The 57,671-nt window shown below is 64.2% G+C and carries 48 protein-coding genes, 1 pseudogene and 1 riboswitch (1 of these 50 cut by a window edge); of the genes and pseudogenes, 27 read left to right on the forward strand and 22 right to left on the reverse strand.

Annotated elements, in window-relative coordinates; genetic code table 11:
- Positions 1-24: 24 nt before the first annotated feature.
- The 5 genes from nrdF to J2Y63_RS13710 all read right to left on the reverse strand — a co-directional run bounded on the left by nrdF (position 25) and on the right by J2Y63_RS13710 (position 5,621).
- Positions 25-1,014 (reverse strand): class 1b ribonucleoside-diphosphate reductase subunit beta, encoded by a 990-nt coding sequence (nrdF, locus tag J2Y63_RS13690; protein WP_435266510.1) that lies wholly within the window; start codon positions 1,012-1,014, stop codon positions 25-27.
- Positions 1,015-1,028: 14 nt separating this feature from the next.
- A complete protein-coding gene (gene nrdE, locus J2Y63_RS13695) occupies positions 1,029-3,176 on the reverse strand; it encodes a class 1b ribonucleoside-diphosphate reductase subunit alpha (protein WP_435266511.1) in 2,148 nt (715 codons plus the stop codon).
- On the reverse strand, positions 3,173-3,568 hold the full coding sequence (gene nrdI, locus J2Y63_RS13700) for a class Ib ribonucleoside-diphosphate reductase assembly flavoprotein NrdI (protein ID WP_435266512.1): 396 nt from the start codon (positions 3,566-3,568) through the stop codon (positions 3,173-3,175). Before nrdI ends, nrdE begins: the two co-directional genes overlap by 4 nt.
- A gap of 10 nt (positions 3,569-3,578) precedes the next feature.
- Positions 3,579-3,800 (reverse strand): glutaredoxin-like protein NrdH, encoded by a 222-nt coding sequence (gene nrdH / locus J2Y63_RS13705; RefSeq protein WP_435266513.1) that lies wholly within the window; start codon positions 3,798-3,800, stop codon positions 3,579-3,581.
- 264 nt (positions 3,801-4,064) lie between these two features.
- Positions 4,065-4,281: riboswitch (cobalamin riboswitch) on the reverse strand.
- A 98-nt stretch (positions 4,282-4,379) separates the two neighbouring features.
- A complete protein-coding gene (locus J2Y63_RS13710) occupies positions 4,380-5,621 on the reverse strand; it encodes an aromatic ring-hydroxylating oxygenase subunit alpha (protein WP_435266514.1) in 1,242 nt (413 codons plus the stop codon).
- Between the two features lie 247 nt (positions 5,622-5,868).
- Between J2Y63_RS13710 and J2Y63_RS13715 the strand changes: the two genes are divergently transcribed.
- Positions 5,869-6,342, forward strand: a complete 474-nt coding sequence (locus tag J2Y63_RS13715) for a hypothetical protein (RefSeq protein WP_435266515.1) — start codon at positions 5,869-5,871, stop codon at positions 6,340-6,342.
- Positions 6,343-6,390: 48 nt separating this feature from the next.
- On the opposite strand, the gene putA is transcribed toward J2Y63_RS13715, so the two are convergent.
- Positions 6,391-10,077, reverse strand: coding sequence for a trifunctional transcriptional regulator/proline dehydrogenase/L-glutamate gamma-semialdehyde dehydrogenase (gene putA, locus J2Y63_RS13720; protein ID WP_435266516.1), 3,687 nt, complete (start codon positions 10,075-10,077; stop codon positions 6,391-6,393).
- 178 nt (positions 10,078-10,255) lie between these two features.
- Here putA and J2Y63_RS13725 point away from each other — a divergent pair, with 178 nt between their 5' ends.
- Positions 10,256-10,729 carry an Lrp/AsnC family transcriptional regulator gene (locus tag J2Y63_RS13725; protein WP_256119636.1) on the forward strand — a complete coding sequence of 158 codons (474 nt, stop codon included), beginning with the start codon at positions 10,256-10,258 and terminating at the stop codon, positions 10,727-10,729.
- Positions 10,730-10,735: 6 nt separating this feature from the next.
- Here J2Y63_RS13725 and J2Y63_RS13730 read toward each other — a convergent pair whose 3' ends face one another.
- A complete protein-coding gene (locus J2Y63_RS13730; protein WP_435266517.1) occupies positions 10,736-11,170 on the reverse strand; it encodes a PACE efflux transporter in 435 nt (144 codons plus the stop codon).
- Positions 11,171-11,263: 93 nt separating this feature from the next.
- Between J2Y63_RS13730 and J2Y63_RS13735 the strand changes: the two genes are divergently transcribed.
- Positions 11,264-12,157, forward strand: a complete 894-nt coding sequence (locus J2Y63_RS13735) for a LysR family transcriptional regulator (protein ID WP_435266518.1) — start codon at positions 11,264-11,266, stop codon at positions 12,155-12,157.
- A 25-nt stretch (positions 12,158-12,182) separates the two neighbouring features.
- Here J2Y63_RS13735 and J2Y63_RS13740 read toward each other — a convergent pair whose 3' ends face one another.
- The 3 genes from J2Y63_RS13740 to J2Y63_RS13750 all read right to left on the reverse strand — a co-directional run bounded on the left by J2Y63_RS13740 (position 12,183) and on the right by J2Y63_RS13750 (position 15,679).
- Positions 12,183-12,581, reverse strand: a complete 399-nt coding sequence (locus J2Y63_RS13740; protein WP_435266519.1) for a VOC family protein — start codon at positions 12,579-12,581, stop codon at positions 12,183-12,185.
- 213 nt (positions 12,582-12,794) lie between these two features.
- The gene (locus tag J2Y63_RS13745) at positions 12,795-14,552 is read right to left on the reverse strand and encodes an ABC transporter ATP-binding protein (RefSeq protein ID WP_435266520.1); all 1,758 of its coding nucleotides are present in this window, start codon (positions 14,550-14,552) and stop codon (positions 12,795-12,797) included.
- 149 nt (positions 14,553-14,701) lie between these two features.
- Positions 14,702-15,679, reverse strand: coding sequence for an oxidoreductase (locus J2Y63_RS13750; RefSeq protein WP_435266521.1), 978 nt, complete (start codon positions 15,677-15,679; stop codon positions 14,702-14,704).
- Between the two features lie 92 nt (positions 15,680-15,771).
- Here J2Y63_RS13750 and J2Y63_RS13755 point away from each other — a divergent pair, with 92 nt between their 5' ends.
- Positions 15,772-16,695, forward strand: coding sequence for an AraC family transcriptional regulator (locus tag J2Y63_RS13755; protein ID WP_435266522.1), 924 nt, complete (start codon positions 15,772-15,774; stop codon positions 16,693-16,695).
- A 10-nt stretch (positions 16,696-16,705) separates the two neighbouring features.
- Here the strand turns inward: J2Y63_RS13755 and J2Y63_RS13760 are convergent, their stop codons facing one another.
- Positions 16,706-17,602 carry a fructose bisphosphate aldolase gene (locus J2Y63_RS13760; RefSeq protein ID WP_435266523.1) on the reverse strand — a complete coding sequence of 299 codons (897 nt, stop codon included), beginning with the start codon at positions 17,600-17,602 and terminating at the stop codon, positions 16,706-16,708.
- 133 nt (positions 17,603-17,735) lie between these two features.
- On the reverse strand, positions 17,736-21,383 hold the full coding sequence (locus J2Y63_RS13765; protein WP_435266524.1) for a caspase family protein: 3,648 nt from the start codon (positions 21,381-21,383) through the stop codon (positions 17,736-17,738).
- Between the two features lie 312 nt (positions 21,384-21,695).
- Between J2Y63_RS13765 and aspT the strand changes: the two genes are divergently transcribed.
- Together aspT and J2Y63_RS13775 are read left to right on the forward strand one after the other, a co-directional pair.
- Entirely contained in the window at positions 21,696-23,381 is a 1,686-nt protein-coding gene (gene aspT, locus J2Y63_RS13770; protein ID WP_435266525.1) for an aspartate-alanine antiporter, read from the forward strand.
- A gap of 90 nt (positions 23,382-23,471) precedes the next feature.
- Positions 23,472-25,067: a bifunctional aspartate transaminase/aspartate 4-decarboxylase gene (locus tag J2Y63_RS13775; protein ID WP_435266526.1), complete on the forward strand. Its 1,596-nt coding sequence runs from the start codon at positions 23,472-23,474 to the stop codon at positions 25,065-25,067.
- Between the two features lie 57 nt (positions 25,068-25,124).
- Here the strand turns inward: J2Y63_RS13775 and J2Y63_RS13780 are convergent, their stop codons facing one another.
- Positions 25,125-25,955: an alpha/beta hydrolase gene (locus J2Y63_RS13780; protein ID WP_435266527.1), complete on the reverse strand. Its 831-nt coding sequence runs from the start codon at positions 25,953-25,955 to the stop codon at positions 25,125-25,127.
- 306 nt (positions 25,956-26,261) lie between these two features.
- Here J2Y63_RS13780 and J2Y63_RS13785 point away from each other — a divergent pair, with 306 nt between their 5' ends.
- The 7 genes from J2Y63_RS13785 (at position 26,262) to J2Y63_RS13815 (ending at position 33,314) form a co-directional block, all read left to right on the forward strand.
- Positions 26,262-27,881 carry a benzoate-CoA ligase family protein gene (locus J2Y63_RS13785; protein ID WP_435266528.1) on the forward strand — a complete coding sequence of 540 codons (1,620 nt, stop codon included), beginning with the start codon at positions 26,262-26,264 and terminating at the stop codon, positions 27,879-27,881.
- Position 27,882: 1 nt separating this feature from the next.
- The gene (kynA, locus tag J2Y63_RS13790; protein WP_435266529.1) at positions 27,883-28,719 is read left to right on the forward strand and encodes a tryptophan 2,3-dioxygenase; all 837 of its coding nucleotides are present in this window, start codon (positions 27,883-27,885) and stop codon (positions 28,717-28,719) included.
- Between the two features lie 40 nt (positions 28,720-28,759).
- A complete protein-coding gene (locus J2Y63_RS13795) occupies positions 28,760-29,896 on the forward strand; it encodes an ABC transporter substrate-binding protein (RefSeq protein ID WP_435266530.1) in 1,137 nt (378 codons plus the stop codon).
- Positions 29,897-29,989: 93 nt separating this feature from the next.
- Positions 29,990-30,910, forward strand: coding sequence for a branched-chain amino acid ABC transporter permease (locus tag J2Y63_RS13800; protein ID WP_319320150.1), 921 nt, complete (start codon positions 29,990-29,992; stop codon positions 30,908-30,910).
- A 7-nt stretch (positions 30,911-30,917) separates the two neighbouring features.
- Entirely contained in the window at positions 30,918-31,889 is a 972-nt protein-coding gene (locus tag J2Y63_RS13805; RefSeq protein WP_435266531.1) for a branched-chain amino acid ABC transporter permease, read from the forward strand.
- Complete coding sequence (locus J2Y63_RS13810) at positions 31,882-32,631, forward strand: ABC transporter ATP-binding protein (RefSeq protein WP_435266532.1); 750 nt, start codon at positions 31,882-31,884, stop codon at positions 32,629-32,631. The genes J2Y63_RS13805 and J2Y63_RS13810 overlap by 8 nt, the downstream gene beginning before the upstream one ends.
- The gene (locus J2Y63_RS13815) at positions 32,628-33,314 is read left to right on the forward strand and encodes an ABC transporter ATP-binding protein (protein ID WP_435266533.1); all 687 of its coding nucleotides are present in this window, start codon (positions 32,628-32,630) and stop codon (positions 33,312-33,314) included. The genes J2Y63_RS13810 and J2Y63_RS13815 overlap by 4 nt, the downstream gene beginning before the upstream one ends.
- Positions 33,315-33,317: 3 nt before the next feature.
- Here the strand turns inward: J2Y63_RS13815 and J2Y63_RS13820 are convergent, their stop codons facing one another.
- The 5 genes from J2Y63_RS13820 to J2Y63_RS13840 form a co-directional block, all read right to left on the reverse strand.
- Positions 33,318-34,286 carry a pyridoxal-phosphate dependent enzyme gene (locus J2Y63_RS13820; protein ID WP_435266534.1) on the reverse strand — a complete coding sequence of 323 codons (969 nt, stop codon included), beginning with the start codon at positions 34,284-34,286 and terminating at the stop codon, positions 33,318-33,320.
- A gap of 15 nt (positions 34,287-34,301) precedes the next feature.
- Complete coding sequence (gene kynU / locus J2Y63_RS13825; RefSeq protein WP_435266535.1) at positions 34,302-35,549, reverse strand: kynureninase; 1,248 nt, start codon at positions 35,547-35,549, stop codon at positions 34,302-34,304.
- A gap of 15 nt (positions 35,550-35,564) precedes the next feature.
- A complete protein-coding gene (locus J2Y63_RS13830; RefSeq protein ID WP_256119615.1) occupies positions 35,565-36,488 on the reverse strand; it encodes an ABC transporter permease in 924 nt (307 codons plus the stop codon).
- Positions 36,489-36,493: 5 nt separating this feature from the next.
- Positions 36,494-37,273, reverse strand: coding sequence for an ABC transporter ATP-binding protein (locus tag J2Y63_RS13835; RefSeq protein WP_435266536.1), 780 nt, complete (start codon positions 37,271-37,273; stop codon positions 36,494-36,496).
- A gap of 67 nt (positions 37,274-37,340) precedes the next feature.
- Positions 37,341-38,327 (reverse strand): ABC transporter substrate-binding protein, encoded by a 987-nt coding sequence (locus tag J2Y63_RS13840; protein WP_435266537.1) that lies wholly within the window; start codon positions 38,325-38,327, stop codon positions 37,341-37,343.
- 160 nt (positions 38,328-38,487) lie between these two features.
- Between J2Y63_RS13840 and J2Y63_RS13845 the strand changes: the two genes are divergently transcribed.
- The 8 genes from J2Y63_RS13845 (at position 38,488) to J2Y63_RS13880 (ending at position 47,615) form a co-directional block, all read left to right on the forward strand.
- Positions 38,488-39,252: a GntR family transcriptional regulator gene (locus J2Y63_RS13845; protein ID WP_435266538.1), complete on the forward strand. Its 765-nt coding sequence runs from the start codon at positions 38,488-38,490 to the stop codon at positions 39,250-39,252.
- Positions 39,253-39,319: 67 nt separating this feature from the next.
- A complete protein-coding gene (locus J2Y63_RS13850; protein ID WP_256119611.1) occupies positions 39,320-39,844 on the forward strand; it encodes a MarR family winged helix-turn-helix transcriptional regulator in 525 nt (174 codons plus the stop codon).
- A 155-nt stretch (positions 39,845-39,999) separates the two neighbouring features.
- Positions 40,000-42,321, forward strand: a complete 2,322-nt coding sequence (locus tag J2Y63_RS13855; RefSeq protein ID WP_435266539.1) for a bifunctional salicylyl-CoA 5-hydroxylase/oxidoreductase — start codon at positions 40,000-40,002, stop codon at positions 42,319-42,321.
- Complete coding sequence (locus J2Y63_RS13860) at positions 42,318-43,088, forward strand: SDR family NAD(P)-dependent oxidoreductase (protein ID WP_435266540.1); 771 nt, start codon at positions 42,318-42,320, stop codon at positions 43,086-43,088. Before J2Y63_RS13855 ends, J2Y63_RS13860 begins: the two co-directional genes overlap by 4 nt.
- A gap of 11 nt (positions 43,089-43,099) precedes the next feature.
- The gene (locus J2Y63_RS13865) at positions 43,100-43,942 is read left to right on the forward strand and encodes an enoyl-CoA hydratase family protein (RefSeq protein ID WP_435266541.1); all 843 of its coding nucleotides are present in this window, start codon (positions 43,100-43,102) and stop codon (positions 43,940-43,942) included.
- 2 nt (positions 43,943-43,944) lie between these two features.
- Positions 43,945-45,132 (forward strand): acyl-CoA dehydrogenase family protein, encoded by a 1,188-nt coding sequence (locus tag J2Y63_RS13870; RefSeq protein WP_435266542.1) that lies wholly within the window; start codon positions 43,945-43,947, stop codon positions 45,130-45,132.
- A gap of 123 nt (positions 45,133-45,255) precedes the next feature.
- Positions 45,256-45,651: a RidA family protein gene (locus J2Y63_RS13875; protein WP_435266543.1), complete on the forward strand. Its 396-nt coding sequence runs from the start codon at positions 45,256-45,258 to the stop codon at positions 45,649-45,651.
- Positions 45,652-45,662: 11 nt separating this feature from the next.
- The gene (locus tag J2Y63_RS13880; RefSeq protein WP_435266544.1) at positions 45,663-47,615 is read left to right on the forward strand and encodes a 3-hydroxyacyl-CoA dehydrogenase NAD-binding domain-containing protein; all 1,953 of its coding nucleotides are present in this window, start codon (positions 45,663-45,665) and stop codon (positions 47,613-47,615) included.
- 31 nt (positions 47,616-47,646) lie between these two features.
- On the opposite strand, the gene J2Y63_RS13885 is transcribed toward J2Y63_RS13880, so the two are convergent.
- Entirely contained in the window at positions 47,647-48,087 is a 441-nt protein-coding gene (locus J2Y63_RS13885) for a GlcG/HbpS family heme-binding protein (RefSeq protein ID WP_435266545.1), read from the reverse strand.
- A gap of 21 nt (positions 48,088-48,108) precedes the next feature.
- A pseudogene (locus tag J2Y63_RS13890) lies at positions 48,109-48,853 on the reverse strand (ROK family protein).
- 223 nt (positions 48,854-49,076) lie between these two features.
- Here J2Y63_RS13890 and J2Y63_RS13895 point away from each other — a divergent pair.
- The 5 genes from J2Y63_RS13895 (at position 49,077) to J2Y63_RS13915 (ending at position 55,656) form a co-directional block, all read left to right on the forward strand.
- Positions 49,077-49,358, forward strand: coding sequence for a hypothetical protein (locus tag J2Y63_RS13895; RefSeq protein ID WP_435266546.1), 282 nt, complete (start codon positions 49,077-49,079; stop codon positions 49,356-49,358).
- Between the two features lie 99 nt (positions 49,359-49,457).
- Positions 49,458-50,918, forward strand: a complete 1,461-nt coding sequence (locus J2Y63_RS13900) for an MFS transporter (protein ID WP_435266547.1) — start codon at positions 49,458-49,460, stop codon at positions 50,916-50,918.
- A 180-nt stretch (positions 50,919-51,098) separates the two neighbouring features.
- Positions 51,099-53,285, forward strand: a complete 2,187-nt coding sequence (locus tag J2Y63_RS13905; RefSeq protein ID WP_435266548.1) for a caspase family protein — start codon at positions 51,099-51,101, stop codon at positions 53,283-53,285.
- A 90-nt stretch (positions 53,286-53,375) separates the two neighbouring features.
- Positions 53,376-54,434, forward strand: a complete 1,059-nt coding sequence (locus J2Y63_RS13910; protein ID WP_435266549.1) for an alpha/beta fold hydrolase — start codon at positions 53,376-53,378, stop codon at positions 54,432-54,434.
- A gap of 172 nt (positions 54,435-54,606) precedes the next feature.
- A complete protein-coding gene (locus tag J2Y63_RS13915; RefSeq protein ID WP_435266550.1) occupies positions 54,607-55,656 on the forward strand; it encodes a methyltransferase domain-containing protein in 1,050 nt (349 codons plus the stop codon).
- 89 nt (positions 55,657-55,745) lie between these two features.
- Here the strand turns inward: J2Y63_RS13915 and J2Y63_RS13920 are convergent, their stop codons facing one another.
- Complete coding sequence (locus tag J2Y63_RS13920; RefSeq protein ID WP_435266551.1) at positions 55,746-56,339, reverse strand: general stress protein; 594 nt, start codon at positions 56,337-56,339, stop codon at positions 55,746-55,748.
- A 22-nt stretch (positions 56,340-56,361) separates the two neighbouring features.
- A complete protein-coding gene (locus tag J2Y63_RS13925) occupies positions 56,362-56,679 on the reverse strand; it encodes a PepSY domain-containing protein (protein WP_256119598.1) in 318 nt (105 codons plus the stop codon).
- A gap of 264 nt (positions 56,680-56,943) precedes the next feature.
- On the opposite strand from J2Y63_RS13925, the gene J2Y63_RS13930 reads away from it, so the two are divergent.
- Positions 56,944-57,671, forward strand: the 5' portion of a protein-coding gene (locus tag J2Y63_RS13930; RefSeq protein ID WP_435266552.1) for a hypothetical protein. It continues 172 nt past the right edge of the window; the window shows 728 of its 900 coding nt (coding positions 1-728); the start codon lies at positions 56,944-56,946; its stop codon lies off the right edge, out of view.

The following is a 57,671-nucleotide window of genomic DNA, read 5'->3' on the forward strand; positions in this document are numbered from 1 at the left end:
GTTCAACCCCGCGGCGTTGATCGTTCAAAAATCCCAGTCCGCGTCCTCGGTCGCGACAGCCTTGCCGATGACATAGGACGAACCGGAGCCGGAGAAGAAGTCGTGGTTCTCGTCGGCATTCGGCGAGAGCGCGGAGAGGATCGCCGGGTTGACCTTGCAGGCCTCCGGCGGGAACAGCGCCTCGTAACCGAGGTTCATCAGCGCCTTGTTGGCGTTGTAGTGCAGGAATTTCTTGACGTCCTCGGTCAGGCCGACGCCGTCATAGAGCGCCTCGGTATATTTCGCCTCGTTGTCGTAGAGTTCGAGCAGCAAATCGAAGGCGAAGTCCTTGATCTCCTGCCGGCGCTCCCCCGAAAGACGCTCCAGCGCCCGCTGGAACTTGTAGCCGATATAGTAGCCGTGCACGGCCTCGTCGCGGATGATGAGGCGGATCATGTCGGCGGTGTTGGTGAGCTTTGCGCGGCTCGACCAGTACATCGGCAGATAGAAGCCGGAATAGAACAAAAAACTTTCGAGGAAGACGCTGGCGACCTTCTTCTTCAGCGGATCGACGGAGGCGTATTGCTCCATGATCAGCGCGGATTTCCGCTGCAGAAACTCGTTTTCCTCCGACCAGCGATAGGCGTCGTCAACATCCGGCGTCGAGCAGAGCGTGGAGAAGATCGAGGAATAGGAGCGCGCATGCACCGCCTCCATGAAGGCGACGTTGGAGAGCACGGCCTCCTCATGCGGCGTGGCGGCGTCTTCCATCAGCCGCACGGAGCCGACACCGTTCTGGATCGTGTCGAGCAACGTCAGGCCGGTGAAGACGCGGATGATGAGTTGCTGTTCTTCCGGCCGCAGAGTCGCCCAGGAGGGGATGTCGTTGGAGAGCGGCACCTTTTCCGGCAGCCAGAAGTTTCCGGTGAGCCGGTTCCAGACTTCGAGGTCCTTGTCGTCCTCGATACGGTTCCAGTTGATGGCGCGCACGGCGGCGGCTGCCTTCGGGGCCTTGGTCTTCACTTGGATGTTCATGGTCTTCCCCGATGTCACAGCGCGCAGGAAACGCAGCCCTGCACTTCCGTGCCGGACAGCGCCATCTGGCGAAGGCGGATGTAGTAGATGGTCTTGATGCCCTTCTTCCAGGCGTAGATCTGCGCGCGGTTGATGTCGCGGGTCGTCGCCGTGTCGCGGAAGAACAGCGTCAGCGACAGGCCCTGGTCGACATGCTGGGTGGCCGCCGCATAGGTATCGATGATCTTCTCCGGACCGATCTCGTAGGCGTCCTGATAGTAGTCGAGATTGTCGTTCGTCATGAAGGCGGCCGGGTAATAGACGCGGCCGATCTTGCCTTCCTTGCGGATCTCGATCTTCGAGACGATCGGGTGGATCGAGGAGGTCGAGTGGTTGATATAGGAGATCGAGCCCGTCGGCGGCACGGCCTGGAGGTTCTGGTTGTAGAGCCCGCCGTCCATGACGGCCTTCTTCAGTTCCAGCCAGTCTTCCTGCGTCGGGATATGGATGCCGGCCTCTTCGAAAATGCCCCTCACCTTCTCCGTCGCCGGCAGCCATTCGGCCTCGGTGTATTTGTCGAAATAGTCGCCGGAGGCATATTTCGAGTTCTCGAAACCCTTGAAGCTGAGGCCCTTTTCGACCGCCAGCCGGTTGGAGGCGCGCACGGCGTGGTACGTCACGGTGTAGAAATAGATATTGGTGAAGTCGATGCCTTCTTCCGAGCCATAAAAAATGCGCTCGCGGGCGAGATAGCCGTGCAGGTTCATCTGGCCGAGGCCGATGGCGTGGCTGTCGTCATTGCCCTTCTCGACGGAGGGTACGGAGGAGATGTGGCTCATCTCGGAGACCGCCGTCAGCGCGCGGATCGAGGTCTCGATCGTCTGGCCGAAGTCGGGTGAGTCCATCGCGGCCGCGATGTTGAGCGAGCCGAGATTGCAGGAAATATCCTTGCCCATTTTCGAATAGGACAGGTCGTCGTTGAACTCACTCGCCTCGCTGACCTGCAGGATTTCCGAGCAGAGATTGCTCATGGAGATGCGGCCGGCGATCGGGTTCGCGCGGTTCACCGTGTCCTCGAACATGATGTAGGGATAGCCGCTCTCGAACTGGATTTCGGCGATGACCTGAAAGAAGTCGCGCGCCTTGATCTTCTTCTTCTTGATGCGGGCGTCCTCGACCATCTCGCGGTACTTCTCCGTCACCGAGATTTCGCTGAAGGCGACGCCGTAGACGTGCTCCACGTCATGCGGCGAGAACAGGTACATGTCCTCGTTGTTCTTCGCGAGTTCGAAGGTGATGTCCGGAATGACGACGCCGAGCGACAGCGTCTTGATGCGGATCTTCTCGTCGGCATTTTCGCGCTTGGTGTCGAGGAAGCGCATGATGTCCGGGTGGTGGGCGTTGAGATAGACCGCACCTGCCCCCTGCCGCGCGCCGAGCTGGTTGGCATAGGAGAAGGAATCTTCCAAGAGCTTCATCACCGGGATGACGCCGGAGGACTGGTTCTCGATCTGCTTGATCGGCGCGCCCATCTCGCGAAGGTTGGTCAGCGACAAAGCCACCCCACCGCCGCGCTTGGAAAGCTGGAGCGCCGAATTGATCGAGCGGCCGATGCTCTCCATGTTGTCCTCGATGCGCAGCAGGAAACACGAGACGAGCTCGCCGCGCTGCTTCTTGCCGGCATTGAGGAAGGTCGGCGTCGCCGGCTGGAAACGGCCGGAGATGACCTCGTCGACGAGATCGCGGGCCAGCGCTTCGTTGCCGCGGGCGAGCGCCAGCGCCACCATGCAGACGCGGTCCTCGTAACGCTCCAGATAGCGCTTCCCGTCGAAGGTCTTCAACGTATAGGACGTGTAATATTTGAAGGCGCCGAGGAAGGTCGGGAAGCGGAATTTCTTGTCATAGGCGTGGTCGAACAGATCGCGCACGAAGTTGAACGAATACTGGTCCAGCACCTCCTGCTCGTAATAGCCCTCGGTCACCAGATAATCGAGTTTTTCCCTGAGGTTATGGAAGAACACGGTGTTCTGGTTGACGTGCTGGAGAAAGTACTGCTTGGCCGCCATGCGGTCCTTATCGAGCTGGATTTTTCCGTGCTCGTCGTAGAGATTTAGCATCGCGTTGAGCGCGTGGTAATCCAGCGCCGTGATTTCCGGAACCTTTGCCGGCTTTTCAAGCGTCATCGTGTCCAAAATCGTTCCAATCCGTCTTTGACATTGGCGACGTCCTCCGCGGTGCCCAGAAGCTCGAAGCGGTAGAGATAGGGCACCCCGCATTTGGCGGAGATGACGTCGCCGGCGATACCGAAGGTCGCGCCGAAATTGCTGTTGCCCGCGGCAATCACGCCGCGAAGGTTCGACCGGTTGTCCGCATCGTTGAGGAAGCGGATCACCTGCTTGGGAACGGCGCCTTTCCCGTCCTCGCCGCAATAGGTCGGCACGACGAGCACGAAGGGTGCGGCCGCCTTCAGCGCCTCATCGGCGCGAAGGGGAATGCGGGCGGCGGAAAGGCCGAGCTTTTCGACGAAGCGATGGGTGTTTTCCGACCGCGTGGAAAAATAGACGAGATCGCCCATCGTCCGCGGCTCAGGCGAGCGCGCTGATCATGTCGGGGCGGAAGCCGGCCCAATGCTGCTCGCCGGCAACCACCACCGGAACCTGCCGGTAGCCGAGACCCTGGACGAGCGCGAAGGCGTCGGTGTCCTCCGAAATATCGACGACGCTGTAATCGATGCCCTGGCGGTCGAGCGCGCGGGTGGTCGCGGTGCACTGGACGCAGGCGGGCTTGCTGTAGACGGTGATGGACATTGTTTTCCTCGTGACTTTGCAATTGCGCGTCGGGCAATTGGCATGGGAGATCGTCCGGTCATCCGCCGATGGCCGTGCGATGGACTGGAAATGAATCAGGCAGCCGCAGGCGCGCGGCCGGGACTACCGCCTACTCGCGCGGATATGCTGGAAACTGTATCGACATGGACTTCACCCCGAAGCAATTCATGCGGGGGCCACTCGGGAAACGACAGGGCGGCATCCTTCCGCAACCCATCGTTCGCCTGCCGGGCACCCCGCCCGTGGACGTTCATGCGCGAGGCAGGTCTCCTGGCTTGCGGGTCGGCGCATCCGTTCACCTTCCCAAGGCATTTGCGCCCCAGTGGCTTATCGAACGAACGCTCGCCGCTTACAGTTGCGGGGGCAGCTCCGGATTGACAGGGCCATCATGGCCCCACCGGATTCCCGTCTTAGCTTCCGATCCTCTCGAATCGGAAGAACCTCGAACACAAGATATAGTAGACGAGGTAAAAAATGCGTCAACAACTATGATGTTTGGCCGCAATATCGCTTGGGGATAAGGAAGGCGCATGCCGGAAAATCCGGCACGCCCGCGGCTTACGCCTTGCCGTTCGGCCGGCTGATCTCGTCCAGATACCAGTCGATGTAGCGCAACTCGTTCTGCTCCATCGGCGCGATCGGGCCGGGTACGAAATAATGCGACTGAACGCCCCGCGCCGTGTGCTCGATGATCGCCTTGTCTTCCGCCGTGGTGACCTTCCAGAGCCAGGTGAGCTTTTCGAGGTCGTAATCCGTGCCCTCTTCCGCCTTGCCGTCGACGAGCCAGATCAGCTCCATCTCACAGCTCTGCGCGGTCTTGGGGATGAAGCGGTAGATCATGCCGTGGTCGGGATAACAGACGAGGAAGGTCGTGCCGCCGAGATGGATGGAGGTAACGCCGCCGTCGAAATCGGAGAAACGGCCCATCAGCGGTGCGACCGCCGTGCCGTCCTCGCTGCCGCTCTGCACGCCGTCATAAAGCGCATAGCGGAAGGCATGGATCGCCTCGCGGCCCTCGCGCGACGTCTGCCAATGGTTGCCGGAGCCGACCTCGATGCCGAGCGCGCAGGTGCGCTCCTCCATCGCAGCATTCAGCGCCTCGATCATGTGCAGCGGCTGCTCCAGTGCATGGGTCTGCGAATATTCCGGATGCGCCGGGCCGCAATGGTAACACTCGACATAGTTTTCCACGGCGAGCTTCCAGTTGGCATCGACCGGATAGGTTTCGCGATGCGCGATCTTCGCGCTTGCCCAGCCATATTGCCCGCAGGTCGCATGCAGCAGGCGCTCCACCTCGGAAAAATCGAGCGGCTCATCGGCGAAGGAGATGAAGATCAGCCCTTCGACGACGCGCACATGCAGCGTCTTCAGCCCATGGTCCTCGCGCTTGAAATCCTTCGGCATCAGGCGGGCGGCCCGCAGGCTCCCGTCATTGCCATAGGTCCAGGCGTGGTAGGGACAGACGAAGACGCGGGCATTGCCCTTCTGCTTGGTGCAGACCTCCGCGCCGCGATGGCGACAGACGTTGAGGATCGCGTTGATCGAGCCATTCGCCGCGCGCGTCACGATCACCTGCTCGGTATCGATGCGGAAAACCTCGAAATCGTTGATGTTCGGAATGACGCTCTCATGCGCGATACAGTGCCAGTGACGGCGAAACACCCGCTCCATATCGCGCTGGTAGATGTCCGGATCCTGATAGAACGCGCGGGCGAGGCCGTGCCCCGGCCGATGGTCCGCCACAAGGCGGTCGATACGGTCGGCGATGTTGTCGATTACGGCTTCGGCGATATGTGCCATACCAGCGGACCCCTCAATGGCTTTTTCTCGCGGCAGTATCCAGAGGATAAAACCTCCCGGCAAGATGACCGGAAGGCCACGATTAATCGATATACTCGATTAGCGCCCCCGCGGGCGCCACGCGCCCGCCGCGCCCCGATGACCCACATTTCGCGAATTTCGACAGGGTCTCGGCCGTCTCTATGATAGGTCTGCGCGTTCCGGGCAAAGCCCAGGGGCACATTCCACCGGGCCGGCAGAGGTGCACATGTTTCGGATTCTGTACCAGGGCGACATCTTCGCCGACTATTTCCAGATTTACCTGCGCGACGAAGCGCATGCGGACCTGCCCGACGACTACACGGAAGAGACGATCGCGTGCCACCTCATGGCCGGGCCGCATGCCGTCATCCTTCACACCGTGCGCAACATGATGGTGCCGGTCTGCGTCGAATGGCACCAGCAACGCCCCGACCTCGATCTCGACAGCCACCAGCACGTCGTCGAGGCGGGCATCACCTGCCCGTCGGGCCAACTGGTGCTTGCCGGCATGACCGAGAACGAAACGGACTCTCCGCGGCTTGCCGTGAAGGCGGGACCGCTCGGCATTCGGGCGAGCCTCGCCGGCCTCGACACGCTCAGCACCGACGGGCTGGAAGGCGACGACCGTTACCTCTTGCAGCTTTGGCCCGGGGTGGAGGCGAAAGGCGTGCGGGTGCTGAAGGCCTGGCAGACAGCCTAGGACCGCCACCGCCCTCTCGTGGCGGTAGCGGGCTTTGCAAATGAGACCTTAGCCGATGCTCATCAGGCTGGCATTGCCGCCGGCGGCTGCCGTGTTGATCGAGGTCGAGACCTCTTCGAGCAGCCAGTTCAGGCAATAGGCTTCGCTGCCCGCCTGGATTTCCTGCGTGGAGGCAGCCTGCGTCAGGACGAGTGGACCCGGCAGCGTCGCGATGCGGCGCGCGGCCTCAACGACCCTGTCGCCATCCCCTTCGATCAGCGCACCCGCATAGGGACCATCGGCCGCCCAATCGGTCGACCAGGTGATGAGGGCGGCGAGGTTGGCCGGCAGATCGGACACGCTTGCCTTGAGGCCGGAGGCCGTATCGACCACCGCCTTGTTGCCCGTGGCGAGCACGGCACCGAGCTGGGCCAGAAGCCCCTCCTCCGTCGCCGGCACGAGAAGGATGCGGCCGCGTGGATGAAGCGAATAGAGGTTGCGTTCGCCGACGGGACCGGGCAGTTCGAGATCCAGCCCGAGCGCCGAATTGCTGCCGAGATCGCGCACGCGGTCCGCCAGTTCGGCCTTGCCATTGCCGCGCAGCCATTGCGCGAAATCGGTCACGGCCGGCTGGAGATGCACCGACGAATGCTGCGGCGGCACCGGCGGCGTCTGCACGAGGCGGCCGATATAGAGCGGCCCGCCAGCCTTCGGACCCGTGCCCGAAAGCCCCCGTCCGCCGAACGGCTGCACGCCGACGATGGCGCCGATAATGTTGCGGTTCACATAGATATTGCCCGCCTTCACCCGGCTGGTGACATGGGCGATCGTCTCGTCGAGACGCGTGTGCAGGCCGAAGGTCAGGCCGTAGCCGGTGGCGTTGATGTCGTCGATCAGGCGATCGACGTCTTCGCGCTTGAAGCGGATGACATGCAGGACCGGGCCGAACACCTCGCGCTCCAGATCAGCAAGCGACTGCAACTCGATGATGGTGGGCGAGACGAAGGTGCCGCGCGCGGCTTCCGCCGGCAGCGCCACCTGCTCGACCTTGCGGCCGCGGGCGCGCATCTTTTCGATATGCCCCTCGATGTTCTGCTTGGCTTCCGCCGTGATGACCGGGCCGGTATCGACGTTCAGCCGGTCGGTGCGGCCGATCTTGAGTTCCGCGAGCGCGCCCTTCAGCATGGTCAGCGTCCGGTCGGCAACGTCTTCCTGAAGGCAGAGAACGCGCAACGCAGAGCAGCGCTGGCCGGCGCTGTCGAAGGCGGATGCGATGACATCCGCCACCACCTGTTCGGCAAGCGCCGACGAATCGACGATCATGGCATTCTGCCCGCCGGTTTCGGCGATCAGCGGAATGGGTTTTCCCGAGGACGACAGGCGACCCGCCAGCTCCTTCTGGATGAGGCGGGCGACCTCGGTCGAGCCGGTGAACATGACGCCCGCCGTCTCCGGCGCACCAACGAGGGCGGCGCCCACGCGGCCATCACCCGGCAGAAATTGCAGCGCGCCGGCCGGAATACCGGCCTCGTGCAGGATGCGCACAGCTTCCGCGGCGATCAGCGGCGTCTCTTCCGCAGGCTTTGCCAGCACCGGATTGCCGGCGACGAGCGCGGCCGCAATCTGGCCGGAGAAAATCGCCAGCGGAAAGTTCCACGGGCTGATGCAGACGATGGGGCCTAGCGGCGGGTGGGCGGCGCCGAGCGTGCGGCGCGCCTGTTCCGCATAGTAGCGCAGGAAGTCGATCGCCTCGCGCACTTCGGCAATGGCATTGGCCGCCGACTTGCCGGCCTCGCGGATGGCAAGGCCGATCAGGGTCGAGATTTTCGCCTGCATCAGGTCGGCGGCGCGGTCGAGGCGGTCGCCACGCTCGCGCGGCGGCACGGCAGCCCATTCGGCCGCGGCGGCCAGCGCCAGCTTCGCGGCCTTCGCCACGCCCTCGCTGGAGGCTTCCGTCACATAGCCGACGACATCGGACTGGTCGGCCGGGTTGAGCACCGCCCGCTTTTCGCCATCGCTGGAACCATCCGCGATCTGCGGCACGGCCTGCCATTCGACGGCGGCGGTCTTGGCGAGGTCCTGCGCAAGCGCTGCGAGCACCGTCTCGTTCGACAGGTCGAGACCGGCGGAGTTCAGCCGGCCCTTGCCGTAAAGCTCTGCCGGAAGGGCGATCCGGTCATGTTTTCCGCCCGGCACCGGCATGGCGCGTACGACTGCGGCCGGATCGGCGATCAGCTCATCGACCGAAATGGCCGGATCAGCGATGCGGTTGACGAAGGAGGAGTTCGCACCGTTTTCGAGCAGGCGGCGGACGAGATAGGCAAGCAGCGTCTCATGCGTGCCGACCGGCGCATAGATGCGGCACGGCCGGTTGAGCTTTTCCGCGCCGACCACTTCGTCATAAAGCGGCTCGCCCATGCCGTGCAGGCACTGGAACTCGTATTGCCCGACGCGGAAATCCGGGCCGGCGAGCTGGTAGATCGTGGCGAGCGACTGGGCATTGTGCGTGGCGAACTGCGGAAAGACCGCATCCGTCGCCGCCAGCAGCTTTTTCGCGCAGGCGATATAGGAGACGTCCGTGTGGATCTTGCGCGTATAGACCGGGAATTCCTCCAGGCCGTCGAGCTGCGCGCGCTTGATCTCGGCATCCCAATAGGCGCCCTTGACGAGGCGCACCATGATGCGGCGGCTGGAGCGGCGGGCGAGATCGATGATGAAATCGAGCACGAAGGGGCAGCGCTTGCCATAGGCCTGCACGACGAAACCGACGCCATCCCAGCCCGAAAGGGCTGGATCGTGGCAAAGCTCTTCCAGCAGGTCGAGCGACAGTTCCAGCCGGTCGGCCTCCTCGGCATCGATGTTGAGGCCGATATTGTAGGATTTCGCAATCGCCGCCAGCGCCTTCACCTTGGGCAGCAATTCACCCATCACGCGCCCGGCCTGGGCCCGCACGTAACGCGGATGCAGCGCCGAAAGCTTGATCGAGATGCCGGGGCCTTCATAGATGCCGCGGCCGGCGGAGGCCTTGCCGATGGCATGAATGGCGTTCTCGTAGTCGCGATAGTAGCGCTCCGCATCGGCAGCCGTCGTCGCCGCCTCGCCGAGCATGTCGTAGGAGTAGCGGAACCCCTTGCGCTCCATGGCGCGCGAATTGCGCAACGCCTCGTCGATCGTCTCGCCGGTGACGAACTGCTCGCCCATCATGCGCATGGCCATGTCGACGCCGCGGCGGATGACCGGCTCGCCGCAGCGGGCGATGAGGCGCGTCAGCGCAGCGGAAAGGCCGCGGTCGTTGACCGTCGAGGTCAGCTTGCCGGTGACGACGAGGCCCCAGGTCGCGGCATTGACGAAGAGCGAACGGCCGCCCCCCATATGCGACTTCCAATCGCCTTCGGAAATCTTGTCACGGATCAACGCGTCGCGGGTGGCGTTATCGGGAATGCGCAGCAGCGCTTCGGCAAGGCACATGAGGGCGACGCCCTCCTGGCTGGAGAGCGAATATTCATGCACCAGCCCCTCGACGCCGGAGCCCTTGTGCTTGGCACGCAGCGCGACGATCAGCTTGCGGGCCGTCTCGCGGATGCGGGCGGTCACCTCGTCCGGCAGCGTCGCCTGGTCGAGAAGCGGCCGCACGGCCTCTACTTCGGGAATGCGATAGGCGGCAGTGATGCGCTGCCGGAGCTCGCTCTGCGCCCGGATGGGCGGTGCGAAATCGGCGAAAGCGGGCGTGTTGTGTTCGTTTGCAGACTGGACCATTTTCATCACCATCTCGGGCTATCGGCCATTCCATCCGAGCGCAGAATACATCGCCTGCCGGCGCATTCCACCCTCGTGGCGCTGGCCGGGAACATAGTGGATTGCTACGGGACTTTCTCACCAATATAAGGCTTCAAACGAGAACTATCTCCAAATGAATCCGGATTTGGTGGTCTTAATGTCCAAGACAAAGCAAGTTTTTAGTGAAATCGATGCGATAGACCGGAAGATCCTCGATCTTCTCGTTGAAAATGCACGCATTTCCATCACCGAAATGTCGGAAATCGTCGGCCTTTCGAAGACCCCGTGCACGCTGCGCCTGCAACGCCTGATCAACGACGGCTACATCGACGGCTTCCGCGCCGTGCTCAATCCGAAGAAGCTCGGACTGGACCATGTCGCCTTCGCGGAGGTCAAGTTGTCCGACACGAAGGAGGCAGCGCTCATCGCCTTCAACAATGCGGTGCGCAAGATCAAGGAAGTCGAGGAGTGCCATATGATCGCCGGCCGCTTCGACTACCTGATCAAGATCCGCACCTCCGATATCCGCAGATACCGGGAGGTGCTGGGCGAGAAGATTTCGAGCCTGCCGAATGTCGCAAGCACCTCCACCTCCGTCGCGATGGAATCCATCAAGGAGAGCGGCCGCTGATATCCGTCAGGCCGGCTGTGCGGCCTGCGGCACCGGGAAGACCCGGTCATAGGCGAGGTTGTAGGCGAAGGTGTAGACCACATAGAAGCCGACGATCGCCATGTCCATCATCAGCGCCTGCCACACGGTGATGCCGAGATACCAGGCGATCGGCGGAATGAGGATGGCGAGCAGGCCGCCCTCGAACAGCAGCACATGCACGATGCGCGCCTTCAGGCTTTTGCGCGTATGGCCGACGAGCCGCAGCATCGCGTGGTCGAAGCCGAGATTGTAGACGAAGTTCCACAGCGTCGCGATGGTCGCCGAGACAACGCCGACGACGCCCATATGGCCGACCGGCTGGTTGAACAGCGCCGCCGCCACGGGAACGAAGATCGCGAGGCCGAACGCCTCGAAGAGGACCGCATGACGGACGCGATCGGGGAAAGTGCGCATGGACATGACGTCTATCCTTTTGTTGTTTTCGTTGACTTGCGCGCCTTCTATCTCAATATCGCCAATTATAAAGTTAGCTACTATCCGGATTTGCGATAGATGACCGTTTCGATGGAACAGTTGGAGGCCTTCGCGGCCGCCGCCGAGCACGGCTCCTTCTCCGCCGCCGGTCGGGCGCTGCGCAAGGCGCAGTCGGCGATCAGCGTGCTGGTGTCGAGCCTGGAGGACGATCTCGGCGTCCAGCTTTTCAGCCGCGCCTCGCGCAATCCCGTCCTCACACCGGCGGGTGAGCGCCTACTGGCGGAAGCGAAGGTCATCCTCGATCGCCGCGAGCACCTGATCGGCGTCGCGGCCAGTTTCGAGGCCCATGTGGAAAAGCGCCTCGTCGTCGCCATCGACGAGCTCTATCCGGAGCGGGCGCTGGGCACGCTCTTTGCCGAATTCGCCGAGCGGTTCCCCCATGTGGAACTGGAGCTGCTGTTCCCGATGATGGAGGATGTCAGCCGGCTGGTGCTCGACGGCAAGGCTGATATCGGCGTGATGTGGCGGCAGGAGACACTGCCGGCGGCGCTCGCCTTCCACACGATCGGCTGGGTGCCGCTGAAGCTGGTCTGCGGCCGGAACCATCCGCTGGCCGGGACGGCGGTCGACTGGGAGGAGCTGAAGCGCCATCGGCAGCTCATGGTTGCCGTGCGCAGCGAAGGCCCGGAAAAACAGCGCCTGCGCACCGCCGCCGAAGTCTGGTGGGTGGAAAGCCACTGGGTGATCCTGCAAATGGTCAAGCAGGGCATCGGCTGGGCGCTGGTGCCGGACCATATCATCGACTACTCCCCGGTCATCGACGATCTCGTGACCCCCGCCCTCCAGTTCGACGACGCAGACTGGCCGGTCGCCCTCGAAATGGTCTGGCACAAGCAGAAACCCAGCGGCCCCGCCGCCGAATGGCTGCGCGAGCGCTTCGCCTCCACCCGCATCAACGCCACGCCGGGATAAGGGCTGCAGGAGTGCGGCCCTCGCCTCACCGCCCGTCGCTGAACTGCACGAGATCCCAGAGATTGCCGTAGAGATCCTCGAAGACCGCCACCGTGCCGTAGCCAGCCTGCTTCGGCTCGCGCACAAAGCGGATGCCCCGCTCGGTGTAGAGTGCGTGATCGCGCCAGAAATCGTCGGTCGAGAGGAAGAGAAAAACCCGTCCGCCCGCCTGGTTTCCGATGAAGGCCTCCTGGTTGGCGGCAGAGGCGCGCGCCAAGAGCAGCGAGGTGTTGCCGCCGCGCGGCCGCACCACCACCCAGCGCTTGTCCTGCTCGGGCTGGTAGCTGTCCTCGACCAGCTCGAAGTCGAGCTTTTCGACATAGAAGGCGATGGCCTCGTCGTAGTCGCGGACGACGAGCGCTATATGCGCAATGCTGTGCTTCATTCCGGCTCCCACGGTAGGGGTATTGGCCCGGCAGATCAGCACGAGTTTCCGGCGGACGCCATCGTTTTCTTGCCAGCGCACGATGACCAGCGGCCCGACAAGGCTTGGCCGCGCAGGTGGCGCACCGTGCGCCGCCGGCCCGAACAGATTCCACTTCGCGGACGATCGACGCGGTCCAATCGGGACTCGTCTTCCGAGAGCTTTCCGAATCCGCTACCGCTTCAGATTCAGATGAAGCACGGGATCACTGGCGGTCTGCGCGGCCTGGAGGTTCTTATAGCGTCCGTTCTTGCGGGCGATAAGGTCGGCATGGTTGCCGCTTTCGACGATGCGGCCATCATCGACGACGAGGATGCGGTCGGCATTCGCGATGGTGGCGAGCCGGTGGGCGATGACCAGCGTCGTGCGGCCGGCCGAAAGCTCGGCGAGCGACTGCTGGATGGCGCGTTCGGTCTCCGTGTCGAGCGCCGAGGTCGCCTCGTCGAGGATGAGGATCGGCGGGTTCTTCAGGAAGATGCGGGCAATGGCGAGGCGCTGCTTCTGCCCGCCGGAGAGTTTCACGCCGCGCTCGCCGATCATCGTGTCGAGCCCGTCCGGCAGGTTGGCGATCACATCGTCGAGCCGGGCGCGCTTCGCGGCGTCCAGAATCTCCGCTTCCGTGGCATCGAGCCTTCCATAGGCGATGTTCTCGCGGATCGTGCCGGCAAAGAGGAAGACGTCCTGCTGCACGATGCCGATATTGGAGCGCAACGATTTCAGCGTCATGTCGCGGATGTCGATGCCATCGACGGTGATCGCGCCGGCGGTGATCTCGTAGAAACGCGGGAGCAGCGAGCAGATCGTCGTCTTGCCCGCACCCGAGGGGCCGACGAAGGCGATGGTCTCGCCCGCCTGGATTGCGAGGTCCAACCCGTCGAAGACCGGCCTTTCGGCGCTGTAGCCGAAACGCACGCCGCGATATTCGATATCGCCCTTCAGTCGGCCCGCCTCCCGGGCGCTGTCGCGGTCCATGATGTCGGGCTGCGTGTCGAGGAACTGAGTGTACCGCGCAAAACCCGCAATGCCCTTCGGATAGGTTTCGATGATCGAGTTGATCTTGTCGATCGGCCGGAAGAACACGTTGACCAGAAACAGGAAGCCGACGAAGCCGCCGGCGGAAAGCTCGCCGCGCGTCACGAACCAGGCGCCGGCCAGCATCACCACCACCTGCACGAAGCGCATCGAAAGGTAGGACAGCGACATGGACGCCGCCATCACCTTGTAGGCTTCGAGCTTGGTGACGAGATAGTTGCGGTTGCTCTCGGCAAAAAGCTTGCGCTCGTGATCCTCGTTGGCAAAGGCCTGCACGACGCGGATGCCGCCGACATTCTCCTCGATGCGGGCGTTGAAATCGGCGACGCGGCCGTAGAGCGCATGCCAGTTGGAGGTCATGCGCGCGCCATAATGCGTGGTGACCCAGGCCGTCAGCGGCACGATGACGGCGGTAATCAGCGCCAGCGGCACATGCACCCAGAGCATCAGCAGGAACGCCCCGATCAGCGTCATGATGGCGATGAACAGGTCTTCCGGCCCGTGATGGGCAACCTCGCCGATCTCTTCGAGGTCCTTGGTCAGCCTTGCGACGAGATGGCCGGTCTTCTGGTTGTCGAAGAAGCCGAAGGAGAGCTTTTGCAGGTGGTCGAAAGCCTTGCGGCGCATCTCGGCCTCGATGCGCACGCCGAGCATGTGGCCCCAATATGTCACGATGACCTGAAGGCCGGCATTGATGAGATAGATCAGGAACAGGCCGACAGCGGCCAGCGCGATGAGATCGAGCCGCCCGGTCGGCAGCAGCCGGTCGATGAAGAGCGTCACCGCGACGGGAAAGGCCAGTTCCAGCAGGCCGGCGGCGACGGCGCTGCCGAAATCCAGCGCAAACAGGCCCCGGTGCGGGCGGTAATAGGCGGCGAAGCGCTTCAGATGGTCGGACATGAACGGCATGCTTTCGATATCGGTCTTATTGCTAAGACGATCAACTACCGCGTCTCATCCCACAGGTCGCAAAACTTTTCTTCCCCGACACGGTTTTGTGATTGGCGCCCCTTTTGCGGGCGCCAATCGTTGCTTCTGGCAAAAGCCACTCAGCTTGCGGCGCGAACCAGGGAAACACCTGTCAGCCGTTCGGACAACGCCCAGAGGCGCTCCGCCGCATCCGGATCCATCGCCCAGGGCGCCACGCCCTTGTTGCCTGCCGCCTCGCCCTGCGGGAGCGACACCTCGCAATCCTCGCAATAGAAGCCGCCGATGCCGTCGAGTTCGGGGCGTGTCGCCGCCCAGACGCTGGTTGCGGCACCCTGCTGCGGGCTCTTCAGATCGCGCGCGGGGTCGACACGGCGGTTGCCGTTCTCGTCATAGACGTCGAAGGCATTGATCTCCTCTTCGCTGAGATGGCGGGCGAGATCGGTGAGGATGACACCCGGATGCAGCGAGAAGGCGCGCACGCCATGCTCCGTCCCGCGCCGGTCGAGTCCCAGCGCAAAGAGCGCATTCGCCGTCTTCGCCTGACCATAGGCCTGCCACTTGTCATAGGCGCGCGTGCGGAAATCGATATCGTCGAAATCGACCGGCCCGATCTGGTGCCCGCGCGAGGAGACCGAAACGACCCGCGCGCCGCCGGCCGCAACCAACGCCGGCCAAAGCCCCGCCACCAGCCGGAAATGGCCAAGATGGTTCGTCGAAAATTGGCTCTCGTGCCCCTCGGCATCGCGCGCCAGCGGCGTCGCCATGATGCCGGCGCTGTTGACGAGGATCGATACCGGCGTGCCGGCCGCGACGATCCTGTCCGCGAAGGCGGCGATGGATGCGGGGTCTGAAAGATCCATCGCCTCGATGCGCACATTGTCGATGCCGGCCAACGTGCGCTCCGCCTTGGCGCGGTCGCGCGCCGGCACGATGACCGTGGCGCCGGCGCCGGTGAGCGCGCGCGTCGTCTCGACGCCGAGGCCGGAATAGCCGCCGGTCACGATCGCCGTCTTGCCGGAAAGGTCGATCCCCGCGACCACCTCCTCGGCGGTGCTGGCGGCATTGAAACGGGACCCGATGGGTTTTTGCTCGGACATGTCGTCACTCCTTCGTTCTCTCGTGCTGGTGTCCGTGCTTCATATCGGGTAAAGTTTCGGCGTCTCCAGCTTGCAAACTCCAGGTTTTTGTCGTGATCGTCCAGAATGCACAGGATGCCCTGTCCGACGTGCTGAGCGCCATCGATGCGCGCGCGCTCTTCTCCGTGCGCTTCGCTGCCGGCGGCCCATGGTCCGTCGCCTTCCCGCCGCCGTCCTATGTGAAGTTCAACGCCATCCGCCACGGCGGCGCCTGGGTGATCCCGGAAGGCGAAGCGCCGATGCGCATCGAGGCGGGAGATTGCCTGGTGGTCAGCGGCAAGGCTTTTACGCTTTGCAGCGATCCGCGGGTCAAACCCATCCAGGCGCGCGACGTCTTCATCGGCGGCAGCCTCGATGTGATGGTCGGCGACGGCCAGGATTTCGTGCTTCTCGGCGGCAGCGTGAACCTCGATACGGTGGACGGCACGCTCCTGACCGATGCCCTGCCACCGGTCGTCGTCATCGCGCGCGAAGAGGCCGGGCCGATCGCCTGGCTGCTGGAACAGTTGGATGCGGAGTGGAACAGCACGGCACCGGGGTCACGCATTGCCTGCAACGACCTCCTGCGCCTGATCTTCATCCATGTGCTGCGCGCCTACCTCGCCCGCGAGACATCGCGGCATCCGGGCTGGCTCGCCGGCCTCACCGACCGTCGCCTTGCCCCGGCGCTGCGGGCCATCCATGCCGATCCGGCGCGCCGCTGGACGGTGGACGAGCTCGCCGGCATTGCCGGCCAATCACGCTCGGCCTTTGCCGAACGGTTCCGCGACACCGTCGGCGCCTCGCCGATCGATTATCTTGCGGCATGGCGCATGCGGCTCGCGGCCGCCCGGCTGCGGCGCGGCGACGAACCCCTGCCGCGCATCGCCCAATCGCTGGGCTATGCCTCGGACAGCGCCTTCGCCGCCACCTTCCGCCGTATCCTCGGCCACTCGCCCGCCCGCTACCGCAGCCTGCACCGCGGCGCGGCGGTCTAGCTTCGCCCGATCAGACCTTCACGGCGCTCGCGGTATAGATCTCGTCGATCGTCCGGCCGAGGCTGGCGTCGAACTCGGCATCGCTCATCTGCAGGCGCAGGTCTTCCGTGAGCGCGCGCGAGAAGCTGGCGATCATGCCGTGGTTGCGGCTGAGTTTTTCGCAAGCATCGGCGCGGCTGTAGCCGCCCGACAGGGCCACGACACGGGCGACCGCCTTGTGGGCGATCAGCGGCTTGTAGAAATCCGCAACCGTCGGGATGGTGAGCTTGAGCATGACCTGCTCGCCCGCCGGCACCGCGTCGAGCTGGCTGGCGATCTCGTCGCGCAGGATCGCCTCGGCCTCCTCTTTCGTGGCACTCTTGATCGAGACTTCCGGTTCGATGATCGGCACGAGGCCGTGGCCGAGGATCTGGCGGCCCACCTCGAACTGCTGCTTCACCACGGCGGCGATGCCGGCCTTGTCGGCATGGGCGATCACCGAGCGCATCTTTGTGCCGAAAATGCCCTTCTTCACGGCGCGGGCGAGCAGCGCGTCGAGATCGGGCATCGGCTTCATCACCTGCGCGCCGTTCTCCTCGGCGGCCAGCCCCTTGTCGACCTTGAGGAAGGGCACGACGCCGCGGTCTTCCCACAGATAGGAGGGAACCGGCTTGCCCTTGGCCTCGCCGTCCATGGTCTTTTCGAACAGGATGGCGCCGATCACCTTGTCGCCGGAGAAAGCGAGCGCCGTCATGATGCGCACGCGCATCTCGTGCATCAGGCGGAACATCGCCTCGTCGCCGCTATAATCGGTGTCGGCAATGCCATAGAGACGCAAGGCACCGGGGGTGGAACCGCCGCTCTGGTCGAGGGCGGCAATAAAACCCTCCTTGCCGGACATCTGCGCCATCATCTTTGCGTCAGCCATGCTTTCCCCCCCCTTTTCGGACCGGCGCGTGGTGCGCTCGGACACGCTGCTCTGCCAATTTGCTCGGAGCATAACCGACGATATCTTGTTCTCATACCCCTTGCCGAGATCGGCGCGGGTGGATTTTACCGGCTCAAAACAAACTCATGTCGCCGACCAGGAGGTTTCGCGCGAGCCACGGGCTCTGCCGGCCCTGGGTGTCGCGCAGCACGCGCGATTTGACGGCGGAGTAGAATTCGCCGAGGTCGATGACACCATTGGCATCGACGTCCGCCGTGCCGCGGCCAGTCCCGAGCACCTCGACAATGGCCGAGGTGAAGACGCCGCCGCCCTTTCCGGCACTTTCCAGCGCCACCTGCCGCCCTTTCGACGCGGCAAGCACGACCATGGGCGCGCCGGCCGACGTCAGCAAGGCACCGGCGACATCGTCGTTCGTGGCAAAGGCGCTGCTGCCGGCAAGGCCGGTGTGGCAGGCGTCGAGCAGGATCACCACCGTTCCCTTCGCCTTGGACAGCACCGCCGCGACGTCACTCCAGGCAAGCGCGGTCTCCCGCAACGCGCCGGTGCGCGTATCCGGCAGGGCGAGCAGCAGGTCGCCGGTCGTGCCCGTGCCGCCGGAACCGACGGCGTGGCCGGCAAAAGAGAAGAGCAACGTATCGTCCGGCCCCGTCGCGGCGACGGCATCGGCCACCGCCTTGAGGATCGCTTCGCCCGTCGCGGCACGGTCGCTCAGCACGGTCAGTTCCGGCAATGCCTCACGATGGCCACCGACGCCCGCCAGAACCGCTTTCAGACGCTCCGCATCGCTGCGCGCGAAGGACAGTGCGGGAATGCCGGGATCGCCAGCATACGCGTCTATCCCGACGAGCACCGCGCGAAGACGCCCCTGCCCGCGCGATGGCGGCGGCAGGAGCAGGCCTTTCGGAGTGCTGACCAAGCCGTCGGCATCGTCGGCAAGCACGGTGATCCACCGGCTGCCGCCGGGATCGTCAATGTCGAAGACCTCTTCCGCCGCTTGTCCCTGCACATTCCGCTCGGTGATCAGCCGACCGTCGACGAATACACGCAGCCGCGCGAGCCCGGTATCGTCCGTGGCGCTCACGGCCAGGCGGCGTTTTCCGGCCTCGGCCACGCTCACCGTGAAGGAAACCAGCGGCGGCGAACCCAGCGTTTCCGGCCGTGCGGCGATCTCCCGCCCTTCGAGCACCGCCTGCGCAAGGCCTGGCCGATGGAGGGCCGCCCCGAACTGGTGCACGGTCTGCAAAGCCGGCATCCCGGCAAAACGCACATTGAGCGCATGCGCCCCTTCGTAAGTCGTGTCGAACCGACCATCGGGCAGCATGACGACGATCTCGTCATCGATATGCGCCCCACCCAGGATCTGCTCGCCCGTCCCGGCGCGAAACACGGCGAAGCGGCCGTCATGATTGAGCTGCACCAGAAACCGGCTGTCCCGGGTCAGGCGCATGGCGCGCACCAGAGTCGGATCGGCAAGAGGGATGAGGTTTCCGACGCGCTTGCCGGTGCGCGTATCGATGAAGGCGGCCCGTCCGATATAGCTGGCGGAAACGAGAATCCGGTCGTCGCGCACCGCGAAGACCCGGATCTCGCTCGCATCCGTCGAGCTCCACCCGAACGCGCTGGTATCGTAGGACGCGCCTTCCGGCACGAGTTCGCGGTCGATGTTCACGATGAGGTCGCGCGAAACCAGGATGAGGCCGGCCATGCTGACCCTGGAGCTGCCGGCATAACAATTGGCAAACAGCAGCGCATGGGCCTGTTCCCCCTCCCCCCAGCGCCAGGCCTGTTCGATCGAGGCCGGGTCGAACGCCTCGGCGGAGGTCTTGCATTCGAAGGCGATGTTTTCCGGGGCGACGGTGCTGAAGCGCTGGCGGATGGCGGGAGCGGTCCGCGCGACGGCATCGATGAGCGTATCGATCTTCGGCTTTCGCTCGGCATTCACATCCATATAGTGACCATAGATGCTGTGAGCGACCGACGACACCCGGTCGATCGCGCCGATGACGGCGCCGATCCGGTCGAAGACCGTCGCCTCGGAAGGCTGGAACGACCCTTGCGGCAGGCGCCCAAGGCCGCGCCCGGCGATCTGGACCCCGCAGAACACGCCACCCTCGGCGCGCGCCAGACCACGGCCATCGCCTGCATTCCCGCATCGGTCATCCGCAGCCACGACCGCCGTACCCTCCAGCAGGGGTTTGCGAACGAGCTTGTCGACGGGCACGAACAGTTGCTCGTCCGGCGCGGACGCATTGACGAGATAGCTCTCCATGCCATGCGTGACGCGTATCGGCTCGCCGAAACGCCAGAGGTGTTTTTCCAGAGGGATATCGATGCCACGATGGGTCCTGACGAGCTGGCGAAGCGCTTTTCGCGCGCCGTCGGGGTCGAAGTCGCCGAAATTCCCTTGCGAGGCCGACAAGTAGTAACCCGGCCCGCTTTCCTCCAGGTCGTAAACCGCGCCGGAGACGATGTCCCAGAACCGCCCGCCGTCCTTGGTGCCGTCGGCGCTCGGGCCGGTCAGCGCCGCGAACATGCGATCGACATCGAGCACGATTTCAGTGCGCCAGCCGACCCCCATGTTCCGCATATAGGTTCCGGTGCCGATATCGCCGTTGAGGGTGGAGACGACGGAATTCTCCATCTGCCGAATTTCCGCCCCGAGCACGATGAAACTGTCGTTGCGTGCCCAGGCAAGCATCCCGGGACGCAGGTTCTGGACGACGGCACCATCGGCGAGGTCGATGACCTCCAGCCGCCTGTCGATCGAACGCACCGCTGCCACGAAGCGTCCCGTCGGTGAGAAGCGCGGCTGCAATCCTGCGCGCGAGAAGAGCAGAGCGCCCATCTCGCGGTCGAACACGTCGTAGCGGTCCTTGTAGACCTTCATCTCGTAGCGCCCGGAAGCGTCGGCCAGAACCTCGTCCAGCGCATCGCTCGTGAAGCGGTCCTGCATGACGATTTCCGGCAGCCCGAGTTCCACCGTCAGGCGCGGTGAACGCTCCGTGCGCAGCACATGCTCGCCACAGGCGCCGCCCGTCACGAGGCTGACGCCGATATCCTGCGGGCCGGCGGAAAGGAGAAAGACGGTGATGGCGCCGCTTGCCGCGGGCATGCGCCCATGCAGCGGAATGATGGCGCGCGTGCGCTCGCCGGCATGTTTCAGGCCATCCGGCCCCTTCGCCCCAGCCGTCAGCGGCAGAAAACCCTTGCCCTTGAAACGCGTGGCCGCCGGAAAATCGGCGACGATGAAAAGCGGCAAGGGTGCGGGTTTTGCCGCCCGGAGCTGATAACCAAATAGGAAGCCCGTGCCCGGCGTCAGTTTCTGCGTCATGCCGATGGTAAACTGGATGCCGGCGACCATCGCCCGGGCCTCGTTAAGTGCCTCGGGACAGGCAAGCGCCGCGGTCTGCGTTTCGGGCACCTGACGAAGTTCGGCGATGCGCTCGCGCATCTGTTTCGCAAGACAGGCCTCATCGCCGCGGCATCGGCTTCGCTTGCGCATCCAGGCGCGCTGGTCCGCCACCAGCTTCTCGGCCGCCTTGCCTTCAGCCGCGGAACGCTGCTGCGAATAGGCGGCAGCCATTTCCGCGTCGAGCGCCGCCAAAGCCGGATCGCCGCATATCGCATGCTCCACCGCATTGGAGGCCTTGGCGCAATCGAAACTGGGCTGCGCGGACACCGATCCGGCGCCCAGCAGCACAAGGACGGTACAAACAGCCGCCATCATCAGAACATGCAGTCGCGTGCCGGAACCGGTCATGCCGTCCCCCTCCGCATAGGGCGTGCTCCCCTGTCCGGAAGCAGGCCTCACCACTCGGCTTCACTGACAATTCCTGAAATTCCTGCGCTGGCGGGGCCAGGTATACTCAATTCTTCTAACGTACCAGCCAAGCCGTTCATTCGGCCGACGGAGGCTGCGTTCAAAAACGGCACATTTTCCGCAGGTTGTGCTGAAACTCATTCACCCTGGCGTTCCAGTCAAAACGACACATACGAGTTATAGTTGCAGTTTTGCAAAACTCATTTAGCGTGCCGGAAGCGGAGTGCCGCGCGGCTGCAAGTGGGAAAACGCATGAACTATCTGCACTCGATCTTCCAGCAATCCCCCGAGATTGCCCTCTTCCTCGCCCTTGCCGGCGGCTACTGGATCGGCAAGTTCCAATTCGGCAAATTCCAGCTTGGCGGCGTCGCCGGCTCGCTTTTGGTCGCCGTCGTCCTCAGCCAGGTCGGCGTGACGATCGACAACGGCATTAAGACCGTGCTCTTCGCACTGTTCATCTATGCCGTCGGTTTCGAGAGCGGGCCGCAGTTCTTCCGCTCGCTCGGCCGCAAATCCATTCGCGAGATCGTCATGGCGGCCGTGCTGGCGCTGAGCGGCCTTGCCACGGTGGTGGTGCTCGCCAAGATATTCTCGCTCGATAAGGGCCTCGCTGCCGGCATTGCCGCAGGCGGGCTCACCCAGTCGGCGATCATCGGCACCGCAAGCTCGGCGATCGGCAAGCTCGGCCTTTCGGCGGACCAGACCCAGGCGCTCCAGGCCAATGTGGCGATCGGCTATGCGGTCACCTACATCTTCGGATCCTTCGGCGCGATCCTGGTCTGCGTCAACATCCTGCCCTGGTTCATGGGCCGCGGCATCCGCGACGACGCCGTCAAGGCGCAGGCCGAGATGCTGGCCGGCGCGCAGGTCTTCGGCCCGGGCGAAAGCGCTGCCCTACCGGATCTCGTCGGGCGCCTCTTCACGGTGGAGAAGGCGGCCGGCCGCACGGTCGCCGACCTGGAGGCCAGCGCCACGGCCGCCCCGATCGCCGTCGAGCGCATCAAGCGCAAGGGCAGCATCGTCGGCGTCGATCCGGGCTTCGTTTTGGAGCGCGGCGACATCGTGCTCGTCGTCGGGCGCCGCTCCGGCGTCGTCGGGCTGGAGGCCGTCGTCGGGCCGGAACTGCAGGCCTCCGACGGCATGGAGATGGTTCTCGCCACGCGCGACGTCGTCGTCGCCAATGCCGAATTCGCCGGCCACACGGTCTCCGACATCATCGACGCAACGCGCGACCTGCGGCACGGTGTCTTCGTGCTCTCGGTCAAGCGCGGCGGCACCCCGTTGCCTCTCGAAGCGAAAACCCGGATCGAGGCCGGCGATATCGTCACGGTCTACGGCCTCCAGGAGGATCTCCAGCGCATCGCCAAGCGCGTCGGGCCAGTTCTCGTGCCGAGCGACAAGACGGATTTCGTCTTCCATGGCCTCGGCATCGTCGTCGGCCTGCTGATCGGCCTTCTTGTCGTGCGCATCGGCTCGATCCCGCTGACGCTCGGCAGCGGCGGCGGCGCGCTTCTGGCGGGCCTCGCCTTCGGCTGGTATCGCAGCCGCAACATGACGCTCGGCAACATGCCGACCGGCGCATCCACACTGCTTCGCGACCTCGGCCTTGCCGGCTTCGTTGCGGTGGTCGGCCTCCAGTCCGGCCAGCAGGCGGTGCACACCATCATCGAGAGCGGCCTGTCGATCTTCCTGATCGGCGTCGCCGTCACCATCATTCCCATGCTGATCACCATGGCCGTGGGACGATACGTGCTGCACTACGACAACGTCGCGGTGTTCGCCGGCTCGCTCTCGGGTTCGCGCAGCGCCAATCCCGCCTTCGGCGAGGTGCTCGACAAGGCCGGCAATTCCGTGCCGACGACATCCTTCGCCATCACCTACGCCCTCGCCAATGTGTTCCTGACCCTGCTCGGGCCACTCGTCGTCGCCCTCGTATGACCGACCCCAGAGCATTTCCAGCCGAAGCGGGATCGCTTCGGCGTCGGACAATGCGGAAACGTCAAAGCAAAAGCCTTCGGAGAAAGCCCCATGACCGACTACAGCCAATACGCCAAGCTGAGCCCGTTCGAGCTCAAGGACGAGCTCATCAAGCTGGCCACGAGCAAGAAGAACCAGACGATGCTGAATGCCGGGCGCGGCAACCCGAACTTCCTGGCCACCCTTCCCCGCCGGGCCTTCTTCCGGCTCGGCCTGTTCGCCACGGCCGAGGCCGAGCTGTCCTACTCCTACATGCAGCAGGGCATTGGCGGCCTTCCGAATATCGAAGGCATCGAGGGCCGGTTCGAGCGCTTCATCAGCGAGCATCGCGACCAGGAGGGCGTCGTCTTCCTGAGCCGCAGCCTGTCCTATGTCCGCGACCAGCTTGGCCTTTCCGCCTCGCAGTTCCTGCATGAGATGGTCGAAGGCATCCTCGGCTGTAACTATCCCGTCCCGCCCCGCATGCTGCGGGTGAGCGAAGAGATCGTCCGGCAATATCTCGTCAAGGAAATGATCGGCGGCTTCACGCCGGCCGGCGATGTCGATGTCTTCGCAGTGGAAGGCGGCACGGCCGCCATGACCTATATCTTCAACACCATGAAGCAGAACGGGCTCGTCGAGCGCGGCGACAAGGTGGCGATCGGCCTGCCCGTCTTCACGCCCTATATCGAGATCCCGCAGCTCGACGAGTACGGCCTGAAGGAAGTCGCGATCAATGCGGACCCGGCTGCCGGATGGCAATATCCCGATTCGGAACTGGAAAAGCTGAAGGACCCCGCCATCAAGGTGTTCTTCTGCATCAATCCGAGCAACCCGCCCTCCGTCAAGCTCGATGAGCGCAGCCTGAAGAAGATCGCCGACATCGTCGCCAACGACCGGCCGGACCTCATCATCCTGACCGACGACGTCTATGGCACCTTCGCCGACGACTTCCAGTCGCTTTTCGCGGTGTGCCCGAACAACACGATCCTCGTCTATTCCTTCTCGAAATATTTCGGCGCCACCGGCTGGCGGCTCGGGGCCATCGCCACGAACCGCGAAAACGTGCTCGACCGGAAGATCGCGGATCTGCCGAAGAAGACGCGGGAGCCTCTGGAAAAACGCTACAACTCGATCGTGACCGACGTCAGTGCGCTGAAATTCATCGACCGGCTCGTCGCCGACAGCCGCACGGTCGCCCTCAACCACACCGCCGGGCTCTCGACGCCGCAGCAGGTGCAGATGGTGCTGTTCTCGCTCTTCGCCCTGATGGACGAGCACGACATGTACAAGGCATCGCTGAAGAAGGTCATTCGCCGGCGCGAAGCCGCCCTCTACCGCGAACTCGGCATCGAACTCACCGAGAACCCGAACCAGGTGGATTATTACACGCTGCTCGACCTCGAAGACATCGCGCAGAAACTCTACGGCTCGGAGTTCGCGGCGTGGGTGAAAAAGACCTTCACCGCCAACGAGCTTCTCTTCCGCATCGCCGACGAAACCGGCATCGTCCTCCTCCCAGGCCGCGGCTTCGGCACGCAGCACCCCTCCGGCAGAGCCTCCCTCGCCAACCTCAACGAGTACGAATATGCGCGGATCGGCCGTGCGCTGCGGGAGATGGCGGACGAGTACCATCGGCAGTTCACGAAGAAGAAGTCGAAACGCTGAGGCCGTCGGAGCCACCAGTCGAGCGGCAGCGGAGACGTCTGACTTATCGTACGATACTCACTCCGACAGCAGGGCTCGCGTCAGAGCATGTCCCGCATCGGCGAGGCCATCGATAATTGTAAAGTGATGCCTGTCCGGCTCGATGACCGTCGCCGTTGTGGCGCCCAGGCCCGTCCAGATATTGGCGAGCAGGGCGTTCTGGCGCAGGAATTCCGGGCGTTCGCTTCCGCCCACCCAGCAGGTGATGCGGGCATTTTGCATGGGCCGCAGCAGCGCCGGGCTTTCAGCAAGTGCCTCCGCCTCGTCGATGGCGAGCCTTTCGTTCATGGCGGTCGACAGGAGGGGGCGCAGGTCGTGCAGGCCTGAAATCGAGACGACATTGCGGATGCGTTGCTGGACATGAGGTGCAAGCGGCGCCGTCGTGGTGATCATCCGGCTGGCGAGATGGCCGCCGGCCGAATGCCCGGTCAGGATCAGCGGTCCCTCGACCAGTCCTGCTGCTTCGGTGATGGCGGCCGCTACCTCCCTGACGATTTCCGCGATGCGAACCTCCGGGCAGAGCGTGTAGGAGGGCATGGCGACGGCATAGCCGTTGGCGACGGCGCCTGCGGCCAGATGCGACCAGAAGCTCTTGTCGAGCTGCAGCCAGAATCCACCGTGTACGAAGACGACCAGGCCCTTGGCGGCGCCTTCCGGGAGAAAGAGGTCCATGCGGTTTCTCGGCCGCTCGCCATAGGCAAGGTCGAGTTTTGCGCGGCCGGCCGACAATAGCGCGCTTCGGAACGCCTCGGCGGGCGTGACCCAGGCCTCCGGCCATCGATCGCCACGCGGGATGTTCACCCCGTTGGCATAGGCGTTGTCCCAGTCCGAAATGCGGTATTCCAGCATCGTTGCACCCCTCCCTTGATGGCCGACGGGAATAGAAATCACCCGGACGGCGGCCAAAGGCAATGCCATCAACGAAAAAACTTTAGGCTTGAAATAATTTTTGACAGATGCGATGCTGCACCATGTTCAGCGCAGAAGTGGAGGTCTTCGCTGTGCCCATCACAATCGATGACATTTCCTGCGCGACGACATGGCCTCTCGGCTCGGCGAAGCTGCGCCTTGCTGCCCGCGCCAACACGACCGCAAAAAATCTAGCCGATGCAGCCTGAACAACAGGCACGACACGAACAGGGGGATGGCCGCCACATGCTTGGACCGACTGCACATGTCGACACGTTCACACGCGACAACCTGCCGCCGCCGCAGGAATGGCCGGATTTCCTGCTCGACGGTTTCGACTATCCCGACCGCCTTAACGCCGCCGTCGAACTGACGGATGCGATGGTCGCAAAAGGGGTCGGCGACCGCACCGCGCTGATCGGCAACGGGCGCCGCCGGACCTACAAGGAACTTTCCGACTGGACCAACCGGCTGGCCCATGCGCTGGTCGAAAATTACGGTGTGAAGCCGGGCAACCGGGTGCTCATCCGCTCGGCCAACAACCCGGCCATGGTCGCCTGTTGGCTCGCCGCCACCAAGGCCGGCGCCGTCGTCGTCAACACGATGCCGATGCTGCGCGCAGGCGAACTCACCAAGATCGTCGACAAGGCCGAGATCAGCCTGGCGCTCTGCGACACGCGCCTGATGGACGAGATGATCGCCTGCGCCAAGGACAGCCGCCACCTGGAACAGGTCGTCGGTTTCGACGGGACCGCGAACCACGACGCCGAACTCGACCGGATCGCCCTCGACAAGCCGGTGCGCTTCGACGCCGTGCCGACCGGCCGCGACGACGTGGCGCTTCTCGGCTTCACCTCCGGCACGACCGGCGTGCCGAAGGCGACCATGCACTTCCACCGCGACCTGATGGCGATCGCCGACGGCTACGCGCGGGAAGTTCTCGGCGTGACGCCGGAGGACGTCTTCGTCGGCTCACCGCCGCTCGCCTTCACCTTCGGCCTGGGCGGTCTTGCGATCTTCCCGCTGCGCTTCGGGGCGGCGGCGACGCTGCTCGAACAGGCGACGCCGGCGCTGATGGTGGAGATCATCGAGACCTACAAGGCGACGATCTCGTTCACCGCGCCCACGGCCTACCGGGCCATGCTGAAGGCGATGGATGCCGGCGCGGACCTGTCGTCGCTGCGCGTCGCGATCTCCGCAGGCGAGACACTGCCTGGCCCGATCTTCGAGGAATGGACCGAGAAGACCGGCAAGCCGATCCTCGACGGCATCGGCGCCACCGAAATGCTGCACATCTTCATTTCCAACCGCTTCGAGGATCGCAAGGCCGCCTCGACCGGAAAGCCGGTCGGCGGCTACGAGGCGAGGATCGTCGACGACGCGATGCGCGAAGTGCCGCGCGGCACGGTCGGCAAGCTCGCCGTGCGCGGGCCGACCGGCTGCCGCTACATGGCCGATGCCCGCCAGCGCGACTATGTCCGCGACGGTTGGAACATCACCGGCGATTCCTTCTTCCAGGACGAGGACGGCTTCTTCCATTTCGCGGCCCGCTCCGACGACATGATCGTGACCGCCGGCTACAATATTGCCGGCCCCGAGGTCGAGGCGGCGCTGATCGCGCACCCGGAAGTGGCGGAATGCGCGGTGGTGGGCGCGCCGGACACCGAGCGCGGCCAGATCGTCGAAGCCTATGTCGTGCTGACCGCCGGCGTGCTCGCGGACGAGGCGACGATCAAGCGCCTGCAGGATCACGTCAAAGCGACGATCGCGCCGTTCAAATATCCCCGCTCGGTGAAGTTCGTCGAGGCCCTGCCGAAGACCGCGACGGGCAAGATCCAACGGTTCCGTTTGCGGTCGGAGCACTGACATGAGCGACCCATACGACCCTTCGAAGGAACGCGCACAAATGTCGTTCGAGGGACGCATGTCCTACAGCGACTATCTCAAGCTGGAAAAGGTCCTCACCGCGCAGGCGCCGCTTTCGCAGGCGCATGACGAGATGCTGTTCATCATCCAGCACCAGACCTCCGAGCTCTGGATGAAGCTTGCCTTGCATGAGATCAGCTCGGCGATCCGCTCCATCCGCGAGGACCGGCTGGAGCCGGCCTTCAAGATGTTGTCGCGGGTCGCGCGCATTTTCGAGCAGTTGAACAATGCCTGGGACGTGCTGCGCACGATGACGCCCAGCGAATATACCGAGTTCCGGGATTCGCTCGGGCAGTCGTCCGGCTTCCAGTCCTGGCAGTACCGGGCGATCGAGTTTTCGGCCGGCAACCGCAACATCGCCATGCTGCGCCCGCACGCTCATCGCCCCGATATCATGGAAAAGCTGGAGGCGATCCTCGCCGCCCCCTCGCTCTATGACGAGGCGATCCGGCTTCTGGCACGCAACGGCTTCGATGTCGGCGACGAGGCCGGGCGCAGCGACTGGCGCGAGACGCGCAGCGAGAACGACAAGGTCTTTGCGGCCTGGCAAACCGTCTACCGCAATCCGGAACGTTACTGGATGCTCTACGAGCTTGCGGAAAAACTGGTCGACTTCGAGGATTATTTCCGGCGCTGGCGCTTCAACCACGTCACGACAGTCGAACGCATCATCGGCTTCAAGCGCGGCACCGGCGGAACGTCCGGCGCCTCCTATCTCAAGAAGATGCTCGAGGTGGAGCTCTTCCCCGAACTATGGCATGTGCGTACGGATCTTTGATAGAACACGATAAAAATCGAACCATAATGAGGAGAACAGCATGAACCGCATTCTGGCAGCAAGCCTCTTCGGCCTTTCGCTCGCGACGTCCGGCCTCGCCCATGCCGAGCCGGTGAAGATCGGCGTCATTACCACGCTTTCGGGCGGCGGTGCCGGCCTCGGCATCGACATGCGCGACGCCTTCACGCTGGCGATCAAGCAGTCGGGCAACAAGGACGTCGAACTGGTGATCGAGGACGATGCCCAGAAGCCGGAACTCGCGGTGCAGATCGCCGAAAAGATGATCCAGGGCGACAAGGTCGATCTCATGACGGGGATCATCTGGTCGAACCTCGCCATGGCCGTGGTGCCGAACGCTGTGGCGCAGGACGTCATCTACCTTTCGCCCAATGCCGGCCCCTCGGCGCTGGCCGGCGCGAACTGCAATGCGAACTACTTCAACGTCGCCTATCAGAACGACAATTTCCATGAGGCGATGGGCCAGTACGCCAATCAGGATTACAAGAACGCGTTCATCCTTGCGCCGAACTACCCCGCCGGCAAGGACGCACTGACCGGCTTCAAGCGCTTCTACAAGGGAGCGCTCGCCGGCGAGGTCTATACCCAGGTCGGCCAGACGGATTATGCGGCCGAAATCGCGCAGATCCGCGCATCCGGCGCTGATTCCGTCTACTTCTTCCTGCCCGGCGGCATGGGCATCGCCTTCATGAAACAATATGCCCAGTCGGGCGTCGGCATTCCGGTCATGGGGCCGAGCTTCTCCTTCGACCAGGACGTGCTGCCGGCCGTCGGTGATGCGGCACTCGGCGTCAAGAACTCCGCCAGCTGGTCGCCGGACCTCGACAACGAGGCCAGCAAGGCCTTCGTCGAAAGCTTCAAGGCCGAATATAACCGCCTGCCGTCGATCTATGCGGCGCAGAGCTGGGACACGGCGAACCTGATCCTGTCGGCGCTTTCCAAGGCGAGCGCCAAGGACAAGGAGGCCTTCAAGGCAGCGCTGAAGGCCGCTGACTTCAAGTCCGTGCGCGGCGCGTTTTCCTTCAACAACAACCAGCACCCGATCCAGAACATCTATGTGCGCGAGGTGGTGAAGGATGGCGACGTGCTGACCAACAAGATCGTCGCGACCGCCTTCGAAAATCACAAGGACGCCTACGCCGAACAGTGCGGCCTGTAAGGCTGTTTGACGTCCCATCGCCTGGGCGTTCGGCTTCTTGCCGGCGCCCGGACGATGCCCACGCGATCCCGACCTGAAGCTTGGACCGACGCCGTGTTCACCGCACTCCTGATCGAACAATTGCTCAACGGGCTTCAGCTCGGCGTGATGCTGTTTCTGATGGCCGCCGGCCTGACGCTGATCTTCGGCGTCATGGGCCTCATCAACCTGGCGCATGGCTCGCTCTACATGATCGGCGCCTTCGCGTGCGCCACGGTGGCCGCGGCCACCGGCTCTTTCTGGCTCGGCCTGATCGCCAGCCTTGCCGCCGCGGCCGGCGTCGGCGCGCTCATCGAGGTCGCCGTCATCCGCCGGCTCTACGACCGCGACCATCTCGACCAGGTGCTCGCCACCTTCGCGCTGATCCTGATCCTCTCGGAAGGTGCGCGCTGGGTCTTCGGCTCGTTCCCGCTCTATCTCGACATCCCCCCGCAGCTTCAAGGCGCAGTGCCGCTGCCGGGCGGCGGCCAGTATCAGCTCTACCGCCTGGCGATCATCGCCGTCGGCATCGCCGTTGCGGCAGGTCTCTATCTCCTCATCTCCAAGACTCGGCTCGGCATGCGCATTCGCGCCGGCGAATCCGATCGCGAAATGATCGCGGCACTCGGCGTCGATATCAGCACGCTCTATACGGTGGTCTTTGCGCTCGGCGCGGCGCTGGCGGGTTTTGCCGGCGCGCTGGTCGGCGCCCTCCAGTCGGTTCAGGTCGGCATGGGCGAGCCCGTACTCATCCTCGCTTTCGTCGTCATCGTCATCGGTGGCATCGGCTCGATCAAGGGTGCCCTCGTCGGCGCGGTGATCGTCGGCGTCGTCGACACGATGGGCCGCTTCCTGCTGCCCTCGCTTCTCGCGCTGACGATGCCGGCCTCGCAGGCGACGACGATCGGCGCGGCACTGGCCTCGATGCTGATCTACGTCGTCATGGCCCTCATCCTTGCCTTCAGGCCGAGCGGCCTGTTCGCGGCGCAGTCGTGAGGACAAGATGACCCGCGAAACCACGATCAACCTGCTGCTCGCCCTCCTCCTGCTCGCCATGCCGCTCGCGGCCGCGGGGCTCGGCGAACCCTTCTACGTCACGCTCGCGACCCGCGTCGTCGTCCTTGCGCTTGCCGCCACCGGCCTCAACCTGGCGCTCGGGCTCGGCGGGCTGATTTCCTTCGGCCATGCCGCATTCTTCGGGCTCGGCGGCTATGTCGCCGGCATCCTGGCGACGCATGCCTTCAACGCAGAGCCGCTGGTGGCCGGCATTCCCGGCACGACGTCGATGCCGATCATCTGGCTGACGGCCGTGGTGATCGCCGGGCTCATCGCGTTGCCGATCGGCATCATCAGCCTGCGCACCACCGGCATCTACTTCATCATGATCACGCTCGCCTTCGCGCAGATGATCTATTATTTCGCCATCTCCTGGCCCGCCTATGGCGGCGAGGACGGGCTGTCGATCTATGTGCGCAACGCCTTCCCCGGCATCAACACCACGCAGCCCCTGCCCTATTTCCTGGTCTGCTTTGCCGTCTTGATGGTGACGCTTCTGCTGTTCCGCCTCGTCGAAGGCTCGCGCTTCGGCAGCGCCCTGCAGGCGGCGCGGCAGAACGGCACGCGGCTTGCCGCGGTCGGCATTGCGCCCTTCAACATCCGGCTCGTCGCCTTCGTGCTCTCCGCGATGATCACCGGCTTTGCCGGCGCGCTCTATGCCGACCTCAACCGGTTCGTCGGCCCCTCCATGTTTTCCTGGCACATGTCGGGCGAGCTGATCGTGCTGATCATCCTCGGCGGCAAGGGGCGGCTGTTCGGCCCCGTCGCTGGCGCGATGATCTTCGTCTGCCTCGAATATGTGCTCGGCGGCATCACCGAGCGCTGGCAATTCTTCCTCGGCCTCATCCTGCTCGGCATCGTGCTCTTTGCACGCGGTGGGCTTCTGGGCCTCCTCTCGGGAAAGCCGCGTCATGCCTGAGCCCATTCTCGAAATCCGCAATCTGCGCAAATCCTTCAATGCGCTGAAGGCCACCGATGGGGTCAGCCTCGACCTTTACCCCGGCCAGATCCATGCCCTGATCGGCCCGAATGGTGCGGGCAAGAGCACGCTCATTCACCAGATCGCCGGCTCGCTTGCCGCCGACAGCGGCACGATCCGCTTCTTGGGGCAGGACATCGGCGGGCTCGACATGGCGGCACGCGCGCGGCTCGGCCTTGCGCGCAGCTTCCAGATTTCTTCGCTGGCGCAGGAGTTCTCCGCGCTTCGCAACGTTATGCTGGCGGTGCAGTCCAGGCAGGGCAGCAGCTTCCGGTTCTTCCGGCAAGTAAGGAGTGACCGCAGCCTGATCGATCCCGCCATGGCCATGCTGGAGCGTGTCGGCCTTGCCGCCCGCGCCCATGTGCCGGCGGCGGAACTTTCCCACGGCGAGCGCCGGCAGCTCGAAATCGCCATCGCGCTCGCGCTTTCGCCAAAAGCCTTTCTCTTCGACGAGCCCATGGCCGGCATGGGGCCGGAAGGCTCCAAGCAGTTGACGTCGTTCCTCGATGGCTTACGTCACGAAGCGCCGATGCTGCTGGTGGAGCACGACATGGACGCGGTCTTTGCGCTGGCAGACCGCATATCGGTGCTCGTCTACGGCCGCATCATCGCGACGGGCACGGTCGATGAAATCCGCAGCGACCCCGAAGTGCGCCGCGCCTATCTGGGAGAAGCCGCGTGACCCTCCTCGACCTGAAAGGCCTCGAAACCTTCTACGGCGCCTCGCAGGCGCTCTTCGGCGTCGATCTCGATATTCGCGAAGGCGAAGTGGTCGCGCTGATGGGGCGCAACGGCATGGGCAAGACGACGACGATCAATTCGATCATCGGCCTCGTGCGCCCGCGCTCCGGCGCGATCCAGTTTGGCGGCAAGGCGATCTTCGGCATGCGACCCTACCGTATCGCCAGGCTCGGCCTCGGCCTCGTGCCAGAGGGACGGCGCTGCTTTCCCAACCTGACGGTGATGGAAAACCTGATTGCCACGGCCCGCGGCAGCGAATGGACCTTCGACAAGGTGGTCGATCTCTTCCCCCGCCTCGGTGAGCGGCGCGACCAATATGCCAGGACGCTCTCCGGCGGCGAACAGCAGATGCTCGCCATCGGCCGCGCCCTGATGACCAATCCCCGCCTCCTCATCCTCGACGAGGCGACCGAAGGTCTGGCTCCGGTCATCCGCCAGGACATCTGGTCGGCGATCCGCAAGCTGAAGGCCGCCGGCCAGTCGATCCTCGTGGTCGACAAGACGCTGTCGGAACTGCTGCCCGTGGCCGACCGATGCTTCGTGCTGGAGAAAGGCACCACGGTTTTCGAAGGCGCGCCGACGGCCCTGACACCGGAGCTTCAGGACCGCTATCTCGGCGTCTGATTCTCAAGCGGCGGGAATGCCGCCCGCGAGCGCCACGGAATAGGCCGCCGCGTCGATATTGCCGCCGGAGATAACGCAGACGACGTTGCCCGTCAGGTCGGGCCGCGCGATCGCGGCAGCGAGCGAGGCCGCTCCCGCACCTTCGGCGACGATCTTCGCCTTGCTGAACAACAGCCGCATCGCCTCCGTCACCTCGGCGGGGCTGACGGCGATGGCACCGTCGATCAGGTCGCGCGCGACGGGCCAGAGCTGCGGCACCAGCGAGGGGCCGCCGATGCTCTTTATGAAGGACGGCCGGGTTTCGATCGTCACGATTTTCCCGGCCGCAAGGGCCGCGGTGACCGGGGCGGCGCTGGCGTCCTCGACCGCGAAGACGCGCGCCCGCCGGGAAACGGCCTTGACCGCGCTGGCGACCCCCGTGGTCATGCTGCCGCCGCCATAGGGTGTCAGCACCACATCGACGTCGGGCAGATCCTCGACGATTTCCATGCCGATGGAACCGTTGCCGTTGAGCACCGCCTGGTCGGTCACCGGGTTGATCAGCAGTTCCGGCGCATCCGGCCGGTCCGCGCCGATGATGTAGTCCCACCAGGTCTCGGCGCTGACGAAACGCACCGCGCCGCCAAGGTTTCGCACGCCGTCGATCTTGGTCTGCGGCGCCCCGCGATACATGTAGGCGACCATTGGCACGCCGGCGAGGCGCGCGGCGAAGGCCATGCCATAGGCCATGTTGCCGGAACTGGTGACCGCGACGCCTTCCCTGAGCGCCGCGGGATCGCGGGACAATACGGCGTTCAGCGCCGGGCGAAGCTTGAAGGCGCCGATCGGTGACAGCGTCTCCAGCTTCAGGAAGATCTGCCGGTCCGGCAGCCCGAGATCGAGTTTCACCAGCGGCGTGCGTGCAAGATGCGGTGCGATGCACGCACGTGCCGCGGCAATCCCATCGAGCGTCGGACGGCGTGGTGCGGTCATGGCGAAAGCCCCGGATCAGGTCACGGCGGCGCGCACGGCAAAGCGTGCATCCTGCCATGATCCTGTGCGCAGGATGTCCTCCAGGATCACCACCGCCTGCCATACGTCCGCGTAGCTCACATAGAGCGGCGTGAAGCCGAACCGCATGGTGGAAGGCGCGCGGAAATCGCCAATGACGCCGCGGTCAATCAGCGCCTGCATGACCGCATAGGCGTTCGGGTGGCGGAACGAGACCTGGCTGCCGCGTTTTGCCCGCTCGCGTGGGCTTTCCAGCTCCAGGCCGTAAGCCCCACACTTCGCCTCGACGAGCGCGATGAAGAGGTCGGTGAGGCCGAGGCTCTTTTCGCGCAGCGCCGCCATATCGACCTCGTCCCAGATGTCGAGCGCGCCCTTCAACGCGCGCAGCGACAGGATCGGCTGCGTGCCGCACAGGAACCGGCGGATGCCTTCGCCGGCCGCATAGTGCTTTTCGAAGGCGAAGGGCCGCGCATGGCCCCACCAGCCGCTGAGCGGCTGGCTGATGGCGCCGTGGTGACGTGTGGCGGCATAGATGAAGGCCGGCGCGCCGGGGCCGCCGTTCAGGTATTTGTAGGTGCAGCCGACGGCGAAATCGACATTCGCGCCATCGAGATCGACCGGCAGGGCGCCTGCCGTGTGGCAGAGATCCCAGATAACGAGCGCGCCGTTATCATGTGCTTTCTTCGTGAGCGCCGCCATGTCGCGCAGTTCGCCCGACTTGTAGTTGACGTGGTTGACGAGAACGACCGCGACATGGCCGTCGATCAGGTCCTCGATGTCAGGCGCATCGACACCTTCGAGGCGCAGCGAGGCGCCCGGACGTGTCGAGATCACGCCCTCCGCCATGTAGATATCTGTCGGGAAGCTGCCGCCCTCGCTGACGATGACCGACCGGTCGGGCCTCAGCGCCATCGCCGCGTGAAGAGTCTTGTAGATGTTGATCGACGTCGTGTCGCAGACGACCGTCTGGCCGGCAGCGGCCCCGATCAGCCGCCCGACGCGGTTGCCGAGCGCAAGCGGCATGTCGAACCAGCCCGCCGTGTTCCAGCTGCGGATGAGGTCCTGCCCCCATTCCTCGGTGGCCGCCTTCTGAAGCTCGGCGAAGGCGGCATGCGAGGCGACGCCGAGCGAATTGCCGTCGAGGTAGATCAGGCCCTGCGGCAGGATGAAGCGCTCGCGCAGGGAGCGCATTCCATCGGCAGCATCCATGGCCTCGATTGCAGCGAAATCGGGAAGTGCAGTCATAAGGTCGTCCTTGGATTATTCTCGAATGGTTTCGCGGGCGGCCGCCGGCCCGCGGCTTCGCTTGAGGCTCGGCAGGGCGAGCATGGCGAGCACGAACAGGCCCGTCGCCAGCTTCAGGTCCGGCGGCGGCATGCCGGCGGCAAGGCAGAAGGAGACGAGCTGGTAATAGACGATGGCGCCGACGAAGGGGGCGGCGAGCTGGCGCGGCACGCTGCTCTTGCCGACGATCGCCTCGCCGATCATCAGGGCCGCAAGCCCGTTGATCAGGATGCCGAGGCCCATATTGACGTCGGCAAAACCCTGCGACTGCACCATCAGCGCGCCGCCGGCCGCCGAAAACGCGCCGGCAAGCCCGACGCCGCCGATCGTCGCGAGCCACACATTGATGCCCTGCGCCTCCGCCATGTCGGGATTGGCGCCGACGGCGCGCACCGCCGTTCCTTTTTCGGTGCGGAAATAGTGCAGCAGCAGCGCGAAGACGAGCAGACCGAAGGCTCCGGCCATGACGATCTTGCTTGCCGGAAAGCCCGGTTGCAGGAACGGCACCCAGTCGAAGATGGTCGTCGAGCCGAAGACCGAGAGGTTCGAGCGGCCCATGATGCGCAGGTTGATCGAATAGAGCATCGTCATCATCAGGATGCCGGCGAGCAGGGTATGGATGCGGAAGCGCAGGTGGATGAAGGCCGTGCAGCAGCCGGCGACGAAACCGGCGAGGAGCGCGATCAGGATCGCCGCGAGCGGCGACATGCCGGCGGCCATGAGCACGCCGCAGACGCAGCCGCCGAGCGGGAACGCGCCCTCGCTGGTCAGGTCGGGAAAGCTCAGCATGCGGAAGGGGATCATGATCCCCAGCACGACGAAGGCGAGGATCAGGCTCTGCGCGAGTGTGACGGGAACGAGCGCGATGAAGCTCGAGACGGTGTTTTGAAGCAGATCCATGGTCGTCAGCTCGCCAGAAACATGCGGTCGGTTTTGACGGAGAAATGGCCGATCAGGTCCGGCACCGTGATGGCCGCCTTTTCCCTGCCGGCGATTTCGAGGCGCACGCGACCGGCATCGAGCATGATGACCCGGTTTCCGAAGTCCACGGCGTGCTGCATGTTGTGCGTCACCATCAGCGTCGTCAGCTTCAGGGCCTCGACGGCGCGGATCGTCGCCTGCATGACGATGTCGGCGGTGCGCGGATCGAGCGCTGCCGTGTGTTCGTCGAGCAGCAGCAGTTCCGGCGAACCGCCGACCGCCATGATCAGCGACAGCGATTGCCGCTGCCCGCCGGAGAGCAGCTCCACCCGCGTATCGAGGCGGTTTTCGAGGCCGAGACCCAGCAGCGACAGGCGCTCCTTGTAGGCAGCAAGCCGTGTCGGGTTCAGGCCGCGGCGCAGCGTCCGCCTGGCGGCCCTCAGTTCCGCCAGCAGCATGTTCTCCGCCACGGTCATTGAGGCGGCGGTGCCCTTCATCGGGTCCTGGAACACGCGGGCAAGGCGCATGGCGCGCTTGTGCACGGGCATGGCGGTCACGTCGTCGCCGTTGATGAGGACCTTGCCGCTATCGAGGACGAGCGCCCCGGAAATGGCGTTGAGCATGCTGCTCTTGCCGGCGCCGTTCGAGCCGATGACGACGCCGAAGTCTCCTGTTTCAAGGCGTAGGCTGAGATCGTTCAGCGCGATCTTCTCATCCGACTGCCCCCTGTAGAACATCTTGCGGGCCGACCTGATTTCCAGCATTGGCTCCCCCTTTTATTATGGGGCGACGGCGCGACGGGCGCCGCCACCTGTTGGAACCGAAGTGCGATCAGTCGATCAGGCAGCCGCAATCGGCGAGCGATGCCGGCACGTCCAGGCCGAAGGCGGCCAGCGTCTTCTTCGAGATCAGCGGCTGGTGGTCCTCATAGGCCGGGCGCCACGGGGCGATGGACTTCGGGTCCTTGCCCTTGAGGATTTCCGCGGCGATCCTGCCGGCGGCAAGGCCGACCTGCTCGTAGTTCACCGCGAAGCTTGCCGGAACGACGCCGTTGCGCACGGCACCGTCGTCGGAATTGACGATCGGGATCTGCGCCTGGCGCGCGGCGGCCGAGACGGCGGCGATCGCCGGCTGGAGCAGGTTCGATGCCGGCGTGTAGATGACATCCGCCTTGCCCGCGAAGGAGGCGATGCGCTGCTGGATGTCGTTGACATTGTCGACGCCGACATCGACCACCTCGAAGCCGGCAGCGGGTGCTGCTTCCTTGATCTTGTCGAGCAGCGCCGCGTCGTTCGCCTCGCCCGGATTATAGGGCACACCGAAACGCTTGGCATTCGGCAGCAGCTTGTGGGTGAATTCCATCACGGCGGCGACGTCCTGAAGGTCCGTCGCGCCGGTCATGCCTTCGTCGCCGGCCTCCCAGGAGGGCACCAGCTTGGCGGCCACCGGATCGGTGACGGCAGAAAAGACGATCGGAATCCCGGAGCCGGCAAGCGCCTTCTTGGCAATCTGCGAGACGGGGGTGGTGATCGTGTAGATCAGCTTCGGCTGCTCGGCCTGGAGCTTGGCGATCATCTGCGGCACCAGCGATGCGTCGAAATTGGTATGGCTCTCGGTGTAGACGACGTCGGTTCCCTCGACGAAACCGTTCTCCGCCATCGCCTTCTTGAAGCCGGCGATCGATGCGGAGAGCTGCGGATGTTCGCCGAAATTGGCGATGCCGATGCGGATCGGCTCGGCGGATGCCGTCGCGGCGCCCAATGCGAGCGCACCGGCAACGAACAATCCCGAAAACCACGTCTTTGTAAGCCTGCCCATGAAATCCTCCCAGATACGATAAGCGGCCGCCGTTCCTCAGCGGCTTGGCGGGGATCATGGCGGCGACATGCTTTCTTGTCAAACAAATATATATAGTTTTGCGTAACGCCCAGAACTATATATATTTGTCTGCATCACAGGGAGACGCTAAGGGAACTTGATGCAAGACCTTGAGCAATCGACCAAAACGGAATCGGCCTACCGGCTGCTGCGGCGCGACATCCTCACGACGCGGCTCCTGCCGGGTGCGCCGATGAAGCTGAGTGCACTGCGCGACCGCTATGAACTCGGCTGGACGCCGCTGCGCGAAGCGCTGTCGCGGCTTGAGGCCGAGGGCCTCGTCACCGCCATCAGCAATCGCGGTTTTGCCGTAGCCCCGGTTTCGCGCGAGGCGCTGGAGGATCTCACCCGCGCGCGTCTGGTCGTCGAAGTCCCGCTTCTGCTCGAATCGATCGAGAATGGCGGCAGCGATTGGGAATCCGCCGTCGTCACGGCGCATTACCGGCTGTCGCGCTGCAAGATCGCCGTCGAAAACGCCTCCGAAAGCGAGATCGACGAATGGGACGAGAAGCATACGGCCTTCCATGCGGCGCTGATCAGCGCGGCCCGTTCGACCTGGCTGTCCCGCTTCCAGGCGACGATTTCCGACCAGCTTCGCCGCCACCATCGTTTCCTCGGCCTCGCGCCCACCTTGCGCGCCGCCGAAGGCATGAGCGAGGGCTATCAGGAAGCGGTCGCGGCCCTGCACGACGCCATGTCCATCGGGCACCATACCGAATTGATGGAGGCGGCGCTCGACCGGAACGTGGAGCGCGCCAAAACCCTGATGGCCGACCACATCGGCATTACGGTCCATGTCTACGACCAATCCAAGGACGGCACCGGCACCGTGCTGTCGGAGCCCCTGCAAGCGTCTTCCAAATGACGCGCGGCCTGTCCAAAAGCCCGAAACATCTCTAAAAGGCTAGGCGACATGAAAGCGGGTGTTGGCAATGACGGGTGAAGACAAGTTCGACATCTCGCCGGAATGGCTGGATGGCGAGACCAAGGTTCTTGAGGCGCCGCACGATCACCGCGCCGAGCTCCGGCTCTGGCTGCGTCTCCTGACCTGCTCGACACTGGTGGAGAGCGAGGTCCGGCGGCGACTGCGGGAAGAATTCGACTCCACCCTGCCACGCTTCGACCTGATGGCGCAGCTCGAACGCGCGCCGGACGGCATGGTGCTCGGCGAAGTGTCCAAGCGCATGATGGTTTCGCCCGGCAATATCACGGTGCTGGTGGAGCGGCTCACCGAGAGCGGCCACATCAGCCGCACGACGCTCGCGACGGACCGGCGCGTGCAGATCATCGCGCTCACCCCCTTCGGCCGCGCCGAATTCGAGAAGATGGCCGCCCATCACGCCGACTGGATCTCCGACCTCTTCGCCGGCCTCGCGCCGAAGGACAGCGGCGTATTGATGGACGAGCTGGCCAAGCTCAAGCGCTCCATCATCGCCTCCCTCGCCAAGGGCGCCTGAGGCGCTTCTTCCATTTCCGACGTTCCTTGCGGCGTGCCCTGTTCGGCACGAACCCGATTTCACGTCTTGGCGCCAGAAACAATTTTAAGCTTGAAATTTCTTCCGAACGGGTCCACCTTGCCTTCGACGCAGCCGGACCTCGGGAGGAGAACGACATGCGGATTGTCTGTATCGGCGGCGGGCCTGCCGGGCTCTACTTTGCGCTGCTGATGAAGCGCCAGCATCCGGACCATCACGTCACCGTCGTCGAGCGCAACCGGGCTTTCGACACGTTCGGCTGGGGCGTGGTCTTTTCCGATGCCACCATGCAGTCGATGCGCCGGTGGGATCCGGAGACGGCCGAAGCGATCGAAGTCTCCTTCAACCATTGGGACGATATCGAGCTGGTGTTCAAGGGCCGCAAGATCCGCACCTCGGGCCATGGCTTCGTCGGCATCGGCCGCCGCAAGATGCTCAACATCCTGCAGGAGCGCTGCCTGGAACTCGGTGTCGAGCTGCTGTTCGAGCGCGACGTGGAAAGCGACGCGGAATTCGCCGACGCCGACCTCATCATCGCCTCGGACGGCGTCAATTCGCGCATCCGCAACAAATATGCCGAGGTCTTCCGGCCCGACATGGTCGTCAGGCCGAACCGCTATATCTGGCTCGGCACGAACAAGCTGTTCGACGCCTTCACCTTCGATTTCCAGCGTACCGAACATGGCTGGTTCCAGTCACATATCTACCGCTTCGACGACACGACCTCGACCTTCATCGTCGAGACCACGGACGAGGTTTTCAAGGCCCACGGGCTCGACCAGATGGACCAGGATCAGTCCATCGCCTTCTGCGAAAAGCTTTTTGCGGAAACCCTCGACGGCCACAGCCTGATGACCAATGCGCGGCACATGCGCGGCTCCGCCTGGCTGAATTTCGGCCGGCTGATCTGCGACAAGTGGAGCCATTTCAACGGCAACAGCCATGTCGTGCTGATGGGCGACAGCGCCCACACCGCCCATTTCGCCATCGGCTCGGGAACCAAGCTCGCCATCGACGATGCCATCGAGCTGACCCGGCAGTTCGACATCCTCGGCCATGACAAGGCCAATATCCCCGCCGTGCTTTCCGCCTACGAGGAGGTGCGCCGCGTCGACGTCGCGCGCATCCAGAATGCGGCGCGCAACGCCATGGAATGGTTCGAGGTCGTCGGCACGCGCTATGCCGATACGCTGGAGCCGGAGCAGTTCATGTATTCGATGCTGACCCGCTCCCAGCGCATCAGCCACGAGAATCTTCGCCTGCGCGACAAGGTGTGGCTGGAAGGTTTCGAGCGCTGGTTCGCCGAACGGGCGGGCGCTGAACCCATGGCGAACGGCGCGGTGCCGCCGCCGATGTTCACGCCCTTCAAGATCCGTGGCCTGACGCTCCGAAACCGCATCGTCGTCTCGCCCATGGCGATGTATTCGGCGACGGACGGGCTGCCGGGTGATTTCCATCTGGTGCATCTCGGCTCCCGCGCCATGGGTGGTGCCGCGCTCCTCTTTCCGGAAATGACCTGCGTGTCGGCCGATGCCCGCATCACCCCCGGCTGCCTTGGCCTGTGGAACGACGAACAGGCACAGGCCTTCAAGCGCATCGTCGATTTCGTCCACCACCAGACGCCGGCCAAGATCGGCCTCCAGCTCGGCCATGCCGGACGCAAGGGCGCCACGAAGCTTGCCTGGGAGGGCATCGATCAGCCGCTCGCCGAAGGAGGCTGGCCGCTGATCTCCGCCTCCGCCCTGCCCTATCTCGCGCATTCGCAAATGCCGCGCGAAATGACCCGGGCGGACATGGATCACGTCATCCAGGACTTCGTGCAAGCCACCGAACGAGCCCGCGACATCGGCTTCGACATCATCGAACTGCACGCCGCGCACGGCTACCTGCTGTCGAGCTTCCTGTCGCCGCTGACCAACCAGCGCACCGACGACTACGGCGGCGACCATGCGGCCCGCGCCCGCTTCCCGCTTGAAGTCTTCCACGCCATCCGCAAGGTCTGGCCCGAGGACAAGCCGATCTCGGTGCGCCTGTCGACCCACGACTGGCACGACGGCGGCAACACGCCGGAGGATGCCGCCATTTTCGCCCGTCTGTTCAAGGAGGCCGGCGCCGACCTGATCGACTGCTCCTCGGGGCAGGTGGTGAAGGAGGAGAGACCGGTCTACGGCCGCCTGTTCCAGACACCCTTCTCCGACAAGATCCGCAATGAAATCCAGGTGCCGACCATCGCCGTCGGCGCGATTTCCGAGGCCGACCACGCCAATTCGATCATCGCGGCCGGCCGGGCGGACCTCTGCGCCGTCGCCCGCCCGCATCTGGCGGACCCATCCTTCGTCCTGCACGAGGCGGCGCGGATCGGCTACGAGGGCCAGCCCTGGCCAAAACAGTACCACTCCGCCCGGGCGCAATATGTCAACAATCTCGCCCGCGCGGCAACGACGGCGGGCAAGCCATGAGCAAGCGGCACGCCCTCGTCACAGGCGCCGGAAGCGGTATCGGAAAGGCGATCGCGCTCGCCTTGGCGGCCGATGGTCATGTCGTAAGCCTCGCCGGGCGGCGCACGGCCCCCTTGCAGGCCGTGCGGGACGAGATCTGCGCGGCGGGCGGAGAAGCCTTCGTGCATGACGGGTTCGACGTCAGCGATGCTGCTTCCGTCGAGCGCGGCATTGCGACCGCCATCGCGCAAATCGGCGACATCGCTGTCCTTGTCAATTGCGCCGGCGAGGCACCCTCGGCACCGTTCGAAAAGACCGACCTCGCCCTCTGGCAACGGGTCCTCACCATCAACCTGACGGGCGTCTACCTGGTCACGCATGCGGCACTCGCCTCCGTCCGTCGGGCCGGAAACGGCCGGATCGTCAATGTCGCGAGCACGGCGGGCCTTACCGGCTATGCCTATGTGTCCGCCTATTGCGCCTCCAAACATGGCGTTATCGGCCTGACGCGGGCACTGGCACTGGAGCTTGCGCGCACCGATGTCACCGTCAACGCCGTCTGCCCCGGTTTCACCGACACGCCGCTGATCGACGGTGCGCTCGACACGATCAGCCAGAAGACCGGCCGCACGCGCGAGGACGCCCGCGCCAGCCTCGCACGCGCCAACCCGCAGGGCCGGCTCGTGACGCCAGGCGAGGTGGCTCACACCGTCTCCTGGCTCGTCTCGGAAAAGGCGACAGCCATCACCGGCCAGGCCATCGCGGTCGCCGGCGGCGAAGTTCTCTAGGGATATCAGACATGACGAACCCCATGCAGGCCAAGAAACGCCCCTTCAAGGACCACGTAGCAAAGCACTTCCTGTTCGAAACGGATGCCGACGGCCGCGTCGCGACGATCACGCTCAACCGCCCGGACAAGAAGAACCCGCTGACCTTCGAAAGCTATGAAGAGCTCGGCGATCTCTTCCGCTCGCTGACGCGCGCCAGCGATGTGCGCGCCGTGGTGCTGACCGGCGCGAAGGACAACTTTTCCTCCGGCGGGGACGTGTTTGAGATCATCGAGCCGCTGACGCGCATGGAAATGCCGGACCTTCTCGACTTCACCCGCATGACGGGCGAGCTGGTGCGCCAGATGCGCGCCTGCCCGCAGCCGATCATCGCCGCCGTCGACGGCATCTGCGCCGGCGCCGGCGCCATCCTGGCCATGGCCGCCGATTTCCGCGTCGCGACGCCGGAAGCCAAGACCGCCTTCCTGTTCACCCGCGTCGGGCTTGCCGGCGCGGACATGGGCGCCTGCGGCATTCTTCCCCGCATCATCGGCCAGGGCCGCGCCGCCGAGCTGCTCTTCACCGGCCGCGTCATGAGCGCGGCGGAAGGCCTGAACTGGGGTTTCTACAACGCCCTGCACGAGCGTCCCGCGTTGCTTTCCGAAGCGCAGCAATTCGCCCGCACCGTCGCCGACGGTCCCTGGTTCGCCCATGCGATGACAAAAAAGATGCTCGACCAGGAATGGGCGATGGGCATCGACCAGATGATCGAGGCGGAGGCGCAGGCCCAGGCGATCTGCATGGCGACGGGCGATTTCCAGCGCGCCTTCGAAGCCTTTGCCGCCAAGGCGAAACCCGCCTTCCAGGGAAACTGACCATGCCCAATGCCACAAAGGGGCCGCCCCGCGACCATCTCGACTGGCCGTTCTTCGACGAGAGCCACCGCGCGCTTGCAAAAGACCTCGACAGCTTCGTCGCAGACGCCGGCCTCGACGGCGTCGATCACGGCAATGTCGACGCCGCCTGCCGCCATCTGGTCGCAGCGCTCGGCACCGCCGGCCTCCTTCGCCACTGCGTGCCAAAAGCATTCGGCGGCGCAAGCGAGGAGATCGATAGCCGGGTGCTCTGCCTCGTGCGCGAGACGCTGGCCTATGCCGATGGCCTCGCCGACTTCGCCTTCGCCATGCAGGGCCTCGGCACCGGCGCGATCAGCCTGTCCGGCACGCCGGCGCTGAAGGAACGCATCCTGCCGAAGGTCGCAGCCGGCGAATGGATATCCGCCTTCGCCCTTTCCGAACCCGATGCGGGATCGGACGTCGCCGCCATGGCCTGCGCCGCCCGGCGCGACGGCGACGATTTCGTGCTCGACGGCGAAAAAACCTGGATTTCCAACGGCGGCATTGCCGACGTCTACACGGTCTTCGCCCGCACCGGCGAGGCGCCCGGCACGCGCGGCATTTCCGCCTTCGTCGTCTTCGCCGATACGCCCGGCTTCACGATTGCCGAGCGCATCGAGACGATCGCACCGCACCCGCTGGCCCGCATCCGCTTCGAAAATTGCCGCATCCCCGCCGCGCAGCGTCTCGGCAGCCCCGGCGAAGGCTTCAAGATCGCCATGCGCACGCTCGATATCTTCCGCCCCTCCGTTGCCGCCGCCGCGACCGGCTTTGCTCGCCGCGCACTCGATGAAGCCGTGGCGCATGCCAAAAGCCGCAAGATGTTTAGCGCGACGCTTTCCGACCTGCCGACGGCGCAAAGCACGCTCGGCGAAATGGCGACCGCCATCGACGCCGCAGCCCTCCTCACCTGCCGCACCGCCTGGAGGCGCGACGTGCAGAAACTGCCGACGACGCGCGAAGCAGCGATGGCGAAGATGACCGCGACGGAAAATGCGCAATGGGTCATCGACCAGGCGCTCCAGCTTTTCGGCGGCCGGGGCGTGCGCACCGGCGAGATCACGGAGCGGCTTTACCGCGAAATCCGGGCGCTGCGCATCTATGAGGGCGCGACGGAGGTTCAAAAGCTCATCATCGGCCGCGAGCTGATGAAGGACGCCGCACGATAACGGGAGGTGCCGACATGCATTTCAGACTCCGTTCGCTTCGTAAGCGCAACTGACCACACGCCAAGTTACTTGCCAGGCCGGACGACATCCGCGCCGCACTGATACAACAGCTGGAGACGCATCATGCACACCATCCTGCAACCTGAAGGCTGGGCAAAGCCCATCGGCTATGCGAACGGCGTGGCGGCGACGGGCCGCACGCTCTTCGTCGGCGGCCAGATCGGCTGGAACCAACGTTGCGAGTTCGAGACCGACGATTTCGTCGAGCAGGTGCACCAGACGCTGAAGAACGTCGTGGCCGTGCTCGCGGCAGGCGGCGGCGAACCGCATCACATCACCACGATGACCTGGTACTTCACGGATAAGCAGGAATATCTCGGCAACCTGCGCGGCATCGGCCAGGCCTATCGCGACACGATCGGCCGGCATTATCCCGCCATGGCGGCGATGCAGGTGGTGGCGCTCATCGAGGACCGCGCCAAGATCGAGATCCAGGCCACCGCCGTCATCCCCGCGTGAGGCTTTCCGAAATGCGTTTTTCGCAGAGCGTTTCCGCCCGCCTTGAGGGGGGCGTGCTCGTCGTCGCCATCGACAATCCGCCCGTCAACGCCCTGTCGGCGCATGTCAGGTCCGGCCTGCTGGCGGCGCTGGATCATGCCGCGGGGACCACAGACATCACGGGAATGGTCATCTCCGGCACCGGCCGCACCTTCATTGGCGGGGCGGATATCAAGGAGTTCGGCCAGCCGATGGTCGAGCCGACACTTCCCCAAGTGGTCGAGCGTATCGAAGCCTTCGAAAAACCGGTCGTCTGCGCTGTGGACGGCGCGGCGCTGGGCGGCGGCTGCGAGGTGGCCCTTGCCTGCCATGGCCGCATTGCCGGCGAAAACGCCACGTTCGGCCTGCCGGAGGTGAAACTCGGCATCGTTCCGGGCGCCGGCGGGACACAACGCCTGCCGCGCCTGATCGGCCCGATCGCCGCCATCGACCTCATCGGAACGGGACGCATGGTGAAAGCGGGCGAAGCTGTCGCGCTCGGTCTTGCCGATACCGTCGCCGCCGATCCTCTCGCGGCAGCCGTCGCGGCCGTAAACGCCGGCCAGCCGCTACGCCGGACCGGCAGCATCGATGTTCCCGTCGCGGATCCCGCCGCCATCGACGCCGCGGGAGCAAAGGTGTTTGCCAAAAGCCGCGGCCAGCTGGCGCCGTCGGAGGCCGTGCGCCTCGTCAAAGCGGCAGGCCAGCTCGACCTTGAACAAGGTCTGGCGGAGGAGCGCGCCACGTTCCTGCGTCTGCGCGATTCCGAGGAATCCGCGGCCCTGCGGCACATCTTCTTTGCCGAGCGCGCCGCCGGCAAAGTTGAAAAGCTGGCGGAGGTCTCGCCGCGCCGGATCGAAACCGTCGGGATTGTCGGCACGGGGCTGATGGGTTCCGGCATAGCGGTCTCGGCTCTCACCAGCGGTTACCGCGTCATCGCTCTGGAACAGACGCAGGAGGCTGCCGCCGCCGGGCACGCCCGCATCGCCGGCCTCCTCGACAAGGCCGTCCAGTCCGGGCGCCTGACCGCGGAGGCGCGTGAGGCCTGCCTCGCCCGGCTCGGAACAACAGCCGAGGCGACCGATCTTGCAGCAGCCGACCTCGTCGTGGAAGCCGTCTTCGACGATTTCTCCGTCAAGACGGAGCTGTTTCGCAGGCTCGACGACATCGTCGCGCCCGGCACCATTCTGGCGACCAACACGAGCTACCTCGATCCCGATGCGATCGCCGCCGCGACGGCCGATCCGTCCCGTGTGGTCGGTCTGCATTTCTTCTCGCCCGCGAATGTCATGCGGCTCACGGAAGTCGTCGATTGCGCCAAAACCGCGCCGGACGTCTTGGCGAGTGCGCTGGCCTTCGTGAAGCGCCTCGGCAAGCTCCCCATCGTCTGCGGCGTCACCGAAGGTTTCATCGGCAACCGCATCTTCTACGCCTATCGCCGCGAGGCGGAGTTCATGCTGGAGGATGGCGCCCTGCCGCACGAGATCGATGCCGCGCTGGAAGCCTACGGTTTCCCGATGGGCATCTTCGCCGTCAACGACATGGCCGGCCTCGAAATCGCCTGGGCGCGCCGCAAGCGGCTGGCCGAAACGCGCGATCCCGCCGAACGCTATGTCGAAATCGCCGACCGGCTCTGCGAAGCCGGCCGCCTCGGCCGCAAGACCGGCCTCGGCTGGTACGCCTACCCCAGCGGCGAGCGCACCATCGATCCCGCCGTGACGGCGGTGATCGAAGCGGCGCGGGCCGCGAAGAATATCACGCCCCGCGCGTTCACCGCGCAGGAGATCCTGGACCGTCTTCTCAAGGCGATGGTGGATGAAGGAACGGCGCTACTCGCAGACGGCATCGCCGCCCGTCCCGGCGACATCGACCTGGTGATGATCAACGGCTACGGTTTTCCCGCGCACAAGGGCGGCCCGATGTTCGCCGCCGAACCTGATCGATGACGGGCCGGATCAAAACGGCCCGTCCTGCCCGTCAGGGCTTTTCGGAAGCACTGAGCCCGGCGAGGAAAAGATCGATGCCCGCCTGTGCGCAATCGCTGTCCTGCGCGGGCGTTCCCGAACTGACGCCGACCGCACCGACGACCTGCCCGTCCACGATAACGGGAATGCCGCCGGCCACGACCAACAGGCGTCCGCCGATGGCCGAGTTGATGCCGTAAGCGGGCTTGCCGGGCTGGCTCGCCTCCCAATAGCTCTCCGTGGTCCGCTTGGCGCCGGCTGCCGTGAAGGCCTTGTCCTGGGCGATCGTGGTGCTCGTGACCTTTCCGCCGTCCATGCGCTCGAACGCGATCAGCTGACCCGATTCATCGGTCACGGCGATGCACATGGGCACGCCGATTTCCGCGGCGCGGGCGCGGGCGCCCTCGATCAGGGTGCGGGCGTCGGCAAGGCTCAGTCTCTGGATTGTCAGCACGGTATGGCTCCTCTTCGATTTTCAACGACACGCGGCAAGCGCAGATGCGCTCTCTTGCGGCCTGTCGGCAAGAAATGCCAGAGCCGCCGCGCCGACCAGACCGGAATTTTGACCAAGTGCTGCCCGAACGACGTTCACATCCTTGAAGGCGGGTATGGCCCAGCGAGCAATATAATCCTGGATTCCGGGGCGAAGACGGTCGAATTCATGAGAAAGACCGCCACCCATGATCACGACGTCAGGGCTGAAAATGTGAATCAGGCTGACGAAACCCCGCCCCAATATCTCTGCCTCCTCGTCGATCAGACGGTTGGCAAGAACGTCGCCACTCCTTCCAGCAGCGAACACGTCGCGGCTGTGGACGGGACTTCCGCTTTTTCCGAGAGTGGTCTCCTCGCTAACGATTGCACGGGCGCGGGCGCGCTTCGTAAACGCCGTGCCGGAGCCGTATGCCTCGAAGCATCCCCTGTTTCCGCAGGGGCAAAGCTCGCCGTTCGGCACCACGGACATATGGCCGATGTGAGCCGCCATGCCCTTGCGTCCGCGAAGCACCCGGCCATCGGCGACGATGCCCACGGACGCGGGAGGGGTTGGACGCGGCAAGCAGACCATCGGCTAGGGCGCGGATTTGCCCGATCACGCGGCCGGCACCCGCATTCGCCTCCGTCCGCTCTTCGGCCCACGCAACAATGTTGCCTCGCTCATCGCTGAGGCCGGCGCGAACATGCGTGTCTCCCAAATCTATACCGATGGCGACCTGATGCATGATCGAACCGCAAAATTAGAGTGCGCGCAGCCACGCCATCCACTCTTCGAGCGCAGCCGTGCCCCGCGTTTGGATCGAGCCCCTGCCCTTTCACGCCGATCGTAGTGCCTAGCGTCTCGCGCCATTTCGGACAGTCATTCCGATGTCAGGCGAGGCTGCACGATCGCCGAGCTGGCACAACGCAGGCATGTACCGCCTTCGCCCCCGTGGAATACCTGCTGCGATGGCGCAAGCGCTCGCCAAGGACACCCTTCTCCACTCACGCGGCAGCCTTGAAGAAATCGCCGAAAAGGTCGGTTACAAATCCGCCAGCGCCTTCAGCCAAAAAGTCGGCTGCCCCCAAGCGAATTCGCCCGCAGGGCCGTCGCGACGTGCTGATTTAGCGAGAAACACACGCTCCGCGAAGACGAGATCATTGCTCGCGGCGCTGATGCCTACCTCCCTCAACGAAACAGGCGAAGCGCCCGTCGTGTCCTTGCCTGATAAAAACTGCATCGGTGCTTGACGCATGGGGAGCGAGGAGTAGTTAGAGCTTCATGCAATGACCTCACCATCGGCGCCGAGTGCCCTTCTCCAGGCCCGCGCCTCAGCCTGAAAGCCATTCATGTCGGAAAGAAGCTCCCATCGTGGGCTCGTCGTCGCCGCGATCATGGCAAGCATGGCAATGATCGCCATCGAGGCAACGATCGTTTCGACCGCAATGCCGCAGATCGCCGCCCAACTCGGACAAATCAATCTGTATTCCTGGGTCTTTTCGTCCTTCCTTTTGACCCAGACGGCGACGACGGTGGTCTTCGGCAAGCTCGCGGATATTTATGGCCGCAAGCCGATGATCCTGATCGGTATCGCGCTTTTCCTGTTCGCCTCCGTGCTCGCGGGCTTCGCATGGTCGATGCCGTCGATGATCGCCTTTCGTCTTTTGCAGGGGATTGGCGCAGGGGCGATTCAACCCGTGGCAATGACGGTGGTCGCTGACCTGTTTCCCGGCAATCAGCGTGGCAAGGTCCAAGGTTACCTGGCAAGCGTCTGGGCGTTGTCTGCCGTTGTCGGACCGCTTCTCGGTAGCCTCATCATTCATAACCTCCCATGGGCGTGGATCTTCTGGATCAATGTGCCGGTTGGGCTTCTTGCGGCACTCGGGTTCGTTCTGTTCCTGCATGAAGAGAAACGGACGCGCGTCGTCTCCATCGATATCCTTGGCGCTTCCCTTTTTGCAGTGTCCATTTCCGCGCTGATGATTGCTCTGACGGAAATGGAGACCACGATCTCCAGCACCGCTATGGTGGCCCTGGCCATCGCCATCGTAGCCCTTGTCGCGTTCATCTGGCAGGAGCGGCGCGCCGAGGCGCCCATGGTCGCTCCAGATTTGTGGCTGAAGCGACCCATCGCGTTTTCGAACCTGGCTGTCTTCTTCGCAAGCATGTCGATCATGGGGCTGACGACGTTCCTGCCGATGTATGTGCAGACCGTTCTCAACGGCTCACCATTGGTGGCGGGTTTCGCCCTGACCATGCTGCTCCTGGGCTGGCCCTGCGGTGCAACGATCGCGTCGCGACAGTTTGCTCGGTTCGGCCTGCGCCCCATTATGATCACTGGTAGCATCTGCATTCCGGTCGGCACATGTCTCCTCGTCCTGCTCACGCCGTCGAGCTCCGCGATATTAGCAGGCGCCGGCTCGCTGATAATGGGTTTCGGCATGGGCCTGCTGAATATCAGCGCGCTGATTCTGACGCAGGATAGCGTGAGTTGGACTGAGCGCGGCAGCGCCACAGCATCCAATGTTTTTTCGCGCAATCTCGGCAGCACGCTCGGCGCCGCCGTGCTGGGTGCGGTGCTGACCTACGGACTGGCGCATTCCACCAACGGCCAGCCGATTACGCCAGAACAACTGCGAGCCCTGCTGAACGGCACCGGCACCGTCATGGCCGATGGAGAAACCATCCGGCTTGCATTGCAGCATGCCCTGCATTCCACCTTCGTCGCCATGCTTTTGATCGCCGCACTGATCGTCCCTGCCTGCCTGCTCGTTCCTCGACACGAGCCCATCAGGGAAATGCAGCAATAAAGCTGAGCCGGACCGGATCGCAAAAAATCCCGGCAGATCAGACCCGCATTCACCCAAGAACCGCAGGCCCGTCAGGTGTTGTAATATTTACATTTTCTAATAGTCATGCTACTCATATGATCATCCGTTGCAGGCATTGCCAATATATTCGCCGTTGGATTTTCCTCCGAGGAATTGAACATGCTTGTGAAAAGTCTGCTCGCCTGTGCGATGGTTGCGCTCGGCTCGGTATTTTCGCACGGCTTCGCCGACGCACGGGCGGCAACGCAAGAGGTTCCCTCCGATACGTGCCACGAGATAGCGACTGCCGATGCAGCCGTTTCAAGCGATGCAATTCAAAGCAAGGCGGGCAAGCTCGCCCTTGTGATCGGAAACGCGGCCTATAGCGGAGGAATACCACCGCTTCGCAACCCGGCGCATGATGCCACCGCCGTGAGCGACGTCCTTCGAAAGCTGAACTTCACGGTGTTCTTGGCGATCGATGCGCGAGGGGCAACGATACGTGACTGCGTCGCGCGTATGAAGGCCGCCCTTTTGGGTGACGATATCGCACTCATCTATTATTCCGGCCACGGCATCCAGATCGACGATCGCAACTACCTGGTTGCAACCGACGCCAAGGCCGGCGACGGCCTTTCCGATGCCTTCCTCTACATCGATAAGATCATCGACGGCATGAAGGAAAAATCGGCAGCGACCCTCGTCTTCCTTGATGCTTGCCGGAACAACCCCTTTGCGGGCGAAGGCAACCAGGGTTTGTCGGTGTCGACCGGCCGCGGCCTCGACAGAGGGTTGGCGAAGGTCGACCCAGGGACTTCGGACGCGAGAAAGGAAGCGCGCGGCATTTTCGTTGCCTATTCGACATCGCCGAATGCAACGGCGACAGATGGCGAGGGAGACCTCAGCCCCTTCACCGCCGCCTTCGTCAAAGCCGTAAAGACCCCCGGCTTCTCGGTTCAGCGCGCTCTGAGCGAGGTTTCTCGCAGCGTCGGCGAGGCGACGGACTGGTCTCAGACACCATGGATAAAATCGTCGCTCACCGCCGAGATCCTGTTGAATGGCGTCCTGACGCTCGAGGAGGCGATTGCGGTCTCCCTAAATCATGCGGCGGCGTCGAAGCGCCTCTTGGGAACCGGCGATGTCCAGGGTGCGATCGTCGAAGCCTTTCGCGGGCTTCCGCAGCGAATAGACGAGACGACCGCAGCACAATATCCATCCGCCTATCAGGCGCTGACGGCTGCTGCACGGTCCTCCAGCATCGTTCTTCCCGTCCCTGCAAACAACATTCACGTCGTCATCGTCAATGCGAGCGGTAGCCGCGCCGTTGTCGCCTCCGTTGACCGCGAATATCGCGGAACAGGCAAGGGCACGCTGGAAATCTGGGATACCGCCACCAAGAAGGTGATCGGCACTCTGGGAGATCTGGGCACCGCAGTTCCTAGCGCAAAATTCTCTCCGGACGGATCGCGCGTGGCGGCCTATCTTGGCAAGGGAATCACAAAAGTCTCCGATGCCATCACGGGCGAGACCGGCGCGACGATCACACTTTCCGCAGACAATCTCGGCCCAGCCCATGGCGCCTTCAATCCCCCGATATTGGTGTTCAGCCAGGATGGAGCGGTTCTTGTCAGCACACTCCACAAGAAGGGCGTGGCGCTGGTGCAGGGCTGGGATGTGGCGAGCGGTGCGAAGCGTTTCGAGTTTGATCTCGGCTCCCGGTGCAACGGGCTGGTCAAGATAGCCGGCTGGAACCTGGACAGGGGTTTTGCCGTGCTGAACGCCGACGGCGCATCCCTTTCCTTCGTTTGCACCAACAATTCCCCCAAAATAGGAAAGGCGATCGTCGTCGGCCGATGGTCATTGTCGCAGAACGCCATGATCGGCTCCGGTGTCTTACCGGTCCCGGACGAGATTTATCCGATCGGATTCGGTTTCAGCCCCGACGGGACGCGGATGACTGTCCAGGAACTCGACAATGGCGGCTCGTACCAAATAACCGTCCTGGATACACAGACCGGGCAAAAGATCGGAGACGTGACGAAAGGGCTCTATTCGTCTTTCTCCCCGGAAGGCGACCTCTACTCCGTCGTTCATGAAGGCGGCGCCATGATTTTCTCCGCGAGAAATGGCGAACGCGTGAACGAGATCACGGATTATGCCTATACCGTGCCGGCCGCCTTCCGGAAATTCGGCGAGAAATTTGCCGACTACATTCTTCTCGACAACGACATGTCCACGCTGACCCACGACGTATGGTGGCGGCCGGCGGGCACCCTCACGGTCGCCGAGGCGGCACGATCGAGGCTGACGGCGGAACAAAAGGCGGAGGCTGGTGCCGGCGCGCTGGCTTACAATGAAATTCCGTGAGGCCCGGGCGAAATTCGACCTTCCGAGGGGGCGCGGCCGGGCTGTAACATAAACCTGTCACGCGACTTTCCACTGCGATAGTCTTGGCCCATGAAACTCGACCAGACCATACGGTTCTGCAGCTCGGCAGATGGCACCCGTATCGCCCTCGCGTCCTGCGGGAAGGGACAGGTACTCCTGCGCGCGGCCCACTGGCTCAGCCATGTCGACTATGATCTCCAGAGCCCCGTCTGGCGGCCATGGCTCCAGGCGCTTTCGGCCCGCAACCGGTTCGTGCGCTACGATCCACGCGGCTGCGGTCTGTCGGATCGCTACGTTGCCGACCTCTCGGTCGATGCGTGGCATGCGGATCTAGAGGCCGTGGCCGAAACGATCGAGGAACCGCAATTCGTCCTCCTCGGCCTTTCGCAGGGCGGTGCTCTTGCCATCGCCTATGCCGCGAGGCATCCCGAGCGTGTCTCCCGCCTGGTGCTTCTGAACGCCTACGGCCAGGGCGCCCGGGTCCGGGCGCAGACCGATGCGGAGCGACTGGAAGCCGAGACCCTTGTCAATTTCATCCGCGTGGGCTGGGGACGCGACAACCCGGCATTCGCCCAGTTCTTCACCAATCTCTTCATCCCGGATGGCACACCGGAGCAGCATCGCTGGTGGGGCGATCTCGAGCGCCTGACGTCGGCAGGCGACATCGCCGCGCAACTGCTATGGAACATGCAGGGCATCGATGTGCTGGAGCTCGCGGCGACCCTCAGCGTGCCGACATTGATCGCCCATAGCCGCGGTGACATGCGCGTGCCGTTCGACCAGGGCTGCAAGCTTGCAGCGGCAATTCCGGGCGCACGCTTCGTACCGCTCGAGAGCAAGAACCACGTCTTGCTGCCAGAGGAACCCGCCTGGCCCGTCTTCCTGTCCGAACTGGCCGCCTTCCTGGGGCAGGATCGGCCCATGCGGCCGCTTGCGGTCCGCGAAGCCGGTTTGACGCCCGTGGAGGCGGCACTTCTCGACCTCGTCGCAGAGGGGCTCGACAACCGCGAGATTGCGGAACGTCTCGGCAAGAGCGTGAAGACCGTGCGCAACCAGTTGTCGGTGCTCTTCGGCAAACTCGACGTACACAGCCGCTCGCAAGCGATTGTCGTCGCGCTGTCTCGATAGCCTGCGTCGAGAGCCGGCTTCTCCTCGCAAGGCGGAACGGGACATCTGTCCCTCGCATTGGCGGATTTCCTCCCCCGCTCGGGACTTGCGCCTCATGCCATCCCTAGGGACGAAGCCCATCCTCTGATCGTGGGGGCGGCAACCTACCGCCCCAGGACAGGAGGGAACTCACATGACTGAACTCAATGAAACAGCGCTCAAGGAACTCGTCGGCCGCGTGCTTGGTGATCTTGGCGGCGCCGTCAGCGTTCCGCTGGTGCGGATCGGCGATGCTCTGGACCTCTACAAGACGCTCAAGGAAATCGGCCCCTCAACGGCCGATGAATTCGCCGATGCTGCGGGATGTTCGCCTCGGTACGTGCGAGAGTGGCTCGCAGCACAGGCGGCGTCGGGTTACGTGCACTATGAGGACGGACGGTTCTCGCTCACCCCCGAGCAGGCATTCGTGTTTGCCGAGCCCGACAGCCCCGTCAATCTGATCGGCGCATTCGATACCGCTGCTGCAATGGCTGAAAACCAGCCGAAGGTGCAAGCCGCCTTCAAGACCGGAAGGGGCGTCGCCTGGGGCGACCAGGCCGGCTGCATGTTCTGCGCCGTGGCACGGCTTTTCCGCCCGGGCTACGTCAATGCCCTCGTGCAGGATTGGCTTCCGGCGTTGGACGGTGTCGTCGACAAGCTCAAGGCGGGAGCGAAAGTGGCGGATGTCGGATGCGGGCACGGACTGTCGACGATCCTGATGGCACAGGCTTTCCCGCATTCCCGCTTCACGGGCTATGACTTCCATCCGGACTCGATCGCCGCTGCAACGGCGCACGCTCGATCGCATGACTTGGCGAACGTGCGCTTCGACGTCGGTCGTGCCCAGGACTTCGATGGACGCGATTTCGATCTGATCACCTGTTTCGACTGCCTGCACGACATGGGCGACCCCAAGGCAGCGGCAACACATATTCGCCGGGCGCTGAAGCAGGATGGGATATGGATGGTGGTCGAGCCCATGGCCGGGGACAAGCTGGAAGACAATATCAATCCCGTCGGCCGGCTCTACTACTCGGCGTCGACGATGATTTGCGTTCCCACGTCGCTGGCGCAGGAGACGGGGCTCGCGCTCGGTGCTCAGGCGGGGGAGAAACGGCTCGCCGAAGTGATCCGATCCGGTGGCTTCACTCGCGTTCGGCGCGCCGCCGAGACGCCCCTTAATATGGTTCTAGAGGCGACCTGATGTTGTTTTTACGGTTGGCGCAACAATTGGCCATACCTTCCCTCACCAATCAAAAAAGGCCGGCGGGTGCCGGCCTTTTCCTTGGTCCATCAGCGCCTGTAGCGCAGACGTTCCTGTTCGATTTCGGCCGTACCATACGGCTTCTGCGTGTCGTCGAAGCTTGTCCAGCCGCCTTCGGCATAGGCCGCGCGCCTCTGCTCGGGGTCCACCCAATTCGACTTGCGAAGGATGGCCTCGGCTTCGGCCTGCAGGCTGTCGTCAACCTTCGCGGTCACCAGCGTGCCGCCGCGGCGCACGCCCTCGGCATAGACATGCGCGTGTTCTTCGGACACGCCGGATTCGGTCAAAGCGCCGATCAGCCCGCCGGCCGCACCGCCCGCCACCGCACCGGCGACAGCACCTGCTGCCGTGGCAGCGAGCCACCCGGCGGCGACGACCGGCCCGACACCGGGGATGGCCATGATGCCCAGTCCGGTCAGGAGGCCGCCGACGCCGCCAACGGCAGCACCGATGCCCGCGCCGGTTCCGGCACCTTCAGCGGCATTGGTTTCCTTGCCGTGGCGTTCGTCCGCATTGTTGGAAACGATGCTGATATCGCTGGAGGGCACACCACGTGCCTCCAGGGCGCTGACGGCGGCGCTGGCATCGGAGTAATCGTCGAACAGTCCGGTAACAGTTTTCATGGGAATCTCCTGAAGTCTGAAATTACTTGGCGACGATGTTGCCCTGGTAGTCGAGCGCGACGGTCACGGCCTTGCCGTCTTTCATCGCCTTGGCCTGCCAAATGCCCTTGTCGTCCAAGGCAAGGTCGGTGACCTCAGCATAGCCGGCCTCTGCGATGCGTTCCTTCGCCTGGTCCTCGGTGAAGCTGTTGGCACCCTCGACAGGCGCTGTCGCATTCATGCTGTCGGGCGTGGCAACCGCGGGTGTGTCGCCATCAGTCGTCGGGGTCGTGGACGTCTGAGCAAAGGCGCCAAAAGTCGAGGCGCCCACAAGCGCTGCGGCTAGGAGAAGTTTTTTCATGATTATTTCCTCGTTGAAGCCTGAGAGCAGGCTCCACAAGAACACCGTGCCAGGCGCATGGTTCCACGAGAAGAAAAATAGAAAATGGTGATGACAACCCGTGGAACATCAGCCGTTTCAAAGAGTTGACGCGCCATGCTGCGAACATTCGCTCGCAAGCAATTGGAGGTTCTCAAAATGGGTCGCGGTATTCTTCTCTGGCTTCTGGGCATTCCCCTGCCGATCGTCATCCTGCTCGTTCTCTTCCTGCGATAGGAGACGGACATGTCCCTTTACAGTTCTGACGTCTCCGACGTCGGCGTTGAATCCAGCACGCCGGCGCTCGCCTGGGGTCCCGTCATCGGCGGTTCGGTCGCGGCAGCCGCCACGACGCTCATCCTCCTCCTTCTGGGTTCCGGGGTCGGCCTCACGATGGTCTCGCCCTGGGCGGGGGAAAGCGCGTCCTTTACGGCGGTCAGCGTGACGGCGGCGATCTGGTTCGTCGTCGTGCAATGGCTCGCTTCGGCGCTTGGCGGCTATCTCACCGGTCGCCTTCGCACCAAATGGGCCGGCATCCATACGGATGAGGTCTTCTTCCGCGATACGGCGCATGGCTTTCTCAGCTGGGCCTTGGCGACAGTTGTCGTTGCAGGCCTGGCCGGTTCCGCCTTCACGTCGCTTGCCGGGACGGGCGTGCAGGCCGCCTCGACGGTCGCAGCAACCGCGACAGTTGCAGGCTCGGCCGCGGCAGCAAACAGCGATGCGTCGCCCGACGCGGCCACCGGCTACTTTACGGACCTTCTGCTTCGCCCGCAGGATCTGACAACGCGGGCGCAGGGCGATGACGTATCGGCCACCGCCGAGATTTCCCGCATCCTGGTGCAAGGCGCGGTAAACGATGGCGTGCCGGAAGCCGACCGGGCCTATATGTCAGCGATCGTCGCGTCGCGGGCCGGCGTGACCCCGGAGGAAGCGCGTGCCCGCGTCGACCAGGTCCTTCAGCAGGTCGAGGA

The organism is Shinella sp. BE166 (genome assembly GCF_051201095.1).
Taxonomy (GTDB): Bacteria; Pseudomonadota; Alphaproteobacteria; order Rhizobiales; family Rhizobiaceae; genus Shinella; species Shinella lacus.

Excerpts from the sequence above, each read along its gene's own strand:
- nrdF (WP_435266510.1), bottom strand. The coding sequence starts at position 1,014 with ATGAACATCCAAGTGAAGACCAAGGCCCCGAAGGCAGCCGCCGCCGTG.
- nrdE (WP_435266511.1), bottom strand. The coding sequence starts at position 3,176 with ATGACGCTTGAAAAGCCGGCAAAGGTTCCGGAAATCACGGCGCTGGAT.
- nrdI (WP_435266512.1), bottom strand. The coding sequence starts at position 3,568 with ATGGGCGATCTCGTCTATTTTTCCACGCGGTCGGAAAACACCCATCGC.
- nrdH (WP_435266513.1), bottom strand. The coding sequence starts at position 3,800 with ATGTCCATCACCGTCTACAGCAAGCCCGCCTGCGTCCAGTGCACCGCG.
- J2Y63_RS13710 (WP_435266514.1), bottom strand. The coding sequence starts at position 5,621 with ATGGCACATATCGCCGAAGCCGTAATCGACAACATCGCCGACCGTATC.
- J2Y63_RS13715 (WP_435266515.1), top strand. The coding sequence starts at position 5,869 with ATGTTTCGGATTCTGTACCAGGGCGACATCTTCGCCGACTATTTCCAG.
- putA (WP_435266516.1), bottom strand. The coding sequence starts at position 10,077 with ATGGTCCAGTCTGCAAACGAACACAACACGCCCGCTTTCGCCGATTTC.
- J2Y63_RS13725 (WP_256119636.1), top strand. The coding sequence starts at position 10,256 with ATGTCCAAGACAAAGCAAGTTTTTAGTGAAATCGATGCGATAGACCGG.
- J2Y63_RS13730 (WP_435266517.1), bottom strand. The coding sequence starts at position 11,170 with ATGTCCATGCGCACTTTCCCCGATCGCGTCCGTCATGCGGTCCTCTTC.
- J2Y63_RS13735 (WP_435266518.1), top strand. The coding sequence starts at position 11,264 with ATGACCGTTTCGATGGAACAGTTGGAGGCCTTCGCGGCCGCCGCCGAG.
- J2Y63_RS13740 (WP_435266519.1), bottom strand. The coding sequence starts at position 12,581 with ATGAAGCACAGCATTGCGCATATAGCGCTCGTCGTCCGCGACTACGAC.
- J2Y63_RS13745 (WP_435266520.1), bottom strand. The coding sequence starts at position 14,552 with ATGTCCGACCATCTGAAGCGCTTCGCCGCCTATTACCGCCCGCACCGG.
- J2Y63_RS13750 (WP_435266521.1), bottom strand. The coding sequence starts at position 15,679 with ATGTCCGAGCAAAAACCCATCGGGTCCCGTTTCAATGCCGCCAGCACC.
- J2Y63_RS13760 (WP_435266523.1), bottom strand. The coding sequence starts at position 17,602 with ATGGCTGACGCAAAGATGATGGCGCAGATGTCCGGCAAGGAGGGTTTT.
- J2Y63_RS13765 (WP_435266524.1), bottom strand. The coding sequence starts at position 21,383 with ATGACCGGTTCCGGCACGCGACTGCATGTTCTGATGATGGCGGCTGTT.
- aspT (WP_435266525.1), top strand. The coding sequence starts at position 21,696 with ATGAACTATCTGCACTCGATCTTCCAGCAATCCCCCGAGATTGCCCTC.
- J2Y63_RS13775 (WP_435266526.1), top strand. The coding sequence starts at position 23,472 with ATGACCGACTACAGCCAATACGCCAAGCTGAGCCCGTTCGAGCTCAAG.
- J2Y63_RS13780 (WP_435266527.1), bottom strand. The coding sequence starts at position 25,955 with ATGCTGGAATACCGCATTTCGGACTGGGACAACGCCTATGCCAACGGG.
- J2Y63_RS13785 (WP_435266528.1), top strand. The coding sequence starts at position 26,262 with ATGCTTGGACCGACTGCACATGTCGACACGTTCACACGCGACAACCTG.
- kynA (WP_435266529.1), top strand. The coding sequence starts at position 27,883 with ATGAGCGACCCATACGACCCTTCGAAGGAACGCGCACAAATGTCGTTC.
- J2Y63_RS13795 (WP_435266530.1), top strand. The coding sequence starts at position 28,760 with ATGAACCGCATTCTGGCAGCAAGCCTCTTCGGCCTTTCGCTCGCGACG.
- J2Y63_RS13805 (WP_435266531.1), top strand. The coding sequence starts at position 30,918 with ATGACCCGCGAAACCACGATCAACCTGCTGCTCGCCCTCCTCCTGCTC.
- J2Y63_RS13810 (WP_435266532.1), top strand. The coding sequence starts at position 31,882 with ATGCCTGAGCCCATTCTCGAAATCCGCAATCTGCGCAAATCCTTCAAT.
- J2Y63_RS13820 (WP_435266534.1), bottom strand. The coding sequence starts at position 34,286 with ATGACCGCACCACGCCGTCCGACGCTCGATGGGATTGCCGCGGCACGT.
- kynU (WP_435266535.1), bottom strand. The coding sequence starts at position 35,549 with ATGACTGCACTTCCCGATTTCGCTGCAATCGAGGCCATGGATGCTGCC.
- J2Y63_RS13830 (WP_256119615.1), bottom strand. The coding sequence starts at position 36,488 with ATGGATCTGCTTCAAAACACCGTCTCGAGCTTCATCGCGCTCGTTCCC.
- J2Y63_RS13835 (WP_435266536.1), bottom strand. The coding sequence starts at position 37,273 with ATGCTGGAAATCAGGTCGGCCCGCAAGATGTTCTACAGGGGGCAGTCG.
- J2Y63_RS13840 (WP_435266537.1), bottom strand. The coding sequence starts at position 38,327 with ATGGGCAGGCTTACAAAGACGTGGTTTTCGGGATTGTTCGTTGCCGGT.
- J2Y63_RS13845 (WP_435266538.1), top strand. The coding sequence starts at position 38,488 with ATGCAAGACCTTGAGCAATCGACCAAAACGGAATCGGCCTACCGGCTG.
- J2Y63_RS13850 (WP_256119611.1), top strand. The coding sequence starts at position 39,320 with ATGACGGGTGAAGACAAGTTCGACATCTCGCCGGAATGGCTGGATGGC.
- J2Y63_RS13855 (WP_435266539.1), top strand. The coding sequence starts at position 40,000 with ATGCGGATTGTCTGTATCGGCGGCGGGCCTGCCGGGCTCTACTTTGCG.
- J2Y63_RS13860 (WP_435266540.1), top strand. The coding sequence starts at position 42,318 with ATGAGCAAGCGGCACGCCCTCGTCACAGGCGCCGGAAGCGGTATCGGA.
- J2Y63_RS13865 (WP_435266541.1), top strand. The coding sequence starts at position 43,100 with ATGACGAACCCCATGCAGGCCAAGAAACGCCCCTTCAAGGACCACGTA.
- J2Y63_RS13870 (WP_435266542.1), top strand. The coding sequence starts at position 43,945 with ATGCCCAATGCCACAAAGGGGCCGCCCCGCGACCATCTCGACTGGCCG.
- J2Y63_RS13875 (WP_435266543.1), top strand. The coding sequence starts at position 45,256 with ATGCACACCATCCTGCAACCTGAAGGCTGGGCAAAGCCCATCGGCTAT.
- J2Y63_RS13880 (WP_435266544.1), top strand. The coding sequence starts at position 45,663 with ATGCGTTTTTCGCAGAGCGTTTCCGCCCGCCTTGAGGGGGGCGTGCTC.
- J2Y63_RS13895 (WP_435266546.1), top strand. The coding sequence starts at position 49,077 with ATGGCGCAAGCGCTCGCCAAGGACACCCTTCTCCACTCACGCGGCAGC.
- J2Y63_RS13900 (WP_435266547.1), top strand. The coding sequence starts at position 49,458 with ATGTCGGAAAGAAGCTCCCATCGTGGGCTCGTCGTCGCCGCGATCATG.
- J2Y63_RS13905 (WP_435266548.1), top strand. The coding sequence starts at position 51,099 with ATGCTTGTGAAAAGTCTGCTCGCCTGTGCGATGGTTGCGCTCGGCTCG.
- J2Y63_RS13910 (WP_435266549.1), top strand. The coding sequence starts at position 53,376 with ATGAAACTCGACCAGACCATACGGTTCTGCAGCTCGGCAGATGGCACC.
- J2Y63_RS13915 (WP_435266550.1), top strand. The coding sequence starts at position 54,607 with ATGACTGAACTCAATGAAACAGCGCTCAAGGAACTCGTCGGCCGCGTG.
- J2Y63_RS13920 (WP_435266551.1), bottom strand. The coding sequence starts at position 56,339 with ATGAAAACTGTTACCGGACTGTTCGACGATTACTCCGATGCCAGCGCC.
- J2Y63_RS13925 (WP_256119598.1), bottom strand. The coding sequence starts at position 56,679 with ATGAAAAAACTTCTCCTAGCCGCAGCGCTTGTGGGCGCCTCGACTTTT.